At 71.4% G+C, this 41,749-nt stretch carries 35 protein-coding genes (1 of these 35 only partly in view); 23 read left to right on the plus strand and 12 right to left on the minus strand.

Annotated features, from left to right (window positions below; translation table 11 throughout):
- The 5 genes from DW296_RS14090 to ligD all read left to right on the plus strand — a co-directional run.
- On the plus strand, positions 1-211 hold the final stretch of the coding sequence (locus tag DW296_RS14090; protein WP_136052717.1) for an ABC transporter ATP-binding protein. 779 nt of this gene lie to the left of the window's left edge; 211 of the gene's 990 nt are visible here — the last part of the coding sequence; its start codon lies off the left edge, out of view; the stop codon is at positions 209-211.
- Positions 208-1,224: an ABC transporter permease gene (locus DW296_RS14095; RefSeq protein ID WP_136052718.1), complete on the plus strand. Its 1,017-nt coding sequence runs from the start codon at positions 208-210 to the stop codon at positions 1,222-1,224. The genes DW296_RS14090 and DW296_RS14095 overlap by 4 nt, the downstream gene beginning before the upstream one ends.
- An 82-nt stretch (positions 1,225-1,306) precedes the next feature.
- Positions 1,307-3,760, plus strand: coding sequence for an ATP-dependent helicase (locus DW296_RS14100; protein WP_136052719.1), 2,454 nt, complete (start codon positions 1,307-1,309; stop codon positions 3,758-3,760).
- A 44-nt stretch (positions 3,761-3,804) separates the two neighbouring features.
- Positions 3,805-4,944 (plus strand): SseB family protein, encoded by a 1,140-nt coding sequence (locus tag DW296_RS14105; protein ID WP_136052720.1) that lies wholly within the window; start codon positions 3,805-3,807, stop codon positions 4,942-4,944.
- A 63-nt stretch (positions 4,945-5,007) separates the two neighbouring features.
- Positions 5,008-6,078 (plus strand): non-homologous end-joining DNA ligase, encoded by a 1,071-nt coding sequence (gene ligD / locus DW296_RS14110; RefSeq protein WP_136052721.1) that lies wholly within the window; start codon positions 5,008-5,010, stop codon positions 6,076-6,078.
- A 6-nt stretch (positions 6,079-6,084) separates the two neighbouring features.
- Here ligD and DW296_RS14115 read toward each other — a convergent pair whose 3' ends face one another.
- Together DW296_RS14115 and DW296_RS14120 are read right to left on the minus strand one after the other, a co-directional pair.
- Complete coding sequence (locus DW296_RS14115; RefSeq protein ID WP_136052722.1) at positions 6,085-7,128, minus strand: ATP-dependent DNA ligase; 1,044 nt, start codon at positions 7,126-7,128, stop codon at positions 6,085-6,087.
- A gap of 43 nt (positions 7,129-7,171) precedes the next feature.
- Complete coding sequence (locus tag DW296_RS14120) at positions 7,172-8,623, minus strand: phytoene desaturase family protein (RefSeq protein ID WP_136052723.1); 1,452 nt, start codon at positions 8,621-8,623, stop codon at positions 7,172-7,174.
- Positions 8,624-8,688: 65 nt separating this feature from the next.
- Between DW296_RS14120 and DW296_RS14125 the strand changes: the two genes are divergently transcribed.
- Positions 8,689-9,171: a hypothetical protein gene (locus DW296_RS14125; protein WP_136052724.1), complete on the plus strand. Its 483-nt coding sequence runs from the start codon at positions 8,689-8,691 to the stop codon at positions 9,169-9,171.
- On the plus strand, positions 9,171-9,719 hold the full coding sequence (locus DW296_RS14130) for a GNAT family N-acetyltransferase (RefSeq protein WP_136052725.1): 549 nt from the start codon (positions 9,171-9,173) through the stop codon (positions 9,717-9,719). The genes DW296_RS14125 and DW296_RS14130 overlap by 1 nt, the downstream gene beginning before the upstream one ends.
- On the opposite strand, the gene DW296_RS14135 is transcribed toward DW296_RS14130, so the two are convergent.
- The 3 genes from DW296_RS14135 to DW296_RS14145 all read right to left on the minus strand — a co-directional run bounded on the left by DW296_RS14135 (position 9,716) and on the right by DW296_RS14145 (position 12,094).
- On the minus strand, positions 9,716-10,951 hold the full coding sequence (locus DW296_RS14135) for an acyl-CoA dehydrogenase family protein (protein ID WP_136052726.1): 1,236 nt from the start codon (positions 10,949-10,951) through the stop codon (positions 9,716-9,718). The two genes, DW296_RS14130 and DW296_RS14135, sit on opposite strands and share 4 nt — an antisense overlap.
- Positions 10,952-11,018: 67 nt before the next feature.
- Entirely contained in the window at positions 11,019-11,684 is a 666-nt protein-coding gene (locus DW296_RS14140) for a TetR/AcrR family transcriptional regulator (protein WP_136052727.1), read from the minus strand.
- A 125-nt stretch (positions 11,685-11,809) separates the two neighbouring features.
- Positions 11,810-12,094 (minus strand): hypothetical protein, encoded by a 285-nt coding sequence (locus DW296_RS14145; protein WP_060923023.1) that lies wholly within the window; start codon positions 12,092-12,094, stop codon positions 11,810-11,812.
- A gap of 173 nt (positions 12,095-12,267) precedes the next feature.
- Here DW296_RS14145 and sucC point away from each other — a divergent pair, with 173 nt between their 5' ends.
- Positions 12,268-13,434, plus strand: a complete 1,167-nt coding sequence (gene sucC / locus DW296_RS14150) for an ADP-forming succinate--CoA ligase subunit beta (RefSeq protein WP_025103777.1) — start codon at positions 12,268-12,270, stop codon at positions 13,432-13,434.
- Between the two features lie 27 nt (positions 13,435-13,461).
- The gene (gene sucD, locus DW296_RS14155) at positions 13,462-14,364 is read left to right on the plus strand and encodes a succinate--CoA ligase subunit alpha (RefSeq protein WP_025103778.1); all 903 of its coding nucleotides are present in this window, start codon (positions 13,462-13,464) and stop codon (positions 14,362-14,364) included.
- Between the two features lie 221 nt (positions 14,365-14,585).
- Here sucD and DW296_RS14160 read toward each other — a convergent pair whose 3' ends face one another.
- A complete protein-coding gene (locus DW296_RS14160) occupies positions 14,586-16,070 on the minus strand; it encodes an NCS2 family permease (protein WP_136052728.1) in 1,485 nt (494 codons plus the stop codon).
- Between the two features lie 91 nt (positions 16,071-16,161).
- Between DW296_RS14160 and DW296_RS14165 the strand changes: the two genes are divergently transcribed.
- From DW296_RS14165 to DW296_RS14200, 8 genes are all read left to right on the plus strand, one after another.
- The gene (locus tag DW296_RS14165; protein ID WP_240743097.1) at positions 16,162-17,445 is read left to right on the plus strand and encodes a cell division protein PerM; all 1,284 of its coding nucleotides are present in this window, start codon (positions 16,162-16,164) and stop codon (positions 17,443-17,445) included.
- 61 nt (positions 17,446-17,506) lie between these two features.
- Positions 17,507-18,094 (plus strand): phosphoribosylglycinamide formyltransferase, encoded by a 588-nt coding sequence (gene purN / locus DW296_RS14170; protein WP_136052729.1) that lies wholly within the window; start codon positions 17,507-17,509, stop codon positions 18,092-18,094.
- A 31-nt stretch (positions 18,095-18,125) separates the two neighbouring features.
- Positions 18,126-19,733, plus strand: a complete 1,608-nt coding sequence (purH, locus tag DW296_RS14175; protein ID WP_025103782.1) for a bifunctional phosphoribosylaminoimidazolecarboxamide formyltransferase/IMP cyclohydrolase — start codon at positions 18,126-18,128, stop codon at positions 19,731-19,733.
- Between the two features lie 144 nt (positions 19,734-19,877).
- Positions 19,878-21,386, plus strand: coding sequence for a DNA-3-methyladenine glycosylase 2 family protein (locus tag DW296_RS14180; RefSeq protein ID WP_136052730.1), 1,509 nt, complete (start codon positions 19,878-19,880; stop codon positions 21,384-21,386).
- On the plus strand, positions 21,383-21,880 hold the full coding sequence (locus DW296_RS14185; RefSeq protein WP_136052731.1) for a methylated-DNA--[protein]-cysteine S-methyltransferase: 498 nt from the start codon (positions 21,383-21,385) through the stop codon (positions 21,878-21,880). The genes DW296_RS14180 and DW296_RS14185 overlap by 4 nt, the downstream gene beginning before the upstream one ends.
- Positions 21,881-22,187: 307 nt before the next feature.
- Positions 22,188-24,134 (plus strand): ABC transporter ATP-binding protein, encoded by a 1,947-nt coding sequence (locus DW296_RS14190; protein ID WP_240743098.1) that lies wholly within the window; start codon positions 22,188-22,190, stop codon positions 24,132-24,134.
- Positions 24,131-25,942: an ABC transporter ATP-binding protein gene (locus DW296_RS14195; RefSeq protein WP_136052732.1), complete on the plus strand. Its 1,812-nt coding sequence runs from the start codon at positions 24,131-24,133 to the stop codon at positions 25,940-25,942. The genes DW296_RS14190 and DW296_RS14195 overlap by 4 nt, the downstream gene beginning before the upstream one ends.
- 91 nt (positions 25,943-26,033) lie before the next feature.
- A complete protein-coding gene (locus DW296_RS14200) occupies positions 26,034-26,855 on the plus strand; it encodes a hypothetical protein (RefSeq protein ID WP_136052733.1) in 822 nt (273 codons plus the stop codon).
- 85 nt (positions 26,856-26,940) lie between these two features.
- Here the strand turns inward: DW296_RS14200 and DW296_RS14205 are convergent, their stop codons facing one another.
- A complete protein-coding gene (locus DW296_RS14205; protein WP_025103788.1) occupies positions 26,941-27,399 on the minus strand; it encodes a GNAT family N-acetyltransferase in 459 nt (152 codons plus the stop codon).
- Positions 27,400-27,564: 165 nt separating this feature from the next.
- On the opposite strand from DW296_RS14205, the gene DW296_RS14210 reads away from it, so the two are divergent.
- A complete protein-coding gene (locus DW296_RS14210) occupies positions 27,565-29,784 on the plus strand; it encodes an NADP-dependent isocitrate dehydrogenase (protein WP_136052734.1) in 2,220 nt (739 codons plus the stop codon).
- 85 nt (positions 29,785-29,869) lie between these two features.
- On the opposite strand, the gene DW296_RS14215 is transcribed toward DW296_RS14210, so the two are convergent.
- Together DW296_RS14215 and DW296_RS14220 are read right to left on the minus strand one after the other, a co-directional pair.
- The gene (locus DW296_RS14215; protein WP_240743099.1) at positions 29,870-31,357 is read right to left on the minus strand and encodes a L,D-transpeptidase family protein; all 1,488 of its coding nucleotides are present in this window, start codon (positions 31,355-31,357) and stop codon (positions 29,870-29,872) included.
- Positions 31,358-31,470: 113 nt separating this feature from the next.
- Positions 31,471-31,875, minus strand: a complete 405-nt coding sequence (locus DW296_RS14220; protein WP_136052735.1) for a RidA family protein — start codon at positions 31,873-31,875, stop codon at positions 31,471-31,473.
- A gap of 25 nt (positions 31,876-31,900) precedes the next feature.
- Here DW296_RS14220 and DW296_RS14225 point away from each other — a divergent pair, with 25 nt between their 5' ends.
- The 5 genes from DW296_RS14225 (at position 31,901) to nagB (ending at position 39,414) form a co-directional block, all read left to right on the plus strand.
- On the plus strand, positions 31,901-33,118 hold the full coding sequence (locus DW296_RS14225) for an alanine racemase (protein WP_136052736.1): 1,218 nt from the start codon (positions 31,901-31,903) through the stop codon (positions 33,116-33,118).
- Complete coding sequence (locus DW296_RS14230) at positions 33,109-36,378, plus strand: family 20 glycosylhydrolase (protein WP_136052737.1); 3,270 nt, start codon at positions 33,109-33,111, stop codon at positions 36,376-36,378. The genes DW296_RS14225 and DW296_RS14230 overlap by 10 nt, the downstream gene beginning before the upstream one ends.
- A 79-nt stretch (positions 36,379-36,457) precedes the next feature.
- Positions 36,458-37,645 (plus strand): ROK family transcriptional regulator, encoded by a 1,188-nt coding sequence (locus DW296_RS14235; RefSeq protein ID WP_136052738.1) that lies wholly within the window; start codon positions 36,458-36,460, stop codon positions 37,643-37,645.
- A 31-nt stretch (positions 37,646-37,676) separates the two neighbouring features.
- Positions 37,677-38,642: an ROK family protein gene (locus tag DW296_RS14240; RefSeq protein ID WP_136052739.1), complete on the plus strand. Its 966-nt coding sequence runs from the start codon at positions 37,677-37,679 to the stop codon at positions 38,640-38,642.
- Entirely contained in the window at positions 38,635-39,414 is a 780-nt protein-coding gene (gene nagB, locus DW296_RS14245) for a glucosamine-6-phosphate deaminase (protein WP_136052740.1), read from the plus strand. The genes DW296_RS14240 and nagB overlap by 8 nt, the downstream gene beginning before the upstream one ends.
- A 9-nt stretch (positions 39,415-39,423) precedes the next feature.
- On the opposite strand, the gene DW296_RS14250 is transcribed toward nagB, so the two are convergent.
- Genes DW296_RS14250 through DW296_RS14260 form a run of 3 tightly spaced genes read right to left on the minus strand, consistent with a single transcriptional unit; the run spans position 39,424 to position 41,570 of the window.
- On the minus strand, positions 39,424-39,831 hold the full coding sequence (locus DW296_RS14250) for an NUDIX hydrolase (protein ID WP_136052741.1): 408 nt from the start codon (positions 39,829-39,831) through the stop codon (positions 39,424-39,426).
- Positions 39,824-41,188 (minus strand): FAD-binding oxidoreductase, encoded by a 1,365-nt coding sequence (locus tag DW296_RS14255; protein ID WP_136052742.1) that lies wholly within the window; start codon positions 41,186-41,188, stop codon positions 39,824-39,826. The genes DW296_RS14250 and DW296_RS14255 overlap by 8 nt, the downstream gene beginning before the upstream one ends.
- A gap of 10 nt (positions 41,189-41,198) precedes the next feature.
- A complete protein-coding gene (locus tag DW296_RS14260; protein ID WP_136052743.1) occupies positions 41,199-41,570 on the minus strand; it encodes a YrdB family protein in 372 nt (123 codons plus the stop codon).
- Between the last annotated feature and the right edge of the window lie 179 nt (positions 41,571-41,749).

The following is a 41,749-nucleotide window of genomic DNA, read 5'->3' on the forward strand; positions in this document are numbered from 1 at the left end:
CGCCGTCCTCGTCGGCTTCCCCGGGGAGGATGCCGCCGCCCAGTCGCTGCGTCTCCTCGTGGAGGCGGGACTGCCGGTCGCGGAGTTCGCGCCCGCGCAGAGCGATCTGGAGCACACGTTCCTCGCGCTCCGGCACCCGCAGCCGCCCGCGGCGAAGACCCCGCCACCCCCGCCGCCTGCGGCACCCCACGGAACGGAGGCGGGAGCATGAGCCTCGCGAACATCGGCGTCATCGCGCGCCTGGAACTGACCCAGCGGCTGCGAAGTGTCGGCTGGTACGTCCTCCTCGGCGTCTTCGCGCTGGTGCTCCTCGGCGTCACCGGTCTGTCGTTCGCCGTGTACTCCTGGGGGGAGGACGTCGGGGCGGGCGTGTCGTCCATCGTCGTCAACGTGGTCCTGCTGCTCGTCGTGCTCGTCTCGCCGACGCTCAGCGGCAACGCCATCAACGGCGACCGGGAGGCAGCCACGCTCGCGCCGATCCAGGTCACCGCGGCGTCGACCGGCGACATCATGCTGGGCAAGCTGCTCGCGGCGATCGCGACGGGCGGCGCGTTCCTCCTGGTGGCGGTTCCCTTCCTCGCGGCGTCGCTGCTGGCGGGCGGGACCGAGCCGATCGTGCTGTTCGTGGCGCTGCTCATCCTCGCTGTCGAGATCGTCATCGTCGCCGCGATCGGCGTGGGGCTGAGCGGCCTCATCGCCCGCCCGCTGTTCTCCGTCGCGTCCACCTACCTCGTGGTCTCCGCACTCGTCATCGGCACGATCATCGTCTTCGCGCTCGGCGGCCTCGCCGTGCGCAGCGAGGCGACGAGCTACAGCCGCCCCTACGACAACAACGGCAACGTGGACTGCGAGAGCTGGGAGGAGTACACGTACGAGGCCCCGCGGTTCGACCTCGTGTGGTGGGCGCTCGCCGCCAACCCGTTCGTCGTGCTGGCTGATGCCACCCCCACCGAGTTCAGCAAGGACGGCTATCCGGTGGATCTGTACGGGCAGATCAAGTGGGGTGTCCGCAGCGCGCAGCTCTCGCCGCTGGAGCAGCGCTGGGACGACTGCGATCCGGAGAGCGGTTCCCAGACGGCCGAGCAGGTGATCGACGAGACCGTGCCGAGCTGGTTCGTCGGGCTCGGCGTGCAGGTCGTGCTCGCCGGGGCGCTGTTCGCGGGAGCATGGGCCCGCACCCGGACGCCCGCGCGGCGGCTGCCGCCCGGCACGCGGATCGCCTGAGCGGAAGTGGGGGGTGCGCATCATCCGCGCACCCCTCCGCCGGGACCTCGATGTCGGTGCCGCCGCCTAGACTCGAGAGGTCATGACCGAAGCCCCTCTCATCGTCCCCGGATCCGTCGGCCCGCAGTCCTCCGGCGCCCCCGCGCAGGACGACCTCCTCGCCGGCCTCAACCCCCAGCAGCTCGAGGCCGTCACGTATCGCGGCCCCGCCCTGCTCATCGTCGCCGGTGCCGGCTCCGGCAAGACGAGCGTGCTCACGCGCCGCATCGCCTCGCTCCTGCGCAGCCGTGAGGCGTGGCCGAGCCAGATCCTCGCCATCACCTTCACCAACAAGGCCGCCGGCGAGATGCGCGAGCGCGTCGAGGGGCTCATCGGCGACGCCGCGCGCGGCATGTGGATCTCCACGTTCCACTCCGCGTGCGTGCGTATCCTCCGCCGCGAGGCGCAGCAGTTCGGGTTCACCAAGAACTTCACCATCTACGACTCCGGAGACTCCCGCGCCCTCCTCAAGCGGCTGGTCAAGGAGCACGAGGCCGACGCCTACGGACTCACCCCGGCGGCGGTCCAGGGGCGCATCTCCAAGCTCAAGAACGAGCTCTCCGATGCCGAGTCCTACGCGCGACAGGCCAATATGAGCGACCCGGCCGAGCGCGTCTTCGTCGAGGTCTTCGCCGACTACCAGCGGCAGCTCCAGAAGGCCAACGCCTTCGACTTCGACGACCTCATCGGCCAGACGGTCTACCTGTTCCGGGCGTTCCCGCAGGTCGCCGACACCTACCGCCGCCGCTTCCGCCACATCCTCGTCGACGAGTACCAGGACACCAACCACGCGCAGTACGCGCTCATCCACGAGCTCACCCGCCCGGTGTCCGGCGTCGGCTCGACACCGGAGCCGTATGCCGCCAACGGCATGATGATCTTCGAGCCGGACCCCGAGCCGGCACCGGGCGCCGGTGAGGCCGGGGCGTCGCTGACGGTGGTCGGCGACTCGGACCAGTCGATCTACGCCTTCCGCGGCGCGGACATCCGCAACATCAGCGAGTTCGAGCGCGACTTCCCGGGGGCCAAGGTCGTGCTCCTCGAACAGAACTACCGCTCGACGCAGAACATCCTCTCCGCGGCGAACGCCGTCATCGGCAACAACTTCGACCGCAAGGACAAGAAGCTCTGGAGCGACCGTGGCGAGGGCGACAGGATCATCGGCTTCACCGGCTACTCGCAGCACGACGAGGCCCAGTTCGTCGCCGATGAAGTCGAGGCGTTGCACCGCGCGGGCATGCCGTATTCGGAGATGGCCGTCTTCTACCGCACGAACTCGCAGTCCCGCGCGCTGGAGGAGATCTTCATCCGCTCGGCCGTGCCGTACAAGATCATGGGCGGCACTAAGTTCTACGAGCGCGCCGAGATCAAGGACGCGCTGGCCTACCTCGTCGCGGTCGCCAACCCCGCCGACGAGATGGCGGTCCGCCGCATCCTCAACAGGCCGCGGCGCGGTATCGGCGACGTCACCGAGACCGCGATCGCCCGCTTCGCCGAGGAGCACGGCATCTCCTTCCGCGATGCCCTGTCGTTGCCCGGCCAGCTCGGCGTCGGCCCGAAGATCCAGGCCGCCATCGCCCAGCTCGACGCCGTGCTCGCCGAGGCGACCGCGATCATGCTGCCGCCGACGGGGGAGGTGCCGCCGCCCACCTCCGTGGCGGACGGGCTCAGCCTGCTGCTCTCCAAGAGCGGCTACCTCGACGCGCTACGCGCCAGCCGCGACCCGCAGGACGAGGCCCGCGTGGAGAACCTCGACGAGTTCGTGGCCGTGACCCGCGACTTCGCGCGCAACAACCCCGAGGGCACCATCACCGACTTCCTCACCGAGGTCGCGCTGGTCTCCGACGCGGACGACCTCGACGACGAGTCCGGGTCGGTCTCGCTCATGACGATGCACACCGCCAAGGGCCTCGAGTACGACGCGGTCTTCGTCACCGGCGTGGAGGAAGACCTCATCCCGCACCGCATCTCGGCGGGAGAGCCCGGCGGCCCGCAGGAGGAGCGACGCCTGTTCTACGTGGGCATCACCCGCGCCCGCAAGCGCCTGCACCTGTCCCTGGCGATGACCCGCGCGCAGTTCGGCGAGGTGACCGTCGCCATGCCCAGCCGGTTCCTGCAGGAGATCCCGGCCTCCCTCATCGACTGGCGGCAGTCCCCGGGCGACGTGAACTCCCGCGGGGGCATGCAGTCGCGTGCGCTGAACGCCCGTCGCTCCGGTGGGTCCGGCGACCGCTTCGGCGTGAAGGCCCTGCCCCGCGACTCCCTCAAGCCGCTCTCCACGGCGATGGACAAGATCCCCAACCGCGTCACCGCCAAGATGCGCGACAACGGCGACCTCGAACTCGCCGCCGGAGACCGCATCCGGCACGACGACTTCGGCGAGGGGCGGGTCGACGCCGTCACCGGCGAAGGCGCCAAGCGCATCGCCCATGTCCGGTTCGACACGGCAGGGCAGAAGAAGCTGCTCATCAAGGTCGCCCCGATCCAGAAGCTCTGACGTCGCGGCGGAGGGTGCGGGGAGACCCGGTTAGGCTGGCTCCCATGGCCCTCTTCTCCCGCCGCAAGAAGTCCGGCGACGACGCCGTCGCTCCCGCCCCCTCCGCCGCTCCGGCCACCGAGAGCGAGGAAGCCGCGAGCACGGCGACCGAGGAGTCGGAGGCGTTCACGGCCGAGGCGTCACCCACCGTCGGCATCTCGGTGCAGGCGTTCCGCGGTGTCGGCGCCGAAGCAGGGCCCGAGGTCGCGCTTCCGGATCCGGAGGCCACGGCGGCAGCCGCAGCGCCGGCTGCCGCGCCGACGCCGCCGAGCTCCACCGCGGAGCCCGCGGCACCGGCGGCCGAGCGGAAGCTGCCGCTCGCTCCCGCGCTCCCGCCCGAGCAGACCGAGACCGTGGCGGGCATGAAGGACAACGTCCTCCTGCGCGAGTCCCTGGCACAGATCGAGGCGGGCGCCTCCAACGAGCAGCTCCTCGGGGTGCTCCGCCAGGCTCTCCAGGGGCACCTCTACATCCGTGTGAACGGCGATGCCCGCGCGCAGATCAGCGAGGGCAAGCCGCTGGCGGTCGCCGTGGTCCGCGACGGGGAGCGCCAGTTCATGCTGGCGTTCAGCTCGGCGGCCGCCGTCCGGGATTCCGTGCAGCTGGAAGCCGATCCGTCCGCGACCTCCGCTGTCGCCCAGCCGACGACCTCGGTCATGCAGCAGGTCGTGTCCGGCGACTTCGCGGGTCTCATCATCGACAACGCGTCCGCGCCGCATCGTGTGGTGTTCCCCACCGAGCTCCTGCAGAAGACGCTGGAGCAGGCCGACGTCGACATGACCGTCAAGTCCCTGCTCGCGACGCCGCGGGAGCAGGACTCGCCCGCCAAGGTGGGCGAGGCTCTTGCCACGACCCGCATGTGGGTGGCCGTGAACGACGGATCCGGCACCGGCCAGGTCGGCATCGCCGAGGCTCAGACGGCCGACGGCCGCCGCTTCCTCCAGCTCTTCTCGCACCCGCTGGAGGTCATCGCACTCGGCCGGGGCGACCGCCCGCTGCCGTTCGAGCCGGACCAGCTCGCGAAGGTGCTGTCGAGCCACTCCGAGATGGCCGGCGTCATCATCGACTCCGCGGGGCCCTCCATGGTGGTGGAGCGCGACGCCCTCGCGCCGGTGCTCGTGCGCGCGGTGCGGATCGAGGACTGACGGCGCGCGCACCGGGATCTGCCGGGGGTTCCGCGGGTCGTGACCGCCCCCTAGGGTCGGAGCATGGCCTCTGAACGCGTGACCCTGACCGTCGCCGACACCGACGGAGAGCGTGAGGTCGCGCTCTCCAGCCCGAACCGCGTCGTCTGGCCCGACCTCGGCATCACCAAGGCCGAGCTCGCCGAGTACGTGCAGCTCGTGTCGGTGCCGTTCCTCTCGGCGAACGGCAACCGGCCGGTGTCCCTGGAGCGCTTCCGGGATGGCGTGGGGACCGCCGGAGGACCGCGGCCGGAGGGCTTCTTCTCGAAGAACCCGCCCAAGGGCACTCCGGACTTCGTCGACGCCGTCACGGTCACGTACAACAGTGGCCGCCGCCATCCTCAGATCGTCCTGAACCGCACCAGCGCGATCGTGTGGGCGGTGCAGATGAACACCATCGTCTTCCATCCCTGGGCGTCGCTGGCGACCGATTCCGACAACCCGGTCGAGCTGCGGATCGACCTCGACCCGCAGCCGGGCACCGGCTTCGCCGAGGCCGTCCCTGCAGCCCACGCCCTGCGGGAGGTGCTGCGGGAGGCCGGCCTGGAGGCGTTCGCGAAGACGAGCGGTAACCGGGGCCTGCACGTCTTCGCCCCGATCGAGCCGATCCACGAGTTCCTCGACGTGCGGCATGCCGTGATCGCGGCCGGCCGCGAGCTCGAGCGCCGGATGCCGGACCGGGTCACGACGAACTGGTGGAAGGAGGAGCGCGGCGAGCGCCTCTTCGTCGACTTCAATCAGGCCAATCGCGACCGCACGATGGCCGGTGCCTATAGTCCGCGCGCTCTCCCCGGTGCGACCGTCGCGACGCCCGTGCACTGGGAGGAGCTCGACGACCTCGACCCGCGCGCCTTCACCGTGCGCAGCATCCCGCAGCGGCTGGCGGACGTCGGCGACCCGTGGGCCGACATGCAGGCGAAGCCCGGGCGCATCGACACGCTCCTGGAGTGGTGGGAGCGCGACACGGCGGACGGCCTCGGGGAGCTGCCCTTCCCGCCGGAGTTCCCGAAGATGCCGGGCGAGCCGCCGCGCGTGCAGCCGAGCAAGAAGAACGCCGCGAACTGGGACGCCGACGGCAACCCCGTCGAGGACTGAGCGGGCTCAGCTCAGGACATCGGCGAGGTCGTAGCCCTCGACCGTGTCGAGCTGGTCGTACGTGCAGGAGCGGGCATCGCGGTCCGGCCGCCAGCGCTCGAACTGCACGGTGTGACGGAAGCGGGCGCCCTCGAGCTGGTCGTACCGCACCTCCAGCACCCGCTCGGGACGCAGCCGCACGAACGAGACGTCCTTCGACCCGCTGAACCGCGAGCGCTCACCCTCGCCGGTCACCGCCGCGCCGTCCTCGTCGCGCTCGACCAGCGGCGCGAGCTCCTCCACGAGATGCTTCCGCTTCGCGTCGCTCCATGCCGCGACGCCGCCGACCTGACGCAGGGTCCCGTCGGCGTCGTAGAGCCCGACGAGCAGCGACCCGACCCCGGTGCCGGACTTGTGGATGCGGTAGCCGAGGGCGACAACGTCGGCGGTCCGCGCGTGCTTGATCTTGAAGAGGGTGCGCTTCCCCGGTGCATACGGTTGCGCCAGCGGCTTCGCCACGACGCCGTCGAGCCCCGCGCCCTCGAACTCCTCCAGCCAGCGGACGGCGGCGTCCCGGTCGCGGGTGGTCCTGGTCAGGTGCAGCGGGTGCTCCACGGACTCCATGAGCGTCTCCAACCGGGCCCGCCGCGTCTCGAACGACTGGTCCCGCAGATCGTCCTCCCCGGAGGCGAGCAGGTCGAAGGCGATGAACATCGCCGGGGTCTCGACGGCGAGCTTCGCGACCCGGGAGGCGGCCGGGTGGATGCGCTGGCTGAGGGCCTCCCAGTCGAGACGCTGCGCGCCGTGTGGACCTGTGGCCACGACGATCTCGCCGTCGAGGAGGCAAGGCACGGGCAGCAGCTGAGGGATCGCATCGACGAGCTCCGGGAAGTAGCGCGTGAGGGGCTTCGCCCCGCGGGACCCGATCTCGACCGTCTCGCCGTCCCAGGCGATGAGCCCCCGGAACCCGTCCCACTTCGGCTCGTAGAGCAGCCCGCCCGGGGTCTTGTCGGGGTCGGGGACCGCCGCGACGGCCTTGGCGAGCATGGGGGCCGGGATCTCGTAGCGCATGCACCCATCCTGGACCGGGCGGCGAGCGGGGGAAAGGGTCGGGTCAGCCGAACAGGTCGTCGAGTTCCGCGGGCGTGCCGGCGTCGCGGAGCACGGTGTGCGCCGCGTGCCACCCGGCCATGCCGTTGACCGCGGGCCCGGGCGGAGTGGAGGCCGACGCGAGGTAGACGCCGCGCATCGGCGTCCGCCACGGGGCGGGGGAGAGGACGGGGCGACGCAGGGCCTGACGTATGTCGAAGACGCCGCCGGAGATGTCGCCGCCGATCTCGGCCGGGTTGATCGCCTCGCGGGAGGCGGCCGGAACCGCGTGGTGGGCGAGGATCCGGTCGCGGAACCCCGGCGCGAACCGCTCGACCTGCGCGGTGATGAGCTCGGTCGGGTCGAGGTCGGAGCCGTTCGGCACGTGGATGTACGCCCAGAGCACGGCCTTGCCGTCCGGGGCCCTGGTCGGGTCGAAGACCGACGGCTGGACGGCCAGGACGTAGGGGCGCTCGGACACATGGCCGACGGCGACCGCGTTCTCGCTGTTCCACACCTCGTCCCTCGTCCCGGCCACGTGCACGGTCGGTGCGCTCCGCACGAGCTCGTTGGTCCACGGGACCGGGCCGTCGAGCGCGAAGTCGACCTTGGCCGCCGCGGCGCCGTAGCGGTAGCCGCGGACGGCACGGGCATACGACGCCGGGATGTCCGGGTGGGTGAGGGCGAGCCGGGGGGAGGTGTTGAGCAGGAGCACGTCGCCGCTGTCCGGATCGCCCCAGTCCAGCCCTCCGAGATCGGCGATGCGGACCCCGGTCTCGATCGTGCCCCCGTGGGCGTCGAGATCGGCGACGAGGGCGTCGGCGATGGTCTGCGAGCCGCCGCGGGGGTAGGGCCAGCCGCCGGCGTGGGCGAGCCCGGCGAGCAGCAGTCCGGCCGCGGCACCGGCGAGCGTGGGTTGCGGGGAGTTCGCGTGCGCGACGACTCCGGCCATGAGCGCGGCCGCTTCCTCCGTGCGGAAGGCGACCCGCGCCAGGGGAGTGCCCTGATCGAGCATGCGGATGGCGTAGCGCACCGCGGTGATTGGATCGTGCGGGAGGCGGAGGAGCTGGTTCCCGGTGAAGTCCGTGACGCCGTCGATGTGGGTGCTGAGGGGGCGGAGCCGGCGTCGCCACGCGTCCCCGTCGACGCCGAGCTCGGTGGCGGTGCGTTCGATGTCGCGCCAGGCGACGGCGGCACGGCCTCCGTCCAGCGGATGGGCGAACGAGATCTCGGGGCGGATCCACTCGATCCGCTCGTCGAGCCCGAACGCCTGGAAGAACGGCGAGGCGACGGCCGCGGGGTGGACGGCCGAGCAGACGTCATGACGGAAGCCCGGGAGGGTGGCCTCCTGGGTGCGCAGACCGCCTCCGACCGTGTCCGCGGCCTCGAGCACGCGCACCTGGTAGCCGGCGCGGGCCAGGGAGACGGCGGCGGCGAGGCCGTTCGGTCCGGATCCGATGATCGTCGCGAGTGCCATGCGGTCAGTCTCGCACGCGAGCGCCCGGTCGGCGGAGGGGGTTGCGCCGTGCGATCCTGGAAGGGATGAATGAAGTCCAGGGCCCGACCCCCGCCGGCACCTCCCGTCCGTACCGCTCGCTTCCCGAGGCGCTCCGCGCGCACCGCATCGATCCGGTGAACCATGCGTTCATCACCGAGATCGTCGATTCCGCGGGGGTGACCTCGCTGATCGATCGCGGTCGCTACATCGAGGCGATCCGCCGCGAGGGGGCGGCGCTGCACATCGGCCGCACGTACACCAACGGCTTCACGGAGGACGAGGTCGTGACCGTCGGGTCCACCCGCCTTCGCCTGCAGCCCAGCGAGGGACGCGCGCCCTACTTCTACGTGACGCACCCGAGCGAGTTCGCCCCGCAGACCCCGGTCAAGGCCAAGCGCTCCACGACGCCGCGCACCCCCGCTGCCCCGCGCACGCCGGCGGCTCCGAAGCCCGTCGAGCGCGACTACGGCGTGTGCGACGTGTGCTTCATGGTGAAGACCCCCGCCGGCGGCTGCGGCTGCGATTGATGCGCACCGCTTCCTCGCGCGGCGGCGTCTCCGTCCGCGAGGCGCAGTGGCCGCGGGATTCGGCGTTCGTCGGTGCGGCGGTGTCGACGTATCTCCGGCAGACCGAGCAGGAGAAGCACGACGTCCTGGGCGACCACGCGGAGCCCGAGGGCGAGCTCCCCGAGCGGTACCGGCCGGAGGTCCGCGACCCCGCGACCGCATACGCCGGAGGACGGGTGCTCGTGGCGGAGCTGGACGGAGCTCAGGTCGGCGTGGTGATCGCCCTTCCGCATGCCGGGTGCACCGAGATCAAGCGGCTCTGGGCGGATCCAGCGGTCCGCGGCCGAGGCGTCGGCTCGGCGCTGCTCGACGCCGTCCTGGTCGAGGCCGAGGGGGCGGTGCGGCTGTCGGTCTGGGACTGGCGCGACGCCGCGATCCGGCTCTACACGTCCCGCGGCTTCCGCTCCGTGGACGCCTGGGACGACCGGGACCGCCTCCTCTGCTTCGAGTCGCGCACTTTGCTGCATCCGGCCGCCGAATGCAGCAAAGTGAGCGATTCGAAGGGCTAGGCGAAGGCGCTCAGCCCGGTGATGTCGCGTCCGAGCAGCAGGGCCTGCACGGATTCGGTGCCCTCGTAGGTGTGGATGGCCTCGATGTCGGCCATGTGCTGCATGACGCCGTTCTCCAGGAGGATGCCGTTGCCGCCGAGGAGATCCCGCGCCGTCGCGGCGATCCGCCGGGCCGCCCGGGTGTTGTGGAACTTCGCGAGCGAGGCCTGCGTCGGCCGCAAGGCCCCCGCCTGCTCCAGATCGGCCATCCGGCGGCAGTACAGCTGCATCGCCGTCAGATCCTCCAGCATGTGCGTGAGCCGCTCCTGCACCATCTGGAACTTCGCGAGGGGTTTGCCGAACTGCACGCGCTCTTTCGCGTACGCCAGAGCCGCCTCGTAGCAGGCCGTCGCGTGACCCAGCGCCGACCAGGCGACCCCGGACCGGGTGGCGTACAGCACGGTCGAGGCGTCCTTGAAGCTCTTCGCCCCTGGCAGCACCGCGTCCCGCGGCACCCGCACGTCGTCCAGGCGGATGTGGGCCTGATGGATCGCGCGGAGGGAGGCCTTCCCGCGGATCACGGTGCCGGAGTATCCGGGGGTGTCCTGCTCGACGAGGAAGCACCGCACCGCTCCGTGCTCGGCGGCGGACTCGTCGTCGACCCGCGCCCAGACGAACGTGATGCCGCCCGAGGCACCGTTGCCGATCCACTTCTTGGCGCCGCGGAGCACCCAGGAGTCCCCGTCGCGGCGTGCCACGGTCTCCAGCGAGACGGAGTCGGAGCCGTGGTCGGGCTCGGTGAGGGCGAAGGATCCGAGCACCGAGCCGTCGGCGAGTGCCGCGAGCCAGCGGTCCTGCTGGGCGGGCGAGCCGAACAGGGCGAGCGTCCGCAGCGCGAGGCCGCCCTGCACCGCGAGGATCGTGCCGAGGGAGCCGTCCCCGCGGGAGATCTCCATGTTGATGAGGCCTGCGGCGAGCGGGGAGAGCCGGGTCAGCGCGGGGTGGTCGACGCCGTCGACGACGAGGTCCATCTCACCCATGCGGCGTGCGGCGTCGAGCGGGTACTCGGCGCGGTCCCACGCCTCGGCCATCTGCGGGGCGACCTCGTCGACGTACGCCTTCGCGCGGTTCCAGGCCTCCCGGTCCGCGGTGGGGATGTCGGCGAAGACCGCGTAGTAGTCGCTGTCCTGCCGCCCGGTGACGTCGTAGGACGAGACGCGCTCGCCGGGGAAGGGGGAGGCTTCAGTGCTCATGGGTGCTCCTTCGTGACACCAGGTATCGTACTCCTCGATACTCGGTACCACGACCGCCCCCGTCGGCTCAGTCGAGCTCGGAGCGGAGCCTCCTGGTCACCTCGGCGATCGGCATCGAGCGGGGGAAGACCGCCACGACCACGTCGTCCGGAGCGCCCGCGTCGGCGGCCTCACCCACGCCGTACCGCCGACGCGCGTCCGCGAGCGCGGCCTGGAGGGTGGACAGCGGCACCTTCTTCCGTCCGCGCAGAAGCTGCCGCAGCACGTGGTTGTGCACCGCCGTCACGAGTGCCGCGAAGCCCACCGCGTCCAGCGGATCCACTCCCGGTAGGGCGCTGCGCAGGTACTCGTCGAACAGCCGCTCGTAGCGGAACACGGTGATGATCTCGCGTTCGCGGAGCACCGGCACCTCCCGCACGATCTGATAGCGCCGTCGCGCGAGCTCCGGGTCGTTCGCGAAGTGCGTGAACACGGACTCCGACGCCGCGCAGACCGCGCCCCACGGATCGTCGTGGCCCTCGTCGAGGAACTCCCGAAGCTGCTCCAGCAGGACCTCGTGATCGGCGAAGACCACGTCCTCCTTGCCGCCGAACTGCCGGAAGAAGGTCGACCGGGAGACGCCGGCGGCCTTGGCGATCTGCTCCACGGACGTCTGGTCGAACCCCTGGGCGCTGAAGAGTTCGAGCGCGGCGGCGACGACGCCCCCGGTGCGCAGCTCTGCGGATTCGTGCATGGCGAAATCCTAGACCGCCGTGGGGCTCGCGCCCGAGCGTCCCCGCGGGAGCGCACCGCTACGGCAGTTCCAGGACCCGCGTTTCCGTGAGGGCGCGCGACCGTCCATGCTGATCCTGGTTGTGGTCACGAGGCGTCCGAGGGTCGCCGACTCGCGCGCGAGTCCGATGCCCGATACCGCCGAGCGATCCGTATGAAGAGGTCCAGGGCCTCGGCTTCCGAGCGGAAGCGGAGCGGCGCATGGAAGCGCTCACCGCGCTCGTCGGCCTCCCAGACGATCCACTCCTCGCCTTCCCGCTCGATCCAGGCGGACGACTGAGGCCGGCCTGTAGGGCCGAACCAGTTGGCGGTCGCGGTGAGCTTCTCCTCGCGGATGATGCGCTGCGCCTGGGTGGCGGTGAGGTCGCTCACGTGGTCTCCTCCGTCCTGCTCCGAGACTGAGGATCGTACCGGAGGAGTTGGGGCGTCGCCCACGTCCGCGGGCGTCGGAGCGCTCAGCCTGCGGTAGTAGGCTGGGGGACTGGTCGATGTCTCGACATCGAGAGAATCACCAGACCAGACCGCAGCCCAGTGAAGGAAGCACAGTGGATCTGTACGAGTACCAGGCACGAGACGTTTTCGAGAAGTACGGAGTGCCGGTCCTCGCCGGCATCGTCGCGGACACCCCCGAGGAGGTGAAGGCGGCTGCCGAGAAGATCGGCGGTGTCGTGGTCGTCAAGGCCCAGGTCAAGACCGGAGGCCGCGGCAAGGCCGGCGGTGTCAAGGTCGCCAAGACCCCCGACGAGGCGTACGAGGCCGCGAAGGCCATCCTCGGGCTCGACATCAAGGGCCACGTCGTCAAGCGCGTCATGGTCGCGCAGGGTGCCCGCATCGCCGAGGAGTTCTACTTCTCCGTGCTGCTCGACCGCGCCAACCGCTCCTACCTCTCCCTCTGCTCCGTCGAGGGCGGCATGGAGATCGAGCAGCTCGCCGTCGAGAAGCCCGAGGCGCTCGCCCGCGTCGAGGTCAACCCGCTGACCGGCATCGACAAGGAGAAGGCGGTCGAGATCGCCCGCGCCGCGAACTTCCCGGAGGATCTCGTCGAGAAGGTCTCCGACGTGTTCGTGAAGCTGTACGACGTCTACAAGGGTGAGGACGCGACGCTCGTCGAGGTCAACCCGCTCGTCCGCACCGAAGACGGCGACATCATCGCGCTCGACGGCAAGGTCACCCTCGACGACAACGCCTCCGAGATCCGTCACCCCGAGCACGAGGCGCTCGAGGACAAGGACGCGGCCGACCCGCTCGAGGCCAAGGCCAAGGCGTCCGGCCTCAACTACGTCAAGCTCGACGGCGAGGTCGGCATCATCGGCAACGGCGCGGGCCTGGTCATGTCGACGCTCGACGTCGTCGCCTACGCCGGTGAGAACCACAACGGCGTCAAGCCCGCCAACTTCCTCGACATCGGCGGCGGCGCCTCGGCCGAGGTCATGGCCGCCGGTCTCGACGTCATCCTCGGCGACCCGCAGGTCAAGAGCGTGTTCGTCAACGTGTTCGGCGGCATCACGGCGTGCGACGCCGTCGCCAACGGCATCAAGGGCGCCCTGGAGACGCTGGGCGACACGGCCTCGAAGCCGCTCGTCGTCCGCCTCGACGGCAACCGCGTGGACGAGGGTCGCGCGATCCTCGCCGACTACGCGCACCCGCTTGTCACCCTGGCCGCCACCATGGACGAGGGCGCCGACAAGGCCGCCGAGCTCGCCAACGCCTGATCGCCTGAGACACAAGGAACCAGAGCTATGTCTATCTACCTCAACAAGGACTCCAAGGTCATCGTCCAGGGCATCACCGGCGGCGAGGGCACCAAGCACACCGCGCTGATGCTCAAGGCCGGCACCCAGGTCGTCGGCGGCGTCAACGCCCGCAAGGCCGGCACCACGGTCTCGCACACGGACAAGGACGGCAACGCCGTCGAGCTCCCCGTCTTCGGCTCGGTCGCCGAGGCGATGAAGGAGACCGGCGCCGACGTGTCGATCGCCTTCGTCCCCGGCGCCTTCACGAAGGACGCGATGATCGAGGCCATCGACGCCGAGATCCCGCTGCTCGTCGTCATCACCGAGGGCGTCCCCGTGGGCGACTCGGCCGAGGCCTGGGCCTACGCGCAGAGCAAGGGCAACAAGACCCGCATCATCGGGCCGAACTGCCCCGGCATCATCACGCCCGGCGAGGCGCTCGTCGGCATCACGCCCGCGAACATCACCGGCAAGGGCCCGATCGGCCTCGTGTCGAAGTCCGGCACGCTGACCTACCAGATGATGTTCGAGCTGCGCGACTTGGGCTTCTCGACCGCCATCGGCATCGGCGGCGACCCGGTCATCGGCACCACGCACATCGACGCACTCGCCGCGTTCGAGGCCGACCCGGAGACCAAGGCCATCGTGATGATCGGCGAGATCGGCGGCGACGCCGAGGAGCGTGCGGCCGAGTACATCAAGGCGAACGTCACCAAGCCCGTCGTCGGCTACGTCGCGGGCTTCACGGCTCCCGAGGGCAAGACCATGGGTCACGCGGGTGCGATCGTCTCCGGTTCCGCCGGTACCGCGCAGGCGAAGAAGGAGGCCCTCGAGGCCGCCGGTGTCAAGGTCGGCAAGACGCCGTCCGAGACCGCCGCTCTCATGCGCGAGATCATCGAGTCGCTCTGATCTGAGCTACGCTTGACCTGAAGGCCCCGGGCTCCACCCCGGGGCCAGGGTCCCACCTCTTTCGAATCGCGCAATCGACGCCATTCCATGGCCGGATGGGACCAATCGCGCGATTCGAACGGGCCGATTGAGCCGACTTGCCAGGGTCCCACCTCTTTCGAATCGCGCAAATGGCCCCATTCCGCGTCGGAATGGGGCCATTTGCGCGACTCGGAGCGGGGCTAGATCCCGACGCCGAAGAGAGCCTCGATGGGGCCTCGGGCGAAGAAGATCAGGAAGCCGGCGCCGACCACCCACAGCAGCGGGCTGATGGTCTTGGCCTTGCCGGAGAAGGCGTGGATGAGCACCCAGCTCACGAAGCCCGCCCCGATGCCGTTGGCGATCGAGTACGTCAGCGGCATGACCGAGACCGTGAGAAACACCGGCAGCAGCACCCGGAAATCGCCGAAGTCGATGTGCCGGATCTGCGCCATCATCATCGCACCCACGATGATCAGTGCCGCGGCGGCGATCTCGGTCGGGACGATCGAGGTCAGCGGGGTCAGGAACATCGCGATGAGGAAGACGATGCCCGTCACGACGTTCGCGAGGCCCGTCCTGGCACCCTCTCCGATGCCGGCGCCGGACTCGATGAAGACGGTGCTGGAGGACGAGGAGGTCGCACCACCGGCGATCGCTCCGACGCCCTCGACCACCAGTGCCGACTTGATGCGCGGGAAGTCGCCGTTGTCGTCGGCGAGGTTCGCCTCCTTCGCCAGGCCCGTCATGGTGCCCATGGCGTCGAAGAAGTTCGTGAAGAGGAGCGTGAAGACGATCATCACGAGTGCGACGAGGCTGACCTTGCCGAGGTCGAACGAGAAGTCGACGGCGCCGATGAGGCTCAGATCGGGGACGCCGACGGGGGAGCCGTTCAGTGCCGGCACGGTGAGGCCCCAGCCGCCGGGATTGACGACATTGCCCTCGTCGTCGACGCCGCGGGCGCCGATGTGCCAGATCGCCTCGACGATGACCGCGAGCACGGTCCCGCCGATGAGGCCGATGAGCATGCCGCCCTTGATGCGGAGCGCGACGAGGATGCCGGTGAGCAGCAGCGTGATCACGAACAGCAGGCTCGGCACGGTCGCGACGGAGCCGTTGACGCCGAGGCCGACGGGCGGCGATGAGGCGCCGGTCGCGGTGACGAAGCCGGAGTTGACGAACCCGATGAAGGCGATGAAGAGGCCGATGCCGACCGTGATCGCGATCTTCAGCTGGAACGGCACGGCGTCGAAGATCGCCTTCCGCAGCCCGGTGGCGGCGAGGAGCACGATCACGACGCCGTTGATCATCACGAGCGCCATCGCCTCGGGCCAGGTGACCTGGCCGACGACGGAGAACGCGACGAAGGCGTTGATGCCGAGGCCGGCGGCGAAGCCGAACGGCAGGCGGGTGACGACACCGAAGAGGATCGTCATGACGCCGGCGGTCAGGGCCGTCGCGGCGCCGACGGCGTTGAAGTCGAGCATGTCGCCGGCGACGTCCGGCTTTCCGGACAGGATGATCGGGTTCAGGATCACGATGTAGGCCATCGTGACGAACGTCACGAGGCCTCCACGGATCTCGGTGCCGATCGTCGATCCGCGCTTGCTGATCTCGAAGAAGCGGTCCAGGGTACCGGTGGGTCCGGTGGGTCCGGTGGACGCCGGGGCGGGTGGGGCAGTAGTCATCGGGAAACCTCCGGAGAAACGCTACCGTGTCGTCCGCCTCGCGCGCGCCCACGGGGGCCGAAGGGGAACTCGTCGTAGTCTCGAAGGCGCTATGCAACGCCTCCTCGTCGCGCTCCTCGCCGCCCTCGACGCCGTCATCACGGCCGCCGTCGGGTTGGCCGTGCTGCTGGCGCCGCTGACGCTCCTCTGGACCCTCGCCTTCGGCGTGACCGCCGACTGGGGAGCGCTGTGGCCGCTCACCGGAACGCTGTGGCAGTTCGGCCACGGCGTGCCGCTGGAGGTCGCGATCCCCGATGCCCTGCTCGTGACCCTGGCGATCCCCGTGGAGGCAGCGCGCTTCGTCGTCTCGGTCACACCGTTGGCGTTCCTGCTGCTCACCCTGCTCCTCGCCGCTCGCTCCGGAGCCCGGGCCGCTCGGTCCGGGGCCTGGGCGGGGGGATCGCTCTCGGGGACCGTCGTGTTCGCCGTGATCTCGACGGTCGTCGCTCTCACATCGGCGCTCGGGGCCGCGGAGGTCCCGCTGGCTCTCGCCATCCTGCTGCCCCCCGTCGTGTACCTCGTGGGCGCGGTGTGCGGCGCGGTGCGGGTGGCGTGGGAGGACGGCGACGGCGGGCTGCTCGACCGCGTCCACGACATCCTGGATTCCCGGGAGGACTGGGCGCCGGTGCCCGCCGCGATCGTGCGGGGCGCCGCGTTCGTGCTCGTGGGCGTGACGGGTGCCGCCGCCCTGGCCGTCGCCCTGTCGGTCCTCACGCGGGGCGGAGAGGTCGTCGCGCTGTTCCAGGCGGCGCGGGTCGACGCTCTCGGGGCGACCGTGCTCACCCTCGGGCAGCTCGCGTACCTGCCGACCTTCGTGGTGTGGGCGGCCGCGTGGCTGGCCGGCCCCGGTTTCGCGGTCGGGGCCGGGACCGCGGTGTCCCCCGCAGGGACACAGCTCGGCGTCGTCCCCGGCATCCCCGCGTTCGGCCTGTTGCCCGAGAACTCCTCGATCTGGATGCTCATCGTCATCCTGATCCCGGTGGCCGCCGGGGCATTCGCCGGGTGGGCCGTGCGCTCGCGGCTCGTGTGGGAGGGGACGCCGCTCGGGCTCCTGCAGCGCGTCGTGATCGCGGTCGGGATCGCCGCGGTCTCGGGCGGGGTTGCCGCGCTCGCCGCCGCCTTCGCAAACGGCTCGATGGGCCCGGGGCGACTCGAGGTCGTCGGCCCGGCAGTACTGCCGTTCGCCTTGTCTCTGGGGGCGGAGGTGCTCGTCGGCGCGGCGATCCTCCTGCTGTCGCCCCGCAACCGCGACGAGCTCGCGGAGGAGCGCACCGATCGCTGGATCGCGGAGATGTCCGAACGCTCCGAGGAGCGCGCTGACGACGACCGCCGCTAGCCGTCCCGGACGCCCGGCGACGCCGGTCGGAGCGTCATCGGCTCGCCGGTAGACTGGGCGCGTGCTCACGGTCGCCGTACTCATCTCGGGCGCCGGCTCGAACCTTCGCGCCCTCCTCGAGGCCGCTCGTCACCCCGATTTCCCGGCCCGGGTCGTCGTCGTGGGGGCGGATCGCGAAGCCGACGGTCTGGCCCACGCCGAGGAGTTCGGCATCCCCAGCTTCACCGTGCCATGGCACGAGCACGAGAGCCGCGAGGCGTGGGGTGAGGAGCTGGGTCGTCAGCTCGCCGTGTGGACGCCCGACCTCGTGGTGCTCAGCGGCCTCATGCGCCTGCTGCCGTCCTCCCTCGTCGCCGCCTACGCGCCGCGGATCATCAACACCCATCCCGCGTACCTCCCGGAGTTCCCCGGAGCGCACGGCGTCCGCGACGCCCTCGCCGCGGGGGTCCGGGAGACCGGCGCCAGCGTGATCGTCGTGGACGACGGGGTCGACACCGGCCCCATCCTCGCGCAGGAGCGCGTGCCGATCCGGGCCGACGACACCGAGCACACGCTGCACGAGCGCATCAAGCCGGTCGAGCGCCGGCTCCTCATCGACGTCGTCCGGCGCATCGCGACCGGCGACCTCTCCCTGACCTCCGCCCCCTGACCCCCGACGCCCCCGCACGAAGGAGCCCATCATGGCCGGCCCCCGCCACGACCCCACGCTCTACCGCGATCGCGACACCGTGCCGATCCGGCGCGCTCTCGTCTCGGTCAGCGACAAGACCGACCTGCTCGTGCTCGCCGCCGCGCTGGCTGAGGCGGGCGTCGAGATCGTCTCGACCGGTTCGACGGCGTCCACCATCCGCGATGCCGGCTTCGAGGTGACGGATGTGGCCGCGGTCACGGGTGTCGCCGAGATGCTCGACGGCCGCGTCAAGACCCTGCATCCGAAGGTGCATGGCGGGCTGCTCGCCGACCTGCGCCTCGAGGATCACGAGCGGCAGCTCGCCGACCTCGACATCGCGCCGTTCGAGCTCGTCGTCGTCAACCTCTACCCGTTCGTGGAGACCGTGGCCTCCGGTGCCGAGGGTGACGACGTCGTCGAGCAGATCGACATCGGCGGCCCCGCCATGGTGCGTGCGGCGGCGAAGAACCACGCCAACGTCGCGATCGTCGTGTCGCCGCAGTCCTACCCGGCGATCATCGCGGCCGTGGCACAGGGCGGCACCTCGCTCGCCCAGCGGCGGGAGCTCGCGGCGCGGGCCTTCGCGCACACCGCGGCCTACGACACGGCCGTCGCGCAGTGGTTCGCCGAGGGCACGCTCAACGACCCGGGCGACCTCCCGGCGCACCTGACGATCCAGGCCGAGCGGCTCGCCACGCTCCGCTACGGCGAGAACTCCCACCAGCGTGGCGCCATCTACACCCGCGCCGGCGGCCACGGCATCGCCCAGGCCACGCAGCTCCAGGGCAAGGAGATGTCGTACAACAACTACGTCGACGCCGACGCCGCCCTGCGCGCCGCCTATGACATGGTCAAGCCCGCGGTCGCCATCATCAAGCACGCCAACCCCTGCGGTATCGCGACCACCGCCCCGAACGCCCTCGACCCGATCGCCAGCGCGCACCTCCGCGCCCACGAGTGCGACCCCGTGTCGGCGTACGGCGGCGTGATCGCGGCGAACGGCACCGTGACGCTGAAGATGGCCGAGAACCTCAAGGACATCTTCACCGAGGTCATCGTCGCGCCGTCGTTCGAGCCTGCGGCCCTCGAGGTCTTCAAGGCGAAGAAGAACCTGCGGCTGCTGCAGCTCCCCGAGGACTGGCAGCAGGAGCGCATGGACGTGCGCCTCGTGTCCGGCGGTCTCCTGCTCCAGGACGCGGACCGCTTCCCGGACGACATCGTCTCCGTCGCCAAGAACTGGGAGCTCGTGTCGGGGGAGCGTCCGAGCGACGAGGAGATGGAGAACCTGATCTTCGCGTGGAAGGCCTGCCGGGCCGTGAAGTCGAACGCGATCGTGCTGGCGAAGGACAACGCGACGGTCGGCGTCGGCATGGGCCAGGTCAACCGCGTCGACTCGTGCCGCCTCGCGGTGGAGCGTGCAGGAGATCGTGCCGCCGGATCCGTCGCCTCGTCCGACGCGTTCTTCCCGTTCGCGGACGGTGCCCAGGTGCTCATCGACGCGGGTGTCACGGCGATCGTGCAGCCCGGTGGCTCCGTGCGGGACGAGGAGGTCGTGGATGCCGCGCGCAAGGCCGGCGTCACGATGTTCTTCACGGGGGAGCGCCACTTCTTCCACTGACCGAGACCCCGGTCTTCCGTCGAGACCCCGGCGTGCGCACGTTTGCGCGCCGGGGTCTCGGCGCGTAGACGGGGTCTCGGGGAGGGAACCGCGATGTCCGATTTCCGCCAGCCGTAGCCGCGCGGGGGTGAGAGAGTGGAGGACATGAGCTACTCCTTCGACGAGCGTTACCGGGCGATCAGCGCTCGGGACACCCGCTTCGACGGGCAGTTCGTCACCGCCGTGCGCTCGACCGGGATCTACTGCCGTCCGAGCTGCCCCGCGCGCACCCCCAAGCCGCAGAACGTCACGTTCTATCCGACGAGTGCCGCGGCGCACGAGGCGGGGTACCGCGCATGCAAGCGCTGCCTGCCGGAGGCCGCCCCCGGGTCGCCCGCGTGGGACGTCCGTGGAGACACCGCGGCCCGGGCCATGCGGCTGATCGCGTCCGGCGTGGTCGAGCGCGAGGGCGTACCAGGACTCGCGTCGCGACTCGGCTACTCGAGCCGTCACCTCACGCGGCTGCTGACGACCGAGCTCGGCGCCGGACCGCTCGCACTGGCGAGAGCGCACCGCGCCCACACCGCCCGCATGCTGCTCGTGGGAACCGACATGCCCATCGCCGATGTCGCCTTCGCCGCCGGCTTCCACAGCATCCGCCAGGGCAACGACACGATCCGCGAGGTGTTCGGGCTCACGCCGGGGGAGCTGCGCGCTCGCCGCCGCACACCCTCCGCGGCCGTCCCGGGGACGATCGACCTGGTCCTGCCGTACCGGGGCCCCCTGGATGCGGCCGGGATCTTCGCGTGGATGGCGGCGCGGGCGGTGACGGGCGTCGAGGAGACCACGGCGACCTCGTTCTCCCGACACCTCCGGATGCCGGGCGGCCCCGCGTGGTTCGAGGTGCGTCAGGAGGAGACGGAGCGGCTGCACCTCCGGGCCCGGGTCGCGCAGCTCGGCGACCTCGCGCCGCTGGTGGCCACCGCGCGCCGCATCTTCGACCTCGACGCCGACCCCCTCGCGATCGACGAGGCCCTGGCGGCGCATCCGCCCCTCGCCCCCCTCGTGGCGCGGACCCCCGGTATCCGCGTGCCGGGGGCGGCCGATCCGCACGAGATGCTCATCCGAGCGATGATCGGGCAGCAGATCACGGTCGTCGCCGCCCGCACGGCGCTCACCGCCCTCACCGACGCGCTGGGAGAGCGGACCCCCGACGGCCTCCTGTTCCCGACGATGTCGGCCATCGCGTCCCACGGCGCCGAGGTGCTGCGCGGGCCCGCCGCCCGGATCCGCGCCGTCACCGGAGCCGCCGCCGCCTTGGCGGACGGGAGTCTGACCCTCACCGTGGGCGATGACGGCCCCACGCAGTGCGCCGCCCTCCTCGCGATGCCCGGCATCGGACCCTGGACCGCCGACTACGTGCGGATGCGGGTGCTCGGCGATCCGGACGTGCTGCTCCCCGGCGACGTCGCCCTCCGTGCCGGTGCCGCCGCGTCCGGGCTGCCCGCCGAACCGAAGGCCCTCACCGCCTGGGCGGAGCGCACCGCACCGTGGCGGAGCTACCTCAGCGCGCACCTGTGGCGTGCCGCCCCGATCCGTCCCGCCGGGCCCCGGCGCAGATCCGCCGTCCGGCCCGCCCACGGCACCCCATCCGACACCGAGGAGACCCCATGACCGCTCTCATCCAGACCCTCGACACCGCCGACGGTCCCTTCACGATCCTCGCCGACGAGCGCCAGCGGGTCCTCGTGTCCGGCTGGACGGATGACGTCGAGGCGATCCTCGGCCGGCTGCCCGCCCGGGTACGCCCCCATGCCGTGCGCGAGGCCGAGACGGACGCGGCCGGCGCCGTCCGCGCGTACTACGCGGGCGACGTCGCGGCGATCGACGGGGTCGCGGTCGCGCAGACCGGCACCGCCCTCCAGCTCGCCGGCTGGGCGGCGCTGCGCACCATCGCGCCGGGGGAGCCCCTGACGTACACGGGCTTCGCGACCCGACTCGGCAACCCCCAGGCTGTGCGCGCGGCGGCGTCGATCTGCGCCCGCAACGCCCCGGCCCTGTTCGTGCCCTGCCATCGGGTGCTCCGCACCGACGGCTCCCTCGGCGGCTTCGCCTGGGGGCTGCCCGTCAAGGAGAGCCTTCTGGCGCGCGAACGCGCCGCCCGCTGACCTCCCGAACCGAGGAGCCCGCTCCGCACGGAGCGGGCTCTTCGCTGTCCCGGGAATTCCCCTTGCGCTCAGCTCGTTCACAGGAATAGGCTGATGGGCTGTCGCGCCAACCGGACGACCTCGCCGAGCCCTTGAGGAGGACACCATGACCACGATCGCCACCGCGCGGATCGCCACCCTCGGCTCGACCCCGGCGCGCCCGCTCTCCTAGAGCCTCCGCCCCCTTTCTGCACCGGATGCCGGGCTCCGTGAGCTCGCTCTCGCATCCGTTCTCCCCTACTTCTCCCCTTCGACTCCTCTGAGAGACATGTCTTCCTCGTCTTCCGCGCAGAATCCGTCCCCCTCGTCCACCCTCTCCACGCCCGCCGCGCTGTGGCGGCTCAAGCCGTTCGTGAAGCCGGTCATCTGGCGTCTCGCCGGCGGTGCCGCCAGCGCGCTCGCGGCGGCCCTCATCGCGCTGATGATCCCCATCGTGCTCGAGCAGATCATCGGCGGGCCTGTGCAGTCCGGCGCGCTGGATGCGATCGTCTGGGGCGCGCTCGCCGTGTTCGCCCTCGGCCTCGGCGAGGCGCTCATGGTGTGGCTCCGTCGGCAGTTCGTGCTCTTCCCCGCCACGCAGGTCGAGTACCGCATGCGCACCGAGCTCTACTCGCGCCTGCAGACCCTGCCGGTCGCGTTTCACGACCGGTGGCAGTCCGGGCAGCTGCTCAGCCGCATGATGCAGGACATCGGCCTCATCCGCCGATGGCTCGCCTTCGGTCTCGTGCTGCTCGTCGTGAACGTGCTGACGATCCTCATCGGCTCGGTGCTGCTGTTCCGCTGGCACTGGCTGCTCGGCACGATCTTCCTGGTGACCGCGATCCCGCTGTGGATCCGGGGCTACCTCTTCGAGAAGCGCTACGGTGCCCTCACCCGCCGCAGCCAGGACCAGGCGGGCGACCTCGCCACGAGCGTCGAGGAGAGCGTGCACGGCATCCGCGTGCTCAAGGCGTTCGGCCGCGGCACGCATGCCCTCCGCCGCTTCAGCCGGCAGGCCGAGACGCTGCGCGAGACCGAGATGAGCAAGGCCGGGGCCATCGCCTCGATCTGGTTCTGGCTCGACCTCATGCCGCAGATCGCCTTCGGCCTCAGCCTGATGTCGGGCATCTGGCTCATCTCGCAGGACGCGATCACGTCCGCGGAGCTGTTCGCCTTCTTCGCGATGGCGGTCGTGCTGCGCTGGCCCATCGAGTCGATCGGCTTCCTCTTCTCCTTCATGCTCGACGCGCGGACGGCGACGGACCGCGTCTTCGACATCTTCTCGGAGACGAACACCATCACTGATCCGGAGAACCCGGTGCACATCGAGAACCCGCGTGGCGAGCTCGCGTTCGAGAACGCGCACTTCCGCTACCAGGATGCGGCGGCCGACGAGCGGGACCTGCTCGACGGGATCGACCTCGTGCTGCGGCCGGGCGAGACCATGGCGCTCGTGGGCCTCACCGGCAGCGGCAAGACCACGCTGACGACCCTGCCGACCCGGCTGTACGACGTGACGGGAGGGCGGGTCACGCTCGACGGCGTCGACGTGCGCGACCTCACGCTCGCCGAGCTGCGCGAGCACATCGCGATGGCGTTCGAGGACGCGACGCTCTTCTCGGCCTCGGTCCGCGAGAACGTCCTGCTCGGCCGCGCCGACCTCGACGTGCACAGCCCCGAAGCCGAGCGTGTCCTGCGGGAGGCGCTCGACGTCGCCCAGGCCGCCTTCGTCGACACGCTCCCCGAAGGCGTCGAGACGGTGATCGGCGAGGAGGGACTGAGCCTGTCCGGCGGACAGCGCCAGCGGCTCGCCCTCGCCCGCGCCGTGGCCGCCAACCCCCGGGTGCTCGTCCTCGACGATCCGCTGTCGGCGCTGGACGTCGACACCGAGGCGCTCGTGGAGGAGGCCCTGCGGCACGTGCTCGCCGACACCACCGCGATGATCGTCGCGCACCGTCCGTCCACTGTGGCCCTCGCCGACCGCGTGGCGCTGCTGGAGGACGGCCGGATCACCGCCGTCGGCACGCACACCGAGCTGTTGAAGACGAGTCGGCACTACCGGCACGTCATCTCCAGCCTGGAGGCCGAGGAGGCCGCCCGCACCGGAGCCATCCCGATCATCCGCGACGAGCAGGCCGAGGTCCACGAGACCGTGCAGGAAGGCATCCGCGAGGAGGCCGACGACGAGGCGCCGGGAGGCGCCCCCCGATTCGCAGGAGAGGAGGTGCAGCGATGAGCTCCCTCACCGGAACCCAGGACGAGGACCGCTCCCGCCTCACCACGGAGGAGAGCAGGGCGATCCGCCGCCGCTCGCTGCGGCTGCTCGGCTCGCTCGTGCGTCCGCTCAAGCCGCAGATCGTGCTCGCCGCGACCGTGCTCGTCATCTCGACGGCGCTGCAGGTGGCGGGGCCGATCCTCATCAGCATCGGCCTCGACCGGGCGCTCCCCGCGGTGCTCGACGACGCCGACTGGATGCCGACGTTCGTCGTCGGCGGGATCTACTTGCTCGCGGGTGCTCTCGCCGCCGTGCTCATCGCCTGGTACGTCATCATCGCGGCGAAGCTGACCCAGGCCGTCCTGCTGGACCTGCGCAAGCGCATCTTCCTGCACACCCAGCGTCTGAGCCTGGAGTTCCACGAGTCGTACACCTCGGGGCGGATCATCTCGCGCCAGACGAGCGACCTGGACTCCATCAAGGAACTCCTCGACGGCGGGTTGAACGAGCTCGTCTCCGGCGTGCTCTTCGGTGTCTTCACCTTCATCGCGCTGTGCGTGTGGGACTGGCAGTCCGGTCTGATCCTCGCGATCGGCGGCGTGCCGCTGTTCTTCCTCATGCGCTGGTTCTACTCGCGCTCGCAGCTCGTGTACCGCGAGTCCCGGGTGATCAGCGCGAAGGTGATCGTCCAGTTCGTGGAGACCATGACGGGCATCCGCGCGGTCAAAGCCTTCCGGAAGGAGCCGCGCAACGACAAGGCCTTCCAGGGCGTGGCCGGCGAGTACCGGGACGTGAACCGTCGCTCGATGCTGCTGTTCGGCACGTTCGAGCCGGGCCTCATGGGCGTCGCGGCGCTCGTGCTCGGGGTCGTCGTGCTGTGGGGCGGCATCCGGGTCTCGGAGGGAGCGCTGACGGTCGGCGTGCTGCTGTCCGCCGTGCTCTACGTGCGCAACTTCTTCGCTCCGATGCAGGAGATCGCGATGTTCCTCAACTCCTATCAGTCCGCCACCGCGGCGCTGGAGAAGGTGTCGGGCGTCCTGGAGGAGGTCCCGACGGTGCCGGACCCCGAGAAGCCGGTCGACCTCTGGGAGTCCCGCGGGCACATCCGCTTCGACGAGGTCACGTTCGCGTACAACGAGGACAAGACGATCCTGCCGAACTTCTCGCTCGACATCCCGGCCGGGCAGACCATCGCGCTGGTCGGGACGACGGGGGCGGGCAAGTCCACGCTGGCCAAGCTCATCTCGCGGTTCTACGACCCGTCCGCGGGGACGGTGACGCTCGACGGCGTCGATCTGCGGTCGCTGCACCCGAAGGATCTCCGCCGCGCGATCGTCATGGTCACGCAGGAGGCGTACCTGTTCAGCGGGACCGTGGCCGACAACATCGCGCTCGGGCGCCCGGACGCGACGCTGGACGAGATCCGCGAGGCGGCACGGGCGGTGGGCGCCGACGCGTTCATCTCGGCGCTGCCGGACGGGTACGACACCGACGTGAACAAGCGCGGCGGTCGTGTCTCGGCGGGGCAGCGCCAGCTCATCTCGTTCGCCCGCGCCTTCCTCGCCGACCCGGCGGTGCTGATCCTCGACGAGGCGACGGCCTCGCTGGACATCCCGTCCGAGCGGCTGATCCAGGATGCGCTGCAGACGCTGCTGGCCGACCGGACGGCGATCATCATCGCGCACCGGCTGTCGACGGTGGCGATCGCGGACCGTGTGCTCGTGATGGAGCACGGCCGGATCATCGAGGACGACACTCCGGCCGCCCTGATCGGCGGCACCGGGAAGTTCGCCCAGTTGCACGCGGCCTGGCAGGAGACGCTCGTCTGACGTCGTGACGCGACTGAGGCCCCGGCATCCGCACGGATGCCGGGGCCGCTGCGTCCGGGCGCGGGCGCGCCGTGGTCGGTAGCATCGAAGGATGGACCCCTTCCTCCTCGTCGCGGAGTGGTGGTGGCTCGCGCCGACCGCCGCCGCCGGGGTGACCGCGGGCGCGATCGGGGTGCGTCGTCGGAACACCCGCAGCGGCCGCCGACTGGAGTACGACGCCGCGCGGCACGACCTCCGTGAGGCCCAGCAGCGCGCGGTGGTCCGACGGACGGCTCTGAAAGTGGCACGAGCCGACCTCGCGAGGGTCTCCGCCGAGCGGGCCGCGCAGCGCGCGAGCGCCGAGCAGGTGGCCGGCGCCCGGCGCATGCTCAAGGAGCGCGAACGCGATGCCAGGGCGGCGGCGGCGGACGTCCGCGCCCGACGAGTCCGGCTGAACGCGGCTCGCGCCGCGATCCCCGCCGGCTCCGCCCCGCGGCCGCTGGAGCGCCTGTACGCGGAGCACGAGGCAGTGACGGCGCGGTGGATGCGATACGAGACCGACCCCGCGCTGCAGATCACCTACCCCGAGATGACGGACGTGAAGCGCCCGGAGACGGCCGCCTACCTCCGGGCCGCCGGCGCGGCGGTCGAGGCGCGTCGGCAGACGACGGGCCGCGTGACCGCCGCCGAGTACGCGGCCTACCGCGACGCCGTCGCCGAGCTGGAGCGGGCGTTCGAGGCCGCCGAGCACGCCGCGAAGGTGCAGACGGGGGAGGCGCCGCCGACTCCGGCCTGGCAGGACGCCGCGCAGGACATGCTGCACCGGTCTGCGGAGGCCATCGACCGGGCGGCCGGAGCTGCCGCGTCTGCGCTCGCCGCGTGGAACAGCCGTCGGGGGAAGGGCACGCCTCCCGGCGACAGCGGTCAGCGCTGAGAGGGATCGAGCTCGCGCCGCCCGGTGGAATCCGAGGGCGACGGAGTCTCGATGGGGGAGGGGATTCGAGACCCCGCCGCCGGTCTCAGGAGGGGACCCGGATCTCGGCGATGACCTCGCCGTAGGCCGTCTCGCCGACGGGGGTGAAGCCGACGCGCCGGAAGAACGCCTCCGGGCCGTCCTCGCCGGCTTCGTAGATGACGTTGACGTGGTCGACGCCGCGGTTGCGTGCTTCGTCGATGAGACTCTCCACGGCGAAGCGGCCGACGCCGCGACCCTGGTCGTCCGCGTCGACGTTGATGCGCCACAGCACGGAGCGGAAGTGCTCCTCCGGCGCCTCGTCGTCGAAGTTGGCACTGACGAAGCCCACGACCTCGTTGCGGTCCAGGATCACCCGCTGCCAGGAGGTCTGCGGGTTGATGACGGTGGCCGCGATGCCGTACGAGACGGGGGCGAGGAACTGCTCCTGTCCGGGCTTGAGCGACAGGTTGTTCACGGCGACGATCGTCGCGGCGGAGAGTTCGACCATGCGCAGTTCGGACATGCCCCCAGGCTAGCCCCTCCGCTCACCGCATTCATCACTCGGGCGGACTTTTCACGGACCGTTCGGCCGAGGGAGTCTCCTCGGTGGGACCGCCGCTTCGGGGTCCGGGACGCTCAGGTATCTTGGTATCGAGACAAATAGCCCTCGTGAACGGAGAACGTCCCGGTGACCGACGACGCCATCATCTACACCTACACCGACGAGGCACCGGCACTGGCCACCGCCTCCTTCCTGCCGATCATCCAGGCCTACACCGGCCAGGCGGGTATCGAATTCGAGACGCGGGACATCTCTCTGGCCGGCCGCATCCTCGCCGCCTTCCCGCAGAAGCTCACTCCCGAGCAGCAGGTCGGCGACGCGCTGGCGGAGCTGGGCGGCCTCGCCACGCTTCCCGAGGCGAACATCATCAAGCTGCCGAACATCTCCGCGTCGATCCCGCAGCTCAAGGCCGCCATCGCGGAGCTGCAGCAGCAGGGTTACGACGTCCCCGACTTCCCGGACGAGCCCTCGTCGCTGGAGGAGAAGGACATCCGCGCCCGCTACGACCGCATCAAGGGCTCCGCGGTGAACCCCGTCCTGCGCGAGGGCAACAGCGACCGTCGGGCCCCGCTGGCGGTGAAGAACTACGCCAAGAAGCACCCGCACCGCAACAAGCCGTTCGCGGAGGGTTCGAAGACCCGCGTCGCGACCCTGGGCCACGACGACTTCAAGCACAACGAGCGCTCCTGGGTCGCCGCCCACGACGACGTCCTCTCCTTCCGCCACACCGCGAAGGACGGCACCGTCACGGTCCTCAAGGAGGGGCTCAAGGTCCTCCCGCGCGAGATCATCGACGCGACGTTCCTGTCCGCGAAGGAGCTGGACGCGTTCCTCGCCGACACCCTCGCGGAGGCCAAGGCCGATGACGTGCTCTACTCGGTGCACCTCAAGGCCACGATGATGAAGGTCAGCGACCCGATCATCTTCGGTCACGTCGTGAAGGCGTTCTTCAAGGACGTCTTCGACCAGTACGGCACCCAGCTCGCCGAGGCCGGACTCAGCGCGAACGACGGCCTCGGCTCGATCCTCGCGGGCCTGGCCACCGTCGCGGGTGGCGAGGAGATCGCCGCGGCGTTCGACAAGGCCATCGCCGAAGGGCCGCGCCTGTCGTACGTGAACTCCGACAAGGGGATCACGAACCTGCACGTGCCGAGCGATGTCATCGTCGACGCGTCCATGCCCGCGCTCGTCCGCAACGGCGGGAAGCTCTGGGGCAAGGACGGCGAGGAGGCCGACACGATCGCGGTCATCCCCGACTCCTCCTACGCGAGCGTCTACCAGGCCGTGATCGACGATGTGATCGCGAACGGCCCGCTCGACCCCGCCACGATCGGCACCGTGCCGAACGTAGGCCTCATGGCGCAGGCGGCCGAGGAGTACGGCAGCCACGACAAGACGTTCGAGATCGCGGCGGACGGCATCGTCCAGGTGCTCGACAGCGAGGGCACCGTCCTCATCGAGCACGAGGTCGGCAAGGGCGACATCTGGCGTGCGACGCAGACCAAGCACATCCCGGTCATGGACTGGGTCAAGCTCGCGGTCGGCCGTGCCCGCGCGACGGGTGCCCCGGCGGTGTTCTGGCTCGACGCGAACCGCTCGCACGACGCGCAGATCATCGCGAAGGTGCACCAGGGTCTCGCCACGCTCGACACCAAGGGCCTGACGATCACGATCCTCGCGCCGGAGGAGGCGACGCGGTACACGCTCGCCCGCATGCGTCACGGTCTGGACACCATCTCGGTGACCGGCAACGTGCTGCGCGACTACCTCACCGACCTGTTCCCGATCCTCGAGGTCGGCACGAGCGCCAAGATGCTCTCCATCGTGCCGCTGCTCGCCGGTGGCGGACTGTTCGAGACGGGTGCCGGCGGCTCGGCTCCGAAGCACGTGCAGCAGCTGGTCGAGGAGAACTACCTGCGCTGGGACTCGCTGGGCGAGTTCTTCGCGCTGGCCGCCTCCCTCGAGCACTTCGCCGACCGCACGGGCAACGAGAAGGCCCGCGTGCTCGCGGAGACGCTCGACGCCGCGACCGGCACCTTCCTCGAGGAGGACCGCTCGCCCGGCCGCGCTCTCGGCACGATCGACAACCGCGGAAGCCACTTCTACCTCGGCCTGTACTGGGCGCAGGAGCTGGCGAAGCAGACGAAGGACCCGGAGCTCGCCGCCGCCTTCGCGCCCATCGCCGAGAAGCTCGCCGCGAACGAGGAGACGATCGTCTCCGAGCTGAACGCGGTGCAGGGCTCCCCGGTGGAGATCGGCGGCTACTACCGTCCGGACGAGAAGCTCGTCGAGGCGGTCATGCGCCCGTCCACGACGCTCAACGAGATCGTCGACGCCCTGCGCTGAGACGACGAGAAGGGGGCGGATGCTGCGGCATCCGCCCCCTTCTGCTGTCTTCCCCAGCCGGGTTCGCCCGGTGCCGGGCTCCGGATCAGTTGTAGACGGAGACCTCGAGGCCCACGGGGGACCAGTCGTAGACGTACTTGGCGAGGTCGATCGGCAGGTTCACGCAGCCGTGGCTCATCCGGTTGCCGAAGTTGTTGTGCCAGTACGTGCCGTGGAAGCCGATGTTCGGGGCGAACCACGTGATCCAGGGCACGTCCTCGGTGCAGTACGGCGCGCCCTCGTAGCAGCCCATGTCCTGGATGGCGGTGTGCGCGAACACCTTGAAGTTGCCGGTCGGCGTGGGCGTACCGGGAAGACCGGTCGACACCGCCCAGGACTGCACGACCTTGTCGTTCTCGAACAGGTAGGCGCGCTGCGTGCTGAGGTTGATCTCGGCGCGGCGGAACAGGTTCGTCGTCTCGAAGGGGGTCTCCGTCACGGAGAGGGCGAAGACGCCGTCTCCCGCGGCGAGTTGCGTCGCGAAGTCGTCGGCGATGTCCGCGGTGTCGCCGAGGGCGCGTCCGGTGGCGCCCTCCTTCTCGGCGCGCAGCACGTTCCCCGCGGAGTCCACGATGTTGGTCGCGTTGACGGGGGCGCGGTCCACCGCGGCGGGCAGCGTGTCCACCGTGGCCTGGATCGCCTCGGGGTCGGCCTCGATGCGGAGCTGGCCGTCGTCGTCGACCACGGTCAGCCAGGAGGCCGCGACCTCGGGGGAGACCGGGACGGTCCGCTCCTCGCCGACGTAGAAGCCGATGGTCGAGAGCATGGTGTTGAGCGTGGTCGCGGTCGCCGTGGCGTCGTCGTCGGACACGGCGGGCGCGGCCTCGGCCGGACCACCGGGGTACTCGAACGTCGTGCGGCCGTCGCCCACGGCCTCGACGAAGGCCGCGTTCAGTGCGGTCACGTCGATGCCCGTCCCGGGCGTGGACGGCGTGACGGCGTAGGTGCCCTTCGCGGCGTCGAAGACCACTCCGGCGTCGACCGGGTCGACGAAGCTGCCGGGGACGGCGCTGCGGAGCGCCGCGGCGGCGGTCTCCTGGTCGAGCACGATGTCGGCCGGCACGGGGTCGCCCATCCACGCGCCGAGGTTCCACATCGGGTGTGCGGCGAACGCGGCGTCGGCGAGCGCGGTGGCATCGGCGGTGGCGCCCAGGTCGGCGCCCGTGAGCACGGCGTCGTCGCCCTCGCCCGTGAGCGTGACCTCGGTCTGCGCGAGGCGGGAGCTGATCGCGTCGGCGGCGGCCCCGGGGGTCATCCAGCCGACCGGGATGCCCGCGACGGTGGTGCCGGGGGCGATGAGGATCATCGAGGCGGCGCCGGCGCCGAGCGCGACCACGCCGAGGCCGAGACCGATCCACAGGCCGAGGCGGCGCTTCTTCGGGGCGGGCTCGACGGGAGCCCAGGCCAGGGGCTGCTCGCCGGTCTGCGGCGGGGCCGTGTCGGTCGCCGCCTCCGGCGTCAGGACGCTCGTCGGTGTCGCATCGTCGGGCTGTGCCCCCGGCGCAGTGCCCGGCGTAGAAATCAGATCGGTCACGAACTACACCCCCCGCAGTCTCGACGTGTCCTGTCGTCCATGGTACGGGATGGCTGGTAACGGGGAGGCAACGGTCCTGATAGGGTGCCTCCCCGCTCGCCCGGGCGGTGGCGTCAGCCGATGACGGCGAGCCCGTCGATCTCGACGAGCATCTCCTCACGGGGGAGTCCGGTGAACACCGTGGTGCGCGAGGGGAGGACGCCGCTGGTCGTGTGGGCCTCGACGAAGGCGCCGTAGGCCTCGTTCATGATCGGGAAGTCCTCGCGCTTGGTGAGGTAGACGCGCAACATCACGACATCGTCGAACGTGGCGCCGGAGGCCTCCACGATGGCCTTGACGTTTTCGAGCGTGCGGGTGGTCTGCGCCGCGACGTCGCCCGGGTACAGATACTCGTTCGTCTGCGGGTCGACGGGGCCCTGGCCGGAGACCTGGACGATCGGGCCCTTGCGGACGCCCTGCGAGAAGGTGTGCGCGGGAGCGGGGGCGGCGTCGGTGGAAACTCGTGTCTTCGCGGTCATGCCGCCAGCCTAGTAGCCTTGTTAGATGCCTCTACAAATTCCGGATCCCGTTCTCGGCACCTGGGCGAAGGGGTTCCCGGCGCGCGCCGCGGGGCTGCGTCTGTCGGAGGTCGGCGGTGCCGGTCTGCGCCTCTCGGACCTCGGCACGCCCGTGCTCACGGCGCATGCCGACGCGATCACGCACAACGAGGACACCGTGTTCGGCTGGGCGGCGCGCGAAGGTGTGCACCTCGCCCCCCACGGCAAGACCACCATGGCGCCGGCGCTCTGGCAGCGACTGCTCGACGCCGGGGCATGGGGCATCTCCGTCGCGACCCCGTGGCAGGCCCGCGTCGCCGTCGACGCCGGCGTGCCGACGGTGCTCATCGCCAACGGAGTGACCGACGGTGCCGCGGCCCGGGAGCTCGGAGCGATGCTCGCCGCCGACGAGGGCCTGCGGATCCTCTGCGGCGCGGATTCGCTCGCCGGGGTCGCGATCCTCGCCGACGCCCTCGCCGGCGCCCCGCGACCGCTGGACGTGCTCGTGGAGCTCGGCGGCGCGCAGGGCAGGACGGGCGCGCGCACCGTCGCGGAGGGCGAGCACATCGCTGCGGCGATCGCCGCCGCCCCAGGTCTCCGGCTCGCCGGAGTGACGGGCTACGAGGGGCCTTTCGGTCCCGACCGTTCCGCGGCCTCGGTCGCCGCGGTGGACGGCTTCCTGGCTACCCTCGTCGAGCTGCATCGCCGTCTCGACTACCCCGACGGTCTCCGCCCCGTGCTCAGCGCGGGGGGCAGCGCCTTCCCCGATCGCGCCGCTGCGGTCCTCGGCGCCGCGGGAGGGGACGCCGAGGTCGTGCTGCGCTCCGGGGCCTTCCAGATCCACGACGACGGCTTCTACTCCCGCATGTCGCCGTTCGGTCCGCTGACGGATACCGCTCCGCTGCGCTCCGCGATGCACGCGTGGTCACGGGTGGTCTCCCAGCCCGAGCCCGGCCTCGCCCTGCTCGACGCCGGGCGGCGGGACGTGCCGTTCGACATCGACCTGCCGGTGCCGCAGTCGGTCGCCGGTGCGGTGACGGCCCTGAACGACCAGCACGCCTTCCTCCGACCCGCCGAGGGGGCGACCGTCGCGGTCGGCGAGGTCGTGCGGCTGGGCCTCTCGCATCCGTGCACCGCATTCGACAAGTGGCGCGTCGTCGCCGTGATCGACGACCCCGACGCCACCGATCCCCGGGTGATCGACGCGGTGGCGACATGCTTCTGAGCGCCGAGAAGGCCGCGGCCGGCCTGGTGCGCGTCTATCGTCGGGCGACCGTCGTCGACGGCACCGGTGCCCCGCGCTTCGTCGCGGACGTCGCGGTGGAGGGGGCCAGGGTCGTCGCCGTCGTCCGCGACGGCGACGGGACGCCGCTCGAGGTGCCGGACGGCGCGGTCGAGGTCGACGCGTCCGGCCTCGTCCTGGCACCCGGTTTCATCGACATGCATGCGCACAGCGACCTCGCGGTGCTCCAGGGCGCGGCGCACGACGCCAAGATCCGGCAGGGGGTCACGACCGAGGTGCTCGGGCAGGACGGCCTGGGCTACGCGCCGCTGGACGAGGCGACCGCCGCGGTCATCCCCGCCCAGATCGCGGGCTGGAACGGGCGTCCGGCGGAGGTCCCGTGGCGGTCGATGGGCGATTTCCTGGAGGCGATCGACGTCGCCGCGGTGGCCAACGCCGCGGTGCTGGTGCCGCAGGGCAACCTCCGGATGATGGTGGTCGGGCATGACGACCGCCGGGCGACCCCCGCCGAGATCGCGGCCATGGCCGACCTCCTCGGGCAGGCCCTGGATGCCGGGGCCTTCGGCATGTCGAGCGGCCTGACCTACACCCCGGGGATGTACGCCGACACCGCGGAGCTCGAAGCCCTCTGCCGGGTGGTGGCGGAGCGCGGCGGCTACTGGGCGCCGCACACCCGCAGCTACGGGCGGGCGGCGCTGGACGCCTATCGCGAGGCGATCGAGATCGGCCGCCGCACCGGATGCCCTGTCCATCTCACCCACGCGACCATGAACTTCGCCCCGAACCGCGGTCGCGCCGCCGAGCTGCTGGCCCTCGTCGACGAGGCGACGGCCGACGGTGTCGACGTGACCCTGGACACCTACCCCTACCTTCCGGGGGCCACGACCCTCTCCGCCCTCCTGCCGAGCCGGCTGGCGGCGACCGGCGACCTGCTCGGCGTGCTGGGAGCCCTCGACGCCGAGGGACGCGAGGCGGTCCGCGTCGAGCTGGAGGAGATCGGCTGCGACGGATTCCATGGCGAGGCGGCGGACTGGTCGGCGATCCAGATCTCCGGGACGGCTCACCCGGATCTCGCCGGACTCGTCGGCCGGACGATCGCCGACATCGCGGCGGAGACGGGGCGGCGCGCGGTCGACGTCGTGATCGACACGATCCTCGCCGATGCGGGCGCCACGGGCGTGCTCATGCACATCGGCGACGAGAACAACGTCCGCGCCATCATGCGGCACCCGCGGCACTCCGGCGGCAGCGACGGCATCCTCATCGGCGCCCGGCCGCACCCGCGCGGCCGCGGCACGTTCCCGCGCTACCTCGGGCACTACGTCAGGGAGCTGGGGGTGCTGAGTCTCGAGGAGGCCGTCCGTCATCTCTCCGGCAACCCCGCTGCCCGCCTCGGCCTCGACCGCGGCGATGCGCCACGGGGTGTGCTCCGCGAGGGCGCCACCGCCGATCTGGTGCTTTTCGACCCGGCGACGATCGCGGCCGGCGCTACCTTCGACGACCCGCACGGTGCGCCGGAGGGCGTGCGCGAGGTTCTCGTCGGCGGCGTGCCGGTCGTCATCGACGGCGACCCCACCGGTGCCGTCGCCGGTCGCGCGTTGCGGATGCCGCCGCCGGCGCCGCGCGCGACGGTGCCGCACGTCGCTGCGGAGCTCGACTCCCTGGCTCCGGGCTTCCGGTGGACGCCCTCGACCCCGATCCTCGGCACGCCGGAGCTGGCGGCCGCGGTCGCACGTCTCGGCGGCGGGGGCGCGGACGAGACGCTGCCCGCCATCCGCCTCCTGATCGACGCCGAGCTGGGTGCCGCGGCCACCGCGGCGGGGCGCCACGGGGCCGAGGCTTTCCGGGTGTCGGTGACGGCCGCCGGGATCGAGATCGCGGGGGCGACGCCGGAGGGGGTCTTCCGCGGAGCGAGCACGCTCCGTCAGCTCCGCGACCCGGACCACGACCCCGCTCTCCCCGCGACGATCCCGGCAGGGCGCTGGGAGGGCTCTCCCGCCTACGCCTGGCGCGGAGCGATGCTCGACGTGGCGCGCCATTTCCGCCCCGTGGAGGACGTGCGTCGCCTCATCGACCTGCTCGCCGATCACCACCTCAGCATCCTGCACCTGCACCTGACGGACGATCAGGGATGGCGCTTCGAGGTGCCCGGCTACCCGCGTCTGACCGAGGTCGGCGCGCGGCGCGAGGCCACGCAACGCGGTCACGGACCGGAGGCCACGGTCGAGCCCGGCGTTCACGAGGGCTTCTACACCTCCGCCGAGCTGCGTGACCTCGTGCGGTATGCGGAGGAGCGCTTCGTGACGCTCGTGCCCGAGGTCGAGCTGCCGGGACACATCCAGGCCGCGCTCGCCGCCTACCCGGAGCTGGGCAACCTCGACGTCGGGACGCCCCCCGCCGGGCCGTGGGAGCGTTTCGGCGTGAACGCCCGCACCCTCGCGCCGACCGCGGAGGCGCTGGCCTTCGGTCGTGCCGCCATCGACGCGCTGTGCGACGTGTTCCCGTCCGCATGGATCGGGATCGGCGGCGACGAGGTGCCGGTGACCGAGTGGGCGGAGAGTCCAGCCGCCGCCGCGCGCATGCGGGAGCTGGGGCTGGCCACGGCGCACGACGTGCAGCCCTGGTTCACGGCGCACTTCGTGGACCATGTCCGCCGCCGCGGGCGGACCGCGCTGGCCTGGGACGAGGTGCTGGAGGGCGACGTGCCCGAGGGCGTCCGCATCCTCGCCTGGCGCGGGCCGGTCGCGATGCGCGAGGCGCTGCGGCGGGGCATCCCGGTCGTGGGGTGCCCGGACCTCGAGGTGTACCTCGACTACCCGCAGTCCGAATCGACCGAGGAGCCCATCCGCGTCGGCCCCCCGCTGACCATCGAGCGCGCGTACTCTTTCGAGGTCGTCGACGGGGCGGTCGGCGGACAGGCGAACGTGTGGACGGAGCACCTTCCCAGCAGAGACCGGGTCGACTTCGCGATGTTCCCGCGCCTCGCGGCGATCGCGGAGCGCCTCTGGGACGGGGGACGGCCCGCGCCGTTCGCCGACTTCGCGCGGCGGCTGCCCACGCATCTGCGGCGCCTCGCTGCCGCGGGGGTGCGGTATCGTCCGCTGGACGGTCCGTCGCCCGAGCAGCGGCGACCGGGGGTTCCCGGCAAGCCCATGACGGTGGAGACCAGGGAGGGGATCGTCACCGGCCTCGTCGAGCGCCTGCTCCGCCGGGCCGCTGACGAGGATCCGCAGTCGGCATGATGTCACGTTTCGGTAACCCTGCCCGCGGAATCGCGCGGGACAGTTGCACAATTCCTGTTCGTAAGGTCTACTAACAAACATGTCCGTTTCGGATGATCAGCGCCCCGCGGCGACGACAGACTTCGTCACCGCGAACGCGCACGCCTTCGGCCCTGCGCGGCATCTCCGTTCGCGCACCAAGGTGCTCCCCGAGCACGCCCGCGGACACAACCGCGCGCTCGTGCTGCAGACGCTCTACCACTCGGGGGCGATGAGCCGCGCCGACCTCTCCCGCGAGACGGGCCTCACGCGCGTCACGATCTCCGACCTCGTCGCGGAGTTCATCGCCGACGGCATCGTCGTCGAGATCGGCGTCCGCGAAGCGGTCGGCCCCGGAAAGCCGCCGATCCTCATCGACATCGACCGGGTGGGGCATCAGATCATCGGGCTCGACCTGTCCGGCCCGACCGCGTTCGAGGGAGCCGTGCTCAGCCTCGACGGCGACGTCCTGGAGCGGCGGCAGGTGCCGCGACCTGCGACACCAGACGGCGACGCGGCGTACGACGCCCTCCGCGGCCTCGCGCAGACCCTCGTCGAGATCGCCACGCAGCCGGTGCTCGGCGTCGGCATCGGCACCCCGGGTGTCGTGCGTCCGGACGGCCTCGTCCTCAGCTCGCCCAACCTGGGCTGGACCGACTTCCCGTTGGAGGCGAAGCTCAGCGCCGACCTCGACCTGCCCGTGCTGGCGCGGAACGACGCCAATGCCGCGGTCCTCGCCGAGTACACGTTCGGCGAGGCGGAAGCCGACTTCATGCTGATCAAGATCGGCCGCGGCGTGGGTGCCGGGCTCATCACCGGCAGCCAGCCGCTCCTCGGCAGCCGTTTCGCCGCGGGGGAGATCGGTCACGTCGTCGTCGGCACGGACGGCGGCCCTCGTTGCGCGTGCGGCAAGATCGGCTGCCTGGAGGCCTGGCTGAGCGTGAGTCGCATGCAGGAGGCGCTCGACGCCGATCCGGCCGCGCGCGAGGAGATCCTCCGCGACTCCGGGACCCGCATGGCGATCGCGATCGCCCCGATCGTCGCCGCCCTCGACCTGTCCGAGGTCGTGCTCTCCGGGCCCGCCGAGCTGCTGGACGGCACGCTCATCGACGCGGCCGTCGAGACGCTCCACGCCCGCACGCTCGAGGGCGTCTTCGAGGACGTCATGGTGCGGCTCACCCGCCAGGACGACATCGTGCTCCGGGGCGCCGCGGTGATGGTGCTCTCCGGACAGCTGGGGGTGTCGTGACCTCCGCGACCATGACCGGGAACGGCATCCGATGATCGTCCCCGCCTCCGCCGACCGTGCCGGTCGGCCCCTTCGCGTGGGCCTGGACGTTGGCGGCACGAAGATCGACGCCGTCGCCGTGGACCCGGCCGGGACGATCCTCGCCCGCCTGCGTCGCCCGACCGGTTGGGGGGAGGACGCCGTCGTCGACAGCATCGTCTCGACGGTCGCCGCGCTCGCCGAGGAGAGCGGGCTGCCGCTGTCCGCCGTCGGATCCGCCGGCATCGGCATCCCCGGCCTCGTGGACGCGGAGACCGGCCGTGTGCTGCACGCCGTGAACCTCGGCGTGGAGTCGCTCGACCTCGCGGCGCGCGCCGAGCAGGCGCTGGGCGTCCCGTTCCGGGTGGAGAACGACGTGAAGGCGGCCGCGCTCGGTGCTGCCGTCCTGAGCGACGTCGCCGGCTCGATGGCCTACCTGAACCTCGGCACCGGCGTCGCCGCCGGCATCGTCATGGACGGCCGCATCTGGCGTGGCGCGCGCGGTACCGCGGGCGAGGTCGGGCACCTCTCCGTCGACCCCCGCGGACGGCTGTGCGGCTGCGGACAGCGCGGCTGCGTGGAGACCTTCTGCGGTGGCGGGGCGTTGGCCAAGGCCTGGGGACGCCCCGGCGCGCTCCCGGTCAAGGACATCATGGAGGCGGCCGACGCGGGCGATCCGCACGCCCTCGCGCTGCAGGCGGACCTCTTCTTCGGGGCCGCGGCGGCCGTGCGCGTGCTCGTGCTGTCGGCCGACGTCGAGACCGTGGTCATCGGCGGCGGTCTCACCGCGCTCGGCGGTCGGCTCGCGGACGGCATCCGTGCCGCCCTGCATGCGGGCGCCCAGGCGTCACCGTTCCTGAAGTCCCTGCGGCTGGATGAGAGAATCGAACTGCTCCCCGCGGGTTCCCCCGCCGCCGCCTTCGGCGCCGCTCTGGTGGGCGCATCCATTTCTGAGAAGGAGATCGTTCCGCATGGCTGAGGTCGTCATCGTCGAGAATGCCGAGGCCGCCGGGGCCCTGGTCGCCACCGAGATCGTCGAGCTCATCGACCGTCGCCAGGACGCCGTCCTGGGGCTCGCGACCGGATCGACGCCGCTGCCCGTCTACCAGGCACTCCGCAGCCGCCTGGCGGGGCGCGACGTCTCGCAGGTACGCGGCTTCGCGCTCGACGAGTACGTCGGGATCGACCCGTCCCACCCGGAGAGCTACCGCTCGGTGATCACGCGCGAGGTGGTCGAGCCGCTCGGTCTCGACCCGGAGCGCATCCACGTGCCGAACGGCGCGCAGGCCACCATCCAGCACGCCGGTGAGGACTACGACGCGGCCATCGCCGCGGCCGGCGGGGTCGACCTGCAGATCCTCGGCATCGGCACCGACGGGCACATCGGGTTCAACGAGCCCGGATCCTCCTTCGCCTCCCGCACCCGGGTGAAGACCCTGACGGAGCAGACCCGGGAGGACAACGCCCGGTTCTTCGACTCGATCGACGATGTCCCGATGCACTGCATCACGCAGGGGCTGGGGACCATCCTGGAAGCACGCCACCTCGTGCTGCTGGCGTTCGGTGAAGGCAAGGCGGAGGCCGTGGCCGGTGCGGTCGAGGGGCCGCTCACCGCGCTGCTGCCCGGGTCGGCCATCCAGCTGCACCCGCACGCGACCGTCGTCGTCGACGAGGCCGCCGCGTCGAAGCTGCAGCTCGCCGACTACTATCGCTACACGTTCGCGAACAAGCCGTCCTGGCAGGGCATCTGATCCGAGGCGCTAGCGCGCTCCGGCCGGCCACGCGAGCGGCAGCAGATGCTCGACGCTGAGCGGGGCCAGCGGGAGCGCCGCGGCGTCCTCCGGGGTGATCCAGCGCAGCTCGGCGAGCTCGGCCTGCACGCGGACCCCGTCGGGATCGATCGAGGCCGAGAACGCGTCGGCCACCACGCGGTGCCCCGGCTCGTTGGCGGCTGCCGACACGAAGCGGCCCAGGGGCTGGAGGTCCGCGTCCGTAAGCTCGAGCCCGAGCTCCTCGTGCAGCTCGCGGATGAGGGTCTCGACGGGGGATTCGCCCGGCTCCGGCTTGCCCCCGGGCTGCATGAAGCGGGTGGTGCCGTGCTTGCGGACGACGAGGACCCGCCCCTCCGCATCGACGATCACGGCCGCGCTCACGTGGATGTCAGGCATCGGGAGAGAAGACCTTTCCGGGGTTGAGGATGCCGAGGGGGTCGAACACCGCGGCGATGTCGCGCTGGAGGTGCCATTGGTCGTCGCCGAGCTCGTCGGCCAGCCAGCGCCGCTTGAGGACGCCGATGCCGTGCTCGCCGGTGAGGGTGCCGCCCAGCCGGATCGCGGCGCGGAAGAGCTCGTCGGCCGCCGCCCACACCTGCGGCGGAGTCTCCGGACCCTCGAAGATGAAGTTCGGATGCAGGTTGCCGTCGCCGGCATGGGCCACGGTCGGGATGACCATGTCGTACTCGCGCTCGATCCGGGCGATCTCGTCGAACATGGCCGGCATCGCGCTCCGCGGTACCGAGACGTCCTCGATGAGCGTGGTCCCGAGGGACGCCATCGCTGCGTGCATCGACCGTCGGACCGCGAGGAGTCGATCGCCCTCGACGGGGTCGTGCGAGACCACGGGGACGCCGTCGTGCGCGCTCAGGATCGCGGCGATGGCCTCAGCCTCCGCACGCGCGGCCGGACCGTCGGTCTGGATTGTGAGCTGCGCGGCGCCCGGCGTCGGGGCGCGGAGGGCGAGCAGGGTGTGGACGGCGGCGAGGCTCGCGGCATCCATGAGCTCCATGATCGCGGGCTGGATCCCCGCGGCGGTCACCGCCGCGGACCCTGCGGCCGCCGCCCGGACGCCGGGGAAGGTCGCCGTCACGGTGCAGGTCTCGCCCGGCACCAGGCGGCGCAGCTTGAGCGTGGCTCCGACGACGACGCCGAGCGTTCCTTCCGACCCCACGACGAGGGCGGTGAGGTCGAGCCCGGTGACCCCCTTCACGCTGCGGTGCCCGAGGTGCAGCAGGCGCCCGTCGGCGAGGACGAGATCGACACCGAGGACCGCATCGCGGACGACGCCGTACTTCGCGCAGAGCAGTCCACCGGCTCCGGTCGCGATGTTGCCGCCGACGGTGGAGATGTCGCGACTGGCAGGATCGGGCGGCCACCAGAGTCCCTGGGCCGCCAGATGCGCGTTGAGGTCGGCGTTGAGGATCCCGGGTTCGACCACGGCGAGGAGGTCGTCCGGCCGCACCTCGAGGACCGCGTCCATGCGACGGAGGGAGAGGACGATCTCTCCGTCTCCGGCATTCGCTGCTCCGGCGAGTCCGGTCCCGGCACCGCGCACGACGACGGGCGTGCGCGTAGCGGTCGCGATCCGCATGGTCTGCTGCACGTCGTCCACGCTCTCCGCGTGGACGACGGCCAGGGGAAGGCCCACCGCGGCATGACCGGAGCGGTCGGCTGTGGCGTCATGCCTGGCCTGCTCGCTGACGTCCACGCGCGCCCCGAGGGCGTCGCGGAGCAGCGAGACGACGCTCACGACCGTGCGCTCATGCCAGCGCGCGGCGTCCGCTGAGGACCCCGGCGACGACGGCGACCAGCGCGAAGGCCGTGCCGATCAGAGCCTGGCCCATGGACCACCAGGCGATGGTCACGCCGACGTAGATGAAGAGCTCGACGACCGCGCGGAGAAAGGGGTGCACGCGCAGCACCGGGCGCGGAGAGAGGAAGAGGGCCCACAGCAGCAGGGCGACGACGGGGGCGCCGACGCCGATCACGATGTTCCACGGCAGATCCCAGCTCGCGAACCCCCACAGGGCGAGCGAGGCGATCGCCGCGATGAGGACGACGACGCGCACGATGTCGAGCGCCGTGAGGGCCGGACGGTCGACGCCGGCGACAGGGGAGGAATCCGGGGTCATACGACCAGTCTATTCCGCGGGCGGGGCGTCCTCGGCCGGGGCGTCCGTCGCGGCGTCCGCGGCCGGGGCGTCGGTGGCGGCGACCTCGGCGGGGGCGGTGTCCGTCGGCGCGGAGTCCGCGGGTGCCGGTTCGGCGGACGCGGCGTCGGTCGGGGCCGCGACCTCCTCGACGGGGGCCA

Origin of the sequence: Microbacterium sp. K36, from assembly GCF_004794355.1 — a bacterium.
Taxonomy (GTDB): domain Bacteria; phylum Actinomycetota; class Actinomycetes; order Actinomycetales; family Microbacteriaceae; genus Microbacterium; species Microbacterium paraoxydans_D.

What these genes read in the sequence shown, in the direction of transcription:
- DW296_RS14140 (WP_136052727.1), bottom strand. Translation starts at nt 11,684, where the DNA reads ATGCACGAATCCGCAGAGCTGCGCACCGGGGGCGTCGTCGCCGCCGCG.
- DW296_RS14250 (WP_136052741.1), bottom strand. Translation starts at nt 39,831, where the DNA reads ATGCCTGACATCCACGTGAGCGCGGCCGTGATCGTCGATGCGGAGGGG.
- DW296_RS14115 (WP_136052722.1), bottom strand. Translation starts at nt 7,128, where the DNA reads ATGCGCTACGAGATCCCGGCCCCCATGCTCGCCAAGGCCGTCGCGGCG.
- DW296_RS14225 (WP_136052736.1), top strand. Translation starts at nt 31,901, where the DNA reads ATGCCTCTACAAATTCCGGATCCCGTTCTCGGCACCTGGGCGAAGGGG.
- DW296_RS14135 (WP_136052726.1), bottom strand. Translation starts at nt 10,951, where the DNA reads ATGAGCACTGAAGCCTCCCCCTTCCCCGGCGAGCGCGTCTCGTCCTAC.
- DW296_RS14240 (WP_136052739.1), top strand. Translation starts at nt 37,677, where the DNA reads ATGATCGTCCCCGCCTCCGCCGACCGTGCCGGTCGGCCCCTTCGCGTG.
- DW296_RS14100 (WP_136052719.1), top strand. Translation starts at nt 1,307, where the DNA reads ATGACCGAAGCCCCTCTCATCGTCCCCGGATCCGTCGGCCCGCAGTCC.
- ligD (WP_136052721.1), top strand. Translation starts at nt 5,008, where the DNA reads ATGGCCTCTGAACGCGTGACCCTGACCGTCGCCGACACCGACGGAGAG.
- DW296_RS14160 (WP_136052728.1), bottom strand. Translation starts at nt 16,070, where the DNA reads ATGACTACTGCCCCACCCGCCCCGGCGTCCACCGGACCCACCGGACCC.
- DW296_RS14095 (WP_136052718.1), top strand. Translation starts at nt 208, where the DNA reads ATGAGCCTCGCGAACATCGGCGTCATCGCGCGCCTGGAACTGACCCAG.
- DW296_RS14180 (WP_136052730.1), top strand. Translation starts at nt 19,878, where the DNA reads ATGAGCTACTCCTTCGACGAGCGTTACCGGGCGATCAGCGCTCGGGAC.
- sucD (WP_025103778.1), top strand. Translation starts at nt 13,462, where the DNA reads ATGTCTATCTACCTCAACAAGGACTCCAAGGTCATCGTCCAGGGCATC.
- DW296_RS14125 (WP_136052724.1), top strand. Translation starts at nt 8,689, where the DNA reads ATGAATGAAGTCCAGGGCCCGACCCCCGCCGGCACCTCCCGTCCGTAC.
- nagB (WP_136052740.1), top strand. Translation starts at nt 38,635, where the DNA reads ATGGCTGAGGTCGTCATCGTCGAGAATGCCGAGGCCGCCGGGGCCCTG.
- DW296_RS14260 (WP_136052743.1), bottom strand. Translation starts at nt 41,570, where the DNA reads ATGACCCCGGATTCCTCCCCTGTCGCCGGCGTCGACCGTCCGGCCCTC.
- DW296_RS14120 (WP_136052723.1), bottom strand. Translation starts at nt 8,623, where the DNA reads ATGGCACTCGCGACGATCATCGGATCCGGACCGAACGGCCTCGCCGCC.
- DW296_RS14230 (WP_136052737.1), top strand. Translation starts at nt 33,109, where the DNA reads ATGCTTCTGAGCGCCGAGAAGGCCGCGGCCGGCCTGGTGCGCGTCTAT.
- DW296_RS14165 (WP_240743097.1), top strand. Translation starts at nt 16,162, where the DNA reads ATGCAACGCCTCCTCGTCGCGCTCCTCGCCGCCCTCGACGCCGTCATC.
- DW296_RS14190 (WP_240743098.1), top strand. Translation starts at nt 22,188, where the DNA reads ATGTCTTCCTCGTCTTCCGCGCAGAATCCGTCCCCCTCGTCCACCCTC.
- DW296_RS14185 (WP_136052731.1), top strand. Translation starts at nt 21,383, where the DNA reads ATGACCGCTCTCATCCAGACCCTCGACACCGCCGACGGTCCCTTCACG.
- DW296_RS14220 (WP_136052735.1), bottom strand. Translation starts at nt 31,875, where the DNA reads ATGACCGCGAAGACACGAGTTTCCACCGACGCCGCCCCCGCTCCCGCG.
- DW296_RS14235 (WP_136052738.1), top strand. Translation starts at nt 36,458, where the DNA reads ATGTCCGTTTCGGATGATCAGCGCCCCGCGGCGACGACAGACTTCGTC.
- DW296_RS14130 (WP_136052725.1), top strand. Translation starts at nt 9,171, where the DNA reads ATGCGCACCGCTTCCTCGCGCGGCGGCGTCTCCGTCCGCGAGGCGCAG.
- DW296_RS14205 (WP_025103788.1), bottom strand. Translation starts at nt 27,399, where the DNA reads ATGTCCGAACTGCGCATGGTCGAACTCTCCGCCGCGACGATCGTCGCC.
- DW296_RS14105 (WP_136052720.1), top strand. Translation starts at nt 3,805, where the DNA reads ATGGCCCTCTTCTCCCGCCGCAAGAAGTCCGGCGACGACGCCGTCGCT.
- DW296_RS14195 (WP_136052732.1), top strand. Translation starts at nt 24,131, where the DNA reads ATGAGCTCCCTCACCGGAACCCAGGACGAGGACCGCTCCCGCCTCACC.
- DW296_RS14200 (WP_136052733.1), top strand. Translation starts at nt 26,034, where the DNA reads ATGGACCCCTTCCTCCTCGTCGCGGAGTGGTGGTGGCTCGCGCCGACC.
- purH (WP_025103782.1), top strand. Translation starts at nt 18,126, where the DNA reads ATGGCCGGCCCCCGCCACGACCCCACGCTCTACCGCGATCGCGACACC.